General features: G+C 67.4%; 59 protein-coding genes (1 of these 59 only partly in view). 26 read left to right on the forward strand and 33 right to left on the reverse strand.

Features of this window, described 5'->3' with window-relative positions; all coding sequences use genetic code 11:
- Nucleotides 1-1,348 carry the 5' portion of an adenine deaminase gene (gene ade, locus J0I99_RS07685; RefSeq protein WP_291390831.1) on the reverse strand. 365 nt of this gene lie to the left of the window's left edge, so the window shows 1,348 of its 1,713 coding nt (coding positions 1-1,348); it begins with the start codon at nucleotides 1,346-1,348; its stop codon lies off the left edge, out of view.
- Between the two features lie 122 nt (nucleotides 1,349-1,470).
- On the opposite strand from ade, the gene J0I99_RS07690 reads away from it, so the two are divergent.
- Both J0I99_RS07690 and J0I99_RS07695 read left to right on the forward strand, forming a co-directional pair.
- Complete coding sequence (locus J0I99_RS07690) at nucleotides 1,471-1,647, forward strand: hypothetical protein (RefSeq protein WP_291390830.1); 177 nt, start codon at nucleotides 1,471-1,473, stop codon at nucleotides 1,645-1,647.
- 2 nt (nucleotides 1,648-1,649) lie between these two features.
- Nucleotides 1,650-2,648, forward strand: a complete 999-nt coding sequence (locus tag J0I99_RS07695; RefSeq protein WP_291390829.1) for a DNA topoisomerase IB — start codon at nucleotides 1,650-1,652, stop codon at nucleotides 2,646-2,648.
- Here the strand turns inward: J0I99_RS07695 and J0I99_RS07700 are convergent.
- The 3 genes from J0I99_RS07700 to J0I99_RS07710 all read right to left on the reverse strand — a co-directional run bounded on the left by J0I99_RS07700 (nucleotide 2,645) and on the right by J0I99_RS07710 (nucleotide 7,692).
- Nucleotides 2,645-4,096: a diguanylate cyclase gene (locus tag J0I99_RS07700; RefSeq protein ID WP_291396954.1), complete on the reverse strand. Its 1,452-nt coding sequence runs from the start codon at nucleotides 4,094-4,096 to the stop codon at nucleotides 2,645-2,647. The two genes, J0I99_RS07695 and J0I99_RS07700, sit on opposite strands and share 4 nt — an antisense overlap.
- Before the next feature lie 88 nt (nucleotides 4,097-4,184).
- On the reverse strand, nucleotides 4,185-6,374 hold the full coding sequence (locus J0I99_RS07705) for a bifunctional diguanylate cyclase/phosphodiesterase (protein WP_291396955.1): 2,190 nt from the start codon (nucleotides 6,372-6,374) through the stop codon (nucleotides 4,185-4,187).
- 76 nt (nucleotides 6,375-6,450) lie between these two features.
- Entirely contained in the window at nucleotides 6,451-7,692 is a 1,242-nt protein-coding gene (locus J0I99_RS07710) for an ROK family transcriptional regulator (RefSeq protein WP_291396956.1), read from the reverse strand.
- A 379-nt stretch (nucleotides 7,693-8,071) separates the two neighbouring features.
- Here J0I99_RS07710 and J0I99_RS07715 point away from each other — a divergent pair, with 379 nt between their 5' ends.
- From J0I99_RS07715 to J0I99_RS07735, 5 genes are all read left to right on the forward strand, one after another.
- Nucleotides 8,072-9,034, forward strand: coding sequence for a substrate-binding domain-containing protein (locus J0I99_RS07715; protein ID WP_291391241.1), 963 nt, complete (start codon nucleotides 8,072-8,074; stop codon nucleotides 9,032-9,034).
- Nucleotides 9,035-9,120: 86 nt separating this feature from the next.
- The gene (locus J0I99_RS07720; protein ID WP_291396957.1) at nucleotides 9,121-10,236 is read left to right on the forward strand and encodes an ABC transporter permease; all 1,116 of its coding nucleotides are present in this window, start codon (nucleotides 9,121-9,123) and stop codon (nucleotides 10,234-10,236) included.
- Nucleotides 10,233-11,093, forward strand: coding sequence for an ATP-binding cassette domain-containing protein (locus tag J0I99_RS07725; protein WP_291396958.1), 861 nt, complete (start codon nucleotides 10,233-10,235; stop codon nucleotides 11,091-11,093). Before J0I99_RS07720 ends, J0I99_RS07725 begins: the two co-directional genes overlap by 4 nt.
- Entirely contained in the window at nucleotides 11,090-12,136 is a 1,047-nt protein-coding gene (locus tag J0I99_RS07730; RefSeq protein ID WP_291396959.1) for an NAD(P)-dependent alcohol dehydrogenase, read from the forward strand. Before J0I99_RS07725 ends, J0I99_RS07730 begins: the two co-directional genes overlap by 4 nt.
- Nucleotides 12,137-12,259: 123 nt before the next feature.
- Entirely contained in the window at nucleotides 12,260-13,042 is a 783-nt protein-coding gene (locus tag J0I99_RS07735) for an SDR family oxidoreductase (protein WP_291396960.1), read from the forward strand.
- Here the strand turns inward: J0I99_RS07735 and J0I99_RS07740 are convergent, their stop codons facing one another.
- Nucleotides 13,043-14,476, reverse strand: coding sequence for an MFS transporter (locus tag J0I99_RS07740; protein ID WP_291396961.1), 1,434 nt, complete (start codon nucleotides 14,474-14,476; stop codon nucleotides 13,043-13,045).
- Between the two features lie 88 nt (nucleotides 14,477-14,564).
- On the opposite strand from J0I99_RS07740, the gene soxR reads away from it, so the two are divergent.
- Genes soxR through J0I99_RS07755 form a run of 3 tightly spaced genes read left to right on the forward strand, consistent with a single transcriptional unit; the run spans nucleotide 14,565 to nucleotide 15,825 of the window.
- Entirely contained in the window at nucleotides 14,565-15,023 is a 459-nt protein-coding gene (gene soxR, locus J0I99_RS07745; RefSeq protein ID WP_291396962.1) for a redox-sensitive transcriptional activator SoxR, read from the forward strand.
- Between the two features lie 57 nt (nucleotides 15,024-15,080).
- Complete coding sequence (locus J0I99_RS07750; RefSeq protein WP_291389929.1) at nucleotides 15,081-15,602, forward strand: MgtC/SapB family protein; 522 nt, start codon at nucleotides 15,081-15,083, stop codon at nucleotides 15,600-15,602.
- 28 nt (nucleotides 15,603-15,630) lie between these two features.
- Nucleotides 15,631-15,825 (forward strand): DUF3008 family protein, encoded by a 195-nt coding sequence (locus J0I99_RS07755; protein ID WP_291396963.1) that lies wholly within the window; start codon nucleotides 15,631-15,633, stop codon nucleotides 15,823-15,825.
- Between the two features lie 215 nt (nucleotides 15,826-16,040).
- Here J0I99_RS07755 and J0I99_RS07760 read toward each other — a convergent pair whose 3' ends face one another.
- Together J0I99_RS07760 and J0I99_RS07765 are read right to left on the reverse strand one after the other, a co-directional pair.
- Nucleotides 16,041-16,553 (reverse strand): hypothetical protein, encoded by a 513-nt coding sequence (locus J0I99_RS07760; RefSeq protein ID WP_291389926.1) that lies wholly within the window; start codon nucleotides 16,551-16,553, stop codon nucleotides 16,041-16,043.
- A gap of 398 nt (nucleotides 16,554-16,951) precedes the next feature.
- Nucleotides 16,952-17,398 carry a hypothetical protein gene (locus J0I99_RS07765; protein WP_291389925.1) on the reverse strand — a complete coding sequence of 149 codons (447 nt, stop codon included), beginning with the start codon at nucleotides 17,396-17,398 and terminating at the stop codon, nucleotides 16,952-16,954.
- 314 nt (nucleotides 17,399-17,712) lie between these two features.
- Between J0I99_RS07765 and J0I99_RS07770 the strand changes: the two genes are divergently transcribed.
- Together J0I99_RS07770 and J0I99_RS07775 are read left to right on the forward strand one after the other, a co-directional pair.
- The gene (locus J0I99_RS07770) at nucleotides 17,713-19,401 is read left to right on the forward strand and encodes a tetratricopeptide repeat protein (protein WP_291396964.1); all 1,689 of its coding nucleotides are present in this window, start codon (nucleotides 17,713-17,715) and stop codon (nucleotides 19,399-19,401) included.
- Between the two features lie 35 nt (nucleotides 19,402-19,436).
- On the forward strand, nucleotides 19,437-20,438 hold the full coding sequence (locus J0I99_RS07775) for an MDR family oxidoreductase (RefSeq protein ID WP_291396965.1): 1,002 nt from the start codon (nucleotides 19,437-19,439) through the stop codon (nucleotides 20,436-20,438).
- Nucleotides 20,439-20,572: 134 nt separating this feature from the next.
- Here J0I99_RS07775 and J0I99_RS07780 read toward each other — a convergent pair whose 3' ends face one another.
- The 4 genes from J0I99_RS07780 to J0I99_RS07795 all read right to left on the reverse strand — a co-directional run bounded on the left by J0I99_RS07780 (nucleotide 20,573) and on the right by J0I99_RS07795 (nucleotide 24,685).
- Nucleotides 20,573-20,905 carry an SMR family transporter gene (locus tag J0I99_RS07780; protein WP_291390187.1) on the reverse strand — a complete coding sequence of 111 codons (333 nt, stop codon included), beginning with the start codon at nucleotides 20,903-20,905 and terminating at the stop codon, nucleotides 20,573-20,575.
- A 171-nt stretch (nucleotides 20,906-21,076) separates the two neighbouring features.
- Nucleotides 21,077-22,387, reverse strand: coding sequence for a UDP-N-acetylmuramoyl-L-alanine--D-glutamate ligase (gene murD / locus J0I99_RS07785; protein ID WP_291396966.1), 1,311 nt, complete (start codon nucleotides 22,385-22,387; stop codon nucleotides 21,077-21,079).
- Entirely contained in the window at nucleotides 22,377-23,705 is a 1,329-nt protein-coding gene (locus J0I99_RS07790; RefSeq protein WP_291396967.1) for a hypothetical protein, read from the reverse strand. Before J0I99_RS07790 ends, murD begins: the two co-directional genes overlap by 11 nt.
- A gap of 2 nt (nucleotides 23,706-23,707) precedes the next feature.
- A complete protein-coding gene (locus J0I99_RS07795) occupies nucleotides 23,708-24,685 on the reverse strand; it encodes a metallophosphoesterase (RefSeq protein WP_363278139.1) in 978 nt (325 codons plus the stop codon).
- Here J0I99_RS07795 and J0I99_RS07800 point away from each other — a divergent pair.
- Nucleotides 24,684-25,157 (forward strand): NUDIX domain-containing protein, encoded by a 474-nt coding sequence (locus J0I99_RS07800; protein ID WP_363278141.1) that lies wholly within the window; start codon nucleotides 24,684-24,686, stop codon nucleotides 25,155-25,157. The two genes, J0I99_RS07795 and J0I99_RS07800, sit on opposite strands and share 2 nt — an antisense overlap.
- Nucleotides 25,158-25,190: 33 nt before the next feature.
- Complete coding sequence (nudC, locus tag J0I99_RS07805) at nucleotides 25,191-26,150, forward strand: NAD(+) diphosphatase (RefSeq protein ID WP_291396968.1); 960 nt, start codon at nucleotides 25,191-25,193, stop codon at nucleotides 26,148-26,150.
- Between the two features lie 94 nt (nucleotides 26,151-26,244).
- Here the strand turns inward: nudC and J0I99_RS07810 are convergent, their stop codons facing one another.
- From J0I99_RS07810 to J0I99_RS07820, 3 genes are read right to left on the reverse strand one after another with little or no spacing between them, the layout of a single operon-like run.
- Nucleotides 26,245-27,195 (reverse strand): NAD(P)-dependent alcohol dehydrogenase, encoded by a 951-nt coding sequence (locus J0I99_RS07810; protein ID WP_291396969.1) that lies wholly within the window; start codon nucleotides 27,193-27,195, stop codon nucleotides 26,245-26,247.
- Nucleotides 27,196-27,248: 53 nt separating this feature from the next.
- On the reverse strand, nucleotides 27,249-27,476 hold the full coding sequence (locus J0I99_RS07815; protein WP_291396970.1) for a helix-turn-helix transcriptional regulator: 228 nt from the start codon (nucleotides 27,474-27,476) through the stop codon (nucleotides 27,249-27,251).
- Complete coding sequence (locus tag J0I99_RS07820; RefSeq protein WP_291396971.1) at nucleotides 27,476-27,940, reverse strand: hypothetical protein; 465 nt, start codon at nucleotides 27,938-27,940, stop codon at nucleotides 27,476-27,478. Before J0I99_RS07820 ends, J0I99_RS07815 begins: the two co-directional genes overlap by 1 nt.
- A gap of 549 nt (nucleotides 27,941-28,489) precedes the next feature.
- Here J0I99_RS07820 and J0I99_RS07825 point away from each other — a divergent pair.
- The 3 genes from J0I99_RS07825 to J0I99_RS07835 all read left to right on the forward strand — a co-directional run bounded on the left by J0I99_RS07825 (nucleotide 28,490) and on the right by J0I99_RS07835 (nucleotide 30,945).
- Nucleotides 28,490-29,050: a GNAT family N-acetyltransferase gene (locus J0I99_RS07825; RefSeq protein WP_291396972.1), complete on the forward strand. Its 561-nt coding sequence runs from the start codon at nucleotides 28,490-28,492 to the stop codon at nucleotides 29,048-29,050.
- Between the two features lie 72 nt (nucleotides 29,051-29,122).
- The gene (locus J0I99_RS07830) at nucleotides 29,123-29,749 is read left to right on the forward strand and encodes a CoA pyrophosphatase (RefSeq protein ID WP_291396973.1); all 627 of its coding nucleotides are present in this window, start codon (nucleotides 29,123-29,125) and stop codon (nucleotides 29,747-29,749) included.
- The gene (locus J0I99_RS07835; protein ID WP_291396974.1) at nucleotides 29,746-30,945 is read left to right on the forward strand and encodes a CCA tRNA nucleotidyltransferase; all 1,200 of its coding nucleotides are present in this window, start codon (nucleotides 29,746-29,748) and stop codon (nucleotides 30,943-30,945) included. Before J0I99_RS07830 ends, J0I99_RS07835 begins: the two co-directional genes overlap by 4 nt.
- Here J0I99_RS07835 and J0I99_RS07840 read toward each other — a convergent pair.
- Complete coding sequence (locus tag J0I99_RS07840; RefSeq protein WP_291396975.1) at nucleotides 30,942-31,130, reverse strand: DUF1059 domain-containing protein; 189 nt, start codon at nucleotides 31,128-31,130, stop codon at nucleotides 30,942-30,944. The genes J0I99_RS07835 and J0I99_RS07840 overlap by 4 nt on opposite strands.
- Nucleotides 31,131-31,377: 247 nt before the next feature.
- Here J0I99_RS07840 and J0I99_RS07845 point away from each other — a divergent pair, with 247 nt between their 5' ends.
- A complete protein-coding gene (locus J0I99_RS07845) occupies nucleotides 31,378-32,454 on the forward strand; it encodes an HD domain-containing phosphohydrolase (protein ID WP_291396976.1) in 1,077 nt (358 codons plus the stop codon).
- 6 nt (nucleotides 32,455-32,460) lie between these two features.
- Here the strand turns inward: J0I99_RS07845 and hemF are convergent, their stop codons facing one another.
- On the reverse strand, nucleotides 32,461-33,330 hold the full coding sequence (gene hemF / locus J0I99_RS07850) for an oxygen-dependent coproporphyrinogen oxidase (RefSeq protein ID WP_291396977.1): 870 nt from the start codon (nucleotides 33,328-33,330) through the stop codon (nucleotides 32,461-32,463).
- Nucleotides 33,327-33,797 carry a tRNA (cytidine(34)-2'-O)-methyltransferase gene (locus tag J0I99_RS07855; RefSeq protein ID WP_291394146.1) on the reverse strand — a complete coding sequence of 157 codons (471 nt, stop codon included), beginning with the start codon at nucleotides 33,795-33,797 and terminating at the stop codon, nucleotides 33,327-33,329. Before J0I99_RS07855 ends, hemF begins: the two co-directional genes overlap by 4 nt.
- Nucleotides 33,798-34,026: 229 nt before the next feature.
- Between J0I99_RS07855 and petA the strand changes: the two genes are divergently transcribed.
- From petA to J0I99_RS07880, 5 genes are all read left to right on the forward strand, one after another.
- Nucleotides 34,027-34,551, forward strand: coding sequence for a ubiquinol-cytochrome c reductase iron-sulfur subunit (gene petA, locus J0I99_RS07860; protein ID WP_291394158.1), 525 nt, complete (start codon nucleotides 34,027-34,029; stop codon nucleotides 34,549-34,551).
- Nucleotides 34,552-34,565: 14 nt separating this feature from the next.
- Entirely contained in the window at nucleotides 34,566-35,852 is a 1,287-nt protein-coding gene (locus J0I99_RS07865; RefSeq protein ID WP_291394147.1) for a cytochrome b N-terminal domain-containing protein, read from the forward strand.
- Nucleotides 35,853-35,872: 20 nt separating this feature from the next.
- Complete coding sequence (locus tag J0I99_RS07870) at nucleotides 35,873-36,721, forward strand: cytochrome c1 (RefSeq protein WP_291396978.1); 849 nt, start codon at nucleotides 35,873-35,875, stop codon at nucleotides 36,719-36,721.
- Between the two features lie 128 nt (nucleotides 36,722-36,849).
- Nucleotides 36,850-37,050 (forward strand): hypothetical protein, encoded by a 201-nt coding sequence (locus J0I99_RS07875; RefSeq protein ID WP_291394149.1) that lies wholly within the window; start codon nucleotides 36,850-36,852, stop codon nucleotides 37,048-37,050.
- A gap of 105 nt (nucleotides 37,051-37,155) precedes the next feature.
- A complete protein-coding gene (locus J0I99_RS07880; protein ID WP_291396979.1) occupies nucleotides 37,156-37,686 on the forward strand; it encodes an adenine phosphoribosyltransferase in 531 nt (176 codons plus the stop codon).
- Between the two features lie 150 nt (nucleotides 37,687-37,836).
- On the opposite strand, the gene J0I99_RS07885 is transcribed toward J0I99_RS07880, so the two are convergent.
- From J0I99_RS07885 to lgt, 16 genes are all read right to left on the reverse strand, one after another.
- Complete coding sequence (locus tag J0I99_RS07885; protein WP_291394151.1) at nucleotides 37,837-38,199, reverse strand: hypothetical protein; 363 nt, start codon at nucleotides 38,197-38,199, stop codon at nucleotides 37,837-37,839.
- A gap of 7 nt (nucleotides 38,200-38,206) precedes the next feature.
- Nucleotides 38,207-38,764, reverse strand: a complete 558-nt coding sequence (locus J0I99_RS07890) for a MaoC/PaaZ C-terminal domain-containing protein (protein ID WP_291394152.1) — start codon at nucleotides 38,762-38,764, stop codon at nucleotides 38,207-38,209.
- Complete coding sequence (locus J0I99_RS07895; protein ID WP_291396980.1) at nucleotides 38,761-39,306, reverse strand: MaoC family dehydratase; 546 nt, start codon at nucleotides 39,304-39,306, stop codon at nucleotides 38,761-38,763. Before J0I99_RS07895 ends, J0I99_RS07890 begins: the two co-directional genes overlap by 4 nt.
- Nucleotides 39,307-39,325: 19 nt before the next feature.
- Complete coding sequence (locus J0I99_RS07900) at nucleotides 39,326-39,955, reverse strand: methyltransferase (RefSeq protein ID WP_367115361.1); 630 nt, start codon at nucleotides 39,953-39,955, stop codon at nucleotides 39,326-39,328.
- Nucleotides 39,952-40,374, reverse strand: coding sequence for a hypothetical protein (locus J0I99_RS07905; RefSeq protein WP_291396981.1), 423 nt, complete (start codon nucleotides 40,372-40,374; stop codon nucleotides 39,952-39,954). The genes J0I99_RS07900 and J0I99_RS07905 overlap by 4 nt, the downstream gene beginning before the upstream one ends.
- A gap of 168 nt (nucleotides 40,375-40,542) precedes the next feature.
- Nucleotides 40,543-41,640 (reverse strand): redox-regulated ATPase YchF, encoded by a 1,098-nt coding sequence (ychF, locus tag J0I99_RS07910; RefSeq protein ID WP_291394155.1) that lies wholly within the window; start codon nucleotides 41,638-41,640, stop codon nucleotides 40,543-40,545.
- A gap of 117 nt (nucleotides 41,641-41,757) precedes the next feature.
- Complete coding sequence (locus tag J0I99_RS07915) at nucleotides 41,758-42,666, reverse strand: GNAT family N-acetyltransferase (RefSeq protein ID WP_291396982.1); 909 nt, start codon at nucleotides 42,664-42,666, stop codon at nucleotides 41,758-41,760.
- 188 nt (nucleotides 42,667-42,854) lie between these two features.
- The gene (gene pth, locus J0I99_RS07920; protein ID WP_291396983.1) at nucleotides 42,855-43,592 is read right to left on the reverse strand and encodes an aminoacyl-tRNA hydrolase; all 738 of its coding nucleotides are present in this window, start codon (nucleotides 43,590-43,592) and stop codon (nucleotides 42,855-42,857) included.
- 63 nt (nucleotides 43,593-43,655) lie between these two features.
- Nucleotides 43,656-44,294, reverse strand: coding sequence for a 50S ribosomal protein L25/general stress protein Ctc (locus tag J0I99_RS07925; RefSeq protein WP_291396984.1), 639 nt, complete (start codon nucleotides 44,292-44,294; stop codon nucleotides 43,656-43,658).
- 474 nt (nucleotides 44,295-44,768) lie between these two features.
- Nucleotides 44,769-46,010, reverse strand: coding sequence for a DUF6596 domain-containing protein (locus J0I99_RS07930; protein WP_291396985.1), 1,242 nt, complete (start codon nucleotides 46,008-46,010; stop codon nucleotides 44,769-44,771).
- A gap of 1 nt (nucleotide 46,011) precedes the next feature.
- Entirely contained in the window at nucleotides 46,012-46,359 is a 348-nt protein-coding gene (locus J0I99_RS07935; RefSeq protein WP_291396986.1) for a YciI family protein, read from the reverse strand.
- A 124-nt stretch (nucleotides 46,360-46,483) separates the two neighbouring features.
- A complete protein-coding gene (locus tag J0I99_RS07940) occupies nucleotides 46,484-46,876 on the reverse strand; it encodes a YciI family protein (RefSeq protein WP_291396987.1) in 393 nt (130 codons plus the stop codon).
- A 216-nt stretch (nucleotides 46,877-47,092) separates the two neighbouring features.
- The gene (locus J0I99_RS07945; RefSeq protein WP_291390932.1) at nucleotides 47,093-48,025 is read right to left on the reverse strand and encodes a ribose-phosphate pyrophosphokinase; all 933 of its coding nucleotides are present in this window, start codon (nucleotides 48,023-48,025) and stop codon (nucleotides 47,093-47,095) included.
- Nucleotides 48,026-48,283: 258 nt separating this feature from the next.
- Nucleotides 48,284-49,060, reverse strand: a complete 777-nt coding sequence (pgeF, locus tag J0I99_RS07950; RefSeq protein ID WP_291396988.1) for a peptidoglycan editing factor PgeF — start codon at nucleotides 49,058-49,060, stop codon at nucleotides 48,284-48,286.
- Nucleotides 49,057-50,136 carry an SAM-dependent methyltransferase gene (locus J0I99_RS07955; RefSeq protein WP_291396989.1) on the reverse strand — a complete coding sequence of 360 codons (1,080 nt, stop codon included), beginning with the start codon at nucleotides 50,134-50,136 and terminating at the stop codon, nucleotides 49,057-49,059. The genes pgeF and J0I99_RS07955 overlap by 4 nt, the downstream gene beginning before the upstream one ends.
- A complete protein-coding gene (gene lgt, locus J0I99_RS07960) occupies nucleotides 50,129-50,941 on the reverse strand; it encodes a prolipoprotein diacylglyceryl transferase (protein ID WP_291390924.1) in 813 nt (270 codons plus the stop codon). The genes J0I99_RS07955 and lgt overlap by 8 nt, the downstream gene beginning before the upstream one ends.
- A 175-nt stretch (nucleotides 50,942-51,116) precedes the next feature.
- On the opposite strand from lgt, the gene J0I99_RS07965 reads away from it, so the two are divergent.
- From J0I99_RS07965 to J0I99_RS07975, 3 genes are read left to right on the forward strand one after another with little or no spacing between them, the layout of a single operon-like run.
- Nucleotides 51,117-51,359: an accessory factor UbiK family protein gene (locus J0I99_RS07965; RefSeq protein ID WP_291396990.1), complete on the forward strand. Its 243-nt coding sequence runs from the start codon at nucleotides 51,117-51,119 to the stop codon at nucleotides 51,357-51,359.
- Between the two features lie 8 nt (nucleotides 51,360-51,367).
- Nucleotides 51,368-52,081 (forward strand): metallophosphoesterase family protein, encoded by a 714-nt coding sequence (locus J0I99_RS07970; protein ID WP_291396991.1) that lies wholly within the window; start codon nucleotides 51,368-51,370, stop codon nucleotides 52,079-52,081.
- 36 nt (nucleotides 52,082-52,117) lie between these two features.
- Entirely contained in the window at nucleotides 52,118-52,840 is a 723-nt protein-coding gene (locus J0I99_RS07975; protein WP_291396992.1) for a metallophosphoesterase family protein, read from the forward strand.
- Nucleotides 52,841-53,442: the final 602 nt, after the last annotated feature.

Consider the following 53,442-nt stretch of genomic DNA (forward strand, 5'->3'; position numbering starts at 1 on the left):
TCAGGCCGAAGCCCTTGGTGAAGCTCAGCGCGACGTTGCCGTTGATGCCGTGGCGCTCGATCACCGCGATCTTGATCACGTCGTTCTCGATGTCGGGCAGCGTGCCCATCTCCGAGACCTCGAGCGTCGCCGTCTCGCGATAGGTCAGGATCAGGCCGGGGCGGACCCCGATCACCGGGGTCTCGTTCTGGCGCGGGTTGGGCGGCACGATGAAGGTGGAAGGGCCGACGCGCTCGGCCTTCATCGAGGCAAGCCCGACGGGGGGGACGGCCCGGCGCGCCTCGAACAGCTCGGGTCGGACGAGGCGCCCGTTGGTGATGACCTCGGCGACCTGGCAGGTCTCGAGGTCGTCGAGCAGGGCGATGTCGGCGCGATAGCCCGGCGCGACGAGGCCGCGATCCTTCAAGCCAAAGATGCGGGCGGCCGAGTGCGACGCGGCGCGGTAGACGTGGTGCAACGGCCGGCCCCGGGCGATCAGCCGGCGGATGGAGCTGTCGAGGTGACCTTCTTCCAGGATGTCGAGCGGGTTGCGATCGTCGGTGCAGAGCGCGACATAGGCCGAGGTGTTGGCGTCGAGGATTTCGGCCAGCGCGTCGAGGTCCTTGCTGACCGAGCCCTCGCGGATCAGGATGGCCATGCCCTTCATGAGCTTCTCGCGCGCCTCCACGGCGGTCGTTGCCTCATGATCGGTGCGGATGCCGGCGGCGAGATAGCCGTTGAGGTGGAGGTCGCTCAGCAGCGGCGCATGGCCGTCGATATGGGCGCCCTGGAAGGCGACCAGCTTGGCGACAATGCCCGGATCGCCCGCCAGCACACCGGGGAAGTTCATCATCTCGGCAAGGCCGATGACCTGGGGGTGGTGGCGGAATTTCTCGAGGTCGGCGATCTCGAGCCGTGCGCCCGAGGTCTCGTGCGGCGTAGCCGGCACGCATGAACTGAGGTTCACGCGAATGTCCATGACGGTGCGCTCCGCGCACTCGAGGAAATAGCGGATGCCGTCGGCCCCGAGGACATTGGCGATCTCGTGCGGGTCGCAGATCACCGTGGTAACGCCGTGCGGCAATACGCAGCGGTCGAACTCGAACGGGGTCACCAGCGAGGATTCGATGTGCAGGTGCGTGTCGATGAAGCCGGGCACGGCGAAGCGGTTCTCGCCTTCGATCAGCCGCGCGCCGTTGTAGTAGCCGTAGGTGCCGACGATGCGGCCGGCGACGATGGCGATGTCGGTGTGGGTGACCGAACCCGAGATCACGTCGAGCAGGCGGACGTTCTTGATCACCACATCGGCGGGGACTTCGCCGGCGCCGGCCTTGATCATGCGGGTGAGGAGCTCGGGGGAAATGGTCATGGCGTACCCGGGATCAGCATCCCCGAACGTCGGACGTTCGCGGGTTCACGGTCAAGTGCTGGCGGAACCCCGTACGACATCGGGCGTTGGTTTTTCACGATTGTTCTTATCGGAAGACCACCATGCAGACCTACGATCCCCACAAGTCGACCACCGAGGTTCGCCAGGGCAGTCGGCGCATGCTCAACTTCCGGGTGCTGGTTTGGTCGCTGCTTGCCGTGATCCTGGCATTCGGGCTGGTCTACCTGTTCTTCTACCTCTTCAACTCGCCGCCCCCCAACACGACCACCGGCGTGTAGCGATGGTGAGGCTGAAGCGCGTCGGGCGCGAGGACCTGGCGATCAGGCTGGTCCGGCACGGGCGCGGCTTCGGCCTCCGTGACGCCGACGGCGAGACGGTCTCCGACCCCGGGCTTCACCAGCGTGTGCGAAGCCTCGGCATTCCCCCGGCGTGGACCGATGTGCGGATCGCGGTGGCACCCAATGCGCATATCCAGGCGCTCGGTACGGATGCGGCGGGGCGAACGCAGTATGTGTATCATCCCGACTGGGAGGCGCGGCGCACCCGACACAAGCTCGAGCAACTGGCCCGACTGACCGAGGCCTTGCCGCGGATTCGTCGCCACGTGCATGACGATCTGCGCGAGCCGGCGGGCAGCAAGCGGCTGGCGCTGGCGCTCGGCGTCGCGCTGATCGACCGCACCGCGATGCGGGTCGGGCGCGAGCGCTATCTCGATGCGCGCGGCACGCGTGGCGCCGGGACGTTGTTCGCCCGCGACGTTTCGGTTGCCGGCGATGTCGTCACCACGCGCTTTCCGTCCAAGAGCGGGAAGCAGGCGAGCTACGAGGTCCGCGACGGGCGGCTGGCCGAGGCGGTGCGCAAGGTGAAGTCGATCCATGGCCGCCGCCTGCTCATGTACCGCGACGACGCGGGTGTGGCCCGCCCGCTGCGCACCGACGACATCAACCGCTACCTGCGGGCAATCGGCGGGACGACTGTCACCGCCAAGGACTTTCGGACACTGCATGCCAGCGCCCTGGCGGCGGAGTATCTGGCGCGGCTCGCGCCAGCGGAAAGCATGTCGGGGCGGAAGCGGCAGATGGCTGCCGTCACCCGGCAGGTGGCTGCGTTCCTGCAGAACACGCCGGCGATCTGCCGCGCCAGCTACGTCGCGCCATGTCTCTACGCCCTGTTCGACAAGGGGCGCCTCGGAGCGATCTGGGCCGCCGGCGGTGCCGGCACGAATGGGGTTCGCCAGCGCGAGGTGCGTCTCGCGGCCGTGCTGGCTGCGGCAGGCTAGGCCGCGGCCTCGTTCCGCTCCTTGGCCAGCTCGTCGTAGAGCTTGACCTGGTTGCGGCCGGACTCCTTGGCCTGGTAGAGCGCGAAATCGGCCCGCGCCGGCAGGTCGAGGCCGTCGCCGGCGGCGTCGCGAGCGAGCGCCACGCCGATCGACACGCCGATGCGGACGTCTGCGCCGGCGAGCTTGTAGGGCTCGGAGACGCGAGAGATGATCTGTTCGGACAGCCGGCGCGACTCGTTCACGGTCTTGATCGCTGCCTGCAGGATAACGAACTCGTCGCCGCCGAGGCGCGCCAGCGTGTCGCCATCGCTGAGCAGCGCCTTGATGCGTCCGGAGACCTGCCGCAGCAGCTCGTCGCCGGCCTCGTGGCCGAGCGTATCGTTGACCTGCTTGAAACGGTCGAGATCGAGCGCGAGCAGCGCCACCGGATCGCTGCCGGGGCTGAGGCGCTCGAGCGCCTGGGTCAGCCGCTGCTGGAACATGGCGCGGTTGGCGAGCCCGGTGAGCGGATCGTGCAACGCCTGGTGCTCGGCCCTGGCGCGCTCGGCTTCTAGTGCGGCCGACGAGCGGCGCAGGCTGCGCATCAGGATGGCGATGACCAGGCCGGCCACCAGTACGGCGATGCCCATGGCAGGTGCGGTTTCGGCGAGCAGCAGCGTGCCCGGACGGTCGGGTTGCCACTTGAACCAGGCGACCGGTTCGCCGGCCTTGTTGTCGAGAGCGACGACGGCCTCCGCGGCGCCGGGGGTGGGGGCGATGTCGAAGCGGGCCCCGTCGATGAGGTACTGGCCCATCAGCTCTTCGGCGAGCGTCCGATCGAGGAAGCGGGCCGAGACGTGGTAGAAGGCTTCGGAGGGGTGCACGTCGAACGCGTCGGACCAGGACAGCACGGGCACGGCGCTGATCAGCGCCGGACGACCCTCGATCCTGCCCAGGTCGGTGGACCCGGGAATGGTGCCGTCGGCGAAGCCGTTGTTGTACGAGTCGATCGCGGCATCGCCATCGACTCCGCGCAGCGCGTCGACCACGGCCACGACCGAGGCCCGGTCGGCCTCGAACGTGTCGAGCGGCGCCTTGCCGCCATCGCGCAGCGCGTAGATCGGCTTCAGCGCATGGTCGAGGACGTAGATCCGGCTGGGTGCGTGGGTGGTGTAGATACCCTGGCCGAGGTTCTCGTCGATCCAGTCGAGATCGCCTTCGCGCAAGGCGGTGACCGCCTCGTCCCAGCCGGTCGCATCCTGCTCGGCGCTGGCGATGTCGTCCCACTCCTGCTTGAGGATGTGCTCGACCAGCCGGGTCTGGCGCTGCAGCGCGCGGTCGTCGCTCTTGGCCGCCGACCACAGGACGAAGCCCGCCGCCGTGCCCGCGGTGACAACCACGGCGACGATGACCGGGATCAGGACCTGAAATGAGAATTGCCAGCCGGAACGGCGTTCACGACGACGCATGTTGAGCCCCCACTCAATCGGTGTCGAGGCGCGACCATACGGGCTGATTCAAAAAGGGTAGTTAGCGGAAAGGGTTAAGGGATGCTGTTCAGGCAACTTCGGCGACGGCTTGCGCTGCGTCGGTGAGCAGGGTGGCCATGTCGCCTACCGTCAGGGGGGCCGAGAACAGGAAGCCCTGGAAGGTATTGCATCCCATGGCAGCGAGGATTCGGAACTGCTCCTGGGTTTCGACGCCCTCGGCCGTGACCTCGATCCCCAGCGCATGGGCGAGGGTGACCATGGCCTGCACGATCGGCTCGGAGCCTTCGCCGGTGCCGAGCTGGCTGACGAACGAGCGGTCGATCTTGATCCGGTCGACCGGGTAGCGCTTGAGATAGTTGAGCGAGGAGTAGCCGGTGCCGAAGTCGTCGAGCGCGATACGGACTCCGGCCTCGCGGAAGGAGCGAATGGCATCCAGGGCCATCGCCTCGTGTTCGAGCAGGATGCTCTCGGTTATCTCCATCTCCAGGTCGGCCGGAGCCATGCCGGTCTCGGCCAGGATGTCGAACACGCGCTCGGCGAAGCCTGGGTTGCGCAGCTGCGCCGGCGAGATGTTCACCGCCACGGTCCGGCCGGGCCAGCGTGCGCCGAACTGGGCGGCCCGGCGCAGGACGAACTCGCCGAGTGGCTCGATCAGGCCCGTGCTCTCGGCGATGCCGATGAAGCGCGCTGGCGCTATGTTGCCAAGGCGCGGGTGGGTCCAGCGGACCAGGGCCTCGGCGCCGACAATGGTGCTCCCGGTCTGGCTGCACAGGGGCTGGAAGGCGACCCAGAGCTGGCCCGGCACGCGCAATGCCTCGCGCAGCTCGGCCTCGATTGTGTGCCGGCCCTGCACCAGTTCGTCCATTTCCTCCTCGTAGATGGCGGCGCGGTTGCGGCCGCCGGACTTGGCTTCGTAGAGCGCGATGTCGGCCTTGCGGCTCAACTCCCGGCTGTCGTGATCGGTCGCGCCGGCAATGACGAAGCCGATGGAGACGCCGACGAAGGCATCGCTGCCCAGTACCCGGAAGGGGCGGGCGATCGCATCGACGATGCGGCTGGCGAGGGCGGAGACCTCGACCGAGCCGGAATAGCAGTAGTGGAGGATCGCGAACTCATCGCCTCCGAGCCGGGCAAGGATGTCGCCGGGCTCGACGATCTGGCGCAGGCGGTCGGCAACGGAGCGGATCAGTTCGTCGCCGGCGTTGTGGCCGAGGGTGTCGTTGACCTGCTTGAAGCGGTCGAGATCCAGCATCAGCAGGGCCAGGGGGGCGTCGCGCAGCTTGAGGCTGCCCAGCCGCGCTTCGAACTCGCGATCGAAGCTCAGTCGGTTGGGTAGGCCGGTAAGCGGATCCTCGCTCGCCTGGCGCTCGGCGTCGCGGCGCTTGTGCTCCAGTGCATCGAGGGCGCGCCGGAGCCGGTGCATCAGCACCAGCACCAGCAGCGCGAAGATGACGAGCGTGAGTCCCGCGGCGGCGACCGTCCGTTGCAGCAGGTCGCTGCCGGGCCGGTAAGGCTGCCACTCGAAGAAGCCGACGATGCGGCCGGAGCGACTCTGCACCGGGAAGGCAGCCTCGCCCGGGGTAGTAGCGCGGCCGGTGCTGAAGCGCCCGATCCCGGTCATGTTGTGGTCGATCATGCGCCGCCCGAACTCGGCGTCGAGATAGACGACCGAGACCAGCACGGCCTCCCGACCGGCGGGCTGGCCGACATTGCCGCTATCGGAAATGATCGGCGTGACGCTGATGATGGCCGGCCTGGAATCTATCTGCAGGTAGTCGGCGATGTAGGGCGGCTCGTCGACGTAGCCGGCCGAAGCCGCGCTGCGCAGGGCGCCGATGAAGGGCTGCAAGACGTTGCGGCGCTTCTCGAAGGCTGCCGGCGGCTGGGTCCTGCCTGCGATCGCTGCGTAGGCCGGCGCGTCGTCGGAGGACAGCACATAGCTCTCGTCGTGACCGAAGTAGCTGAACATCCACTTGCCGATATCGGTGGCCAGCCGAGCCGTGTCATGATCGCGGGCGGCGATGACCGTGTCGTCCCGGATGGCAACGCTCTGCTGCTGACGCGGGACGGTGCCGAGTTGGGCCTCGACGGCATGCCTGATGCTCAGCGTCTGCCGCTGCAGGGCATCGGCATCGATCTGCCCGGCCGACCACAGCAGGAAGCCGCCGAAGATCAGTGCCGTAGAGGCGAACACCACGAGAAACGTGGCCATCACCAGCATCGAGAGCGTTCGGCGGGACTTGATGCGGGTGGACATGGGGCCAGCGTGACAACGACGTGGCCAGTGTGCCGGAGAGGCTTTTCGAACTCGTTACTGTCCTGCCGACTTCCGATCAGGCGTTGTCCTTGAACAGGACTTCGCGGTCCTGGGTGAAGTTGGCCAGGAGGGGCAGCGAAGCGCCGCCCATGGCGCGCGCGGCGTTGCCGATGCTGCCGGGCAGCAGGCGGAAGTGCGACAGGCCCTGCTGGTTGATGCGGGCGATTGCGGCCTCGGTCCGGGCGATGATCCGCTCCCGCACATGGCTTGGAAAGGCGCCGTCGATGAGCACCGTCCCGACGTCGATGACCGCTATGGCGGCGACGATCGAGTAGGCAAGGCTGACGGCCACCTCCTCGATCCAGTCGTCGAGTACCGGGCCGAGGTCGTCGCCCCAGTCGTCGGGCGACTGCCAGAGGATGTCCGGGCTGCGTCCCTGCGCGATCAGCTTGCGCTCGAGCGTGTAGATCGACGCGACGTTCATCAGCTGGGTGGTGCGGCTGCCGCCGGCGGCATGGCCGGGATCTTGTGCCGGCATGGAGCCCAGGGCGCCGGCATTCTGCGTGCGACCGGGGAACAGGTGGCCGTTGAGCACGAGCCCGCCGCCGATGAACGAGCCGATGAAGACGTAGAGGTAGTCGGCGTGCTCGCCGCCGATGCCGAACATCAGTTCGGCGGCGCAGGCCGCCGTGATGTCGTTGGCGAAGTACACCGGCCAGTTGCACAGCGCGCCGATCATCGCGCGCACGTCGACCTGGCGCCAGGCGTCGATCTCGGCCTTGGGGGCGCCGATCTCCTCGTGCCAGGTCCACATCTCGTAGGGGGCGGCGATGCCAACCCCCGCGATGCGGGCCACCAGCCGCGTGGGCAGGTCGGCGACCAGGCTCTCGAAGCCCTCGCGGGCGAAGCGGCGGATGCTGTCGGGCGTGGGGTAGGGGTAGGTCTTGTGCAGCAGCTTGAGGATCTGGCCGGTGAAGTTGATCAGGTACAGGTCGACGCTGCGACGGCCGATCTTGAGCCCGAAGCTGAGCGCGCCCTCGGGATTGAGCGAGTAGGGGACCAGCGGCTGGCCGACCTTGCCGCGCAGCGGGTTGCCGCGCAACAGCAGCCCGTCGGCCTCGAGCGCATTGGTGATGATCGAGATGGTCTGGGGCGACAGCCCGGTCATGCGGGCGATGTCGGCCTTGGGTAGCTCGCCGTGGCGGCGGATCAGGGAGAGCACCAGGCGCTCGTTGTACAGGCGCACGCCGGTCTGGTTGGTGCCGCGGCTGGCCGCGCCGCGCCGCAGGCCGGATTCCCTGTTCGTGCCGGTAGCCACTGCGCCCGACCTCCTTTCGACTGCATCTGTTGACAATTGCCGGCTGCTCCGCGTCACGGCCAGAAAAGCCATGGCGTCGGCAAAAGTGCAATCGATTACATGGGGTTCGCACCCCCTCCCGGACGAAAGGATTATCCGCGAACACTCACAAGTCAATTAATAAATCAAATGGACTAATTTATTGACAGAAGGCGACCCTTGCGCTGTTATCGGGGCCGGCGGGGGGAGGAACGGCGCGCCAAGCTGGCCTTGCCTCCTGTCCCGATCCGCGCCGGAGCCAACCGGAGAGCAGGGTCGGGCTCTGCAACACTGGGAGGATTTCATGGGAACACTCGGTTTTCTGAAGACTGCGTTCGCGGGTGCGCTGGTCGCCGCCGCGATGGCCGGCACGGCCTATGCGCAGGAGGTCACGGTCGGTCTCATCACCAAGACCGAGACCAACCCGTTCTTCGTCAAGATGCGCGAGGGCGCCGAGGCCAAGGCCAAGGAGCTCAACCTCAAGCTGATCACCGCTGCCGGCAAGTTCGACGGCGACAACGACGCGCAGGTGGCCGCGATCGAGAACCTGATCTCGGCCGGCGCCAAGGGTTTTGCGATCGTCCCCTCTGACAGCAAGGCCATCGTGCCGACCATCCAGAAGGCCAAGGATGCCGGCCTGATGGTGATCGTGCTCGATACCCCGCTCGATCCGATGGATGCCGCCACCGCGACCTTCGCCACCGACAACCGCAAGGCGGGTGAGCTGATCGGCAAGTGGGCCGCCGGCACACTGGGCGACAAGGCCAAGGACGCCTCGATCGTGCTCCTCGACCTCGCCACCAACCAGCCGACCGTCGACTACCTGCGCGACCAGGGCTTCATGGCCGGCTTCGGCATCGACGTGAAGGATCCCAACAAGTACGGCGACGAGACCGATCCGCGCATCTGCACGCACGAAATCAGCCAGGGCGACCAGGAAAAGGGCCGCACCGCGATGGAGAACGCGCTGCAGAAGTGCCCGAACGTCAACGTGGTCTACACCATCAACGAGCCTGCCGCGGCGGGGGCCTGGGAAGCGCTCAAGGCCGTGGGCAAGGATGACGGCTCGGTGCTGATCGTCTCGGTCGACGGCGGCTGCCCGGGCGTCGCCAACGTCAAGGCCGGCATCATCGGCGCCACCAGCCAGCAGTATCCGCTGAAGATGGCTTCGATGGCGCTCGAGGCGATCGCGACGGGCAAGCTGCCCGAGATCGACCCCAAGATGGGCTTCTTCGATACAGGCGCCACGCTCGTCACGGACAAGCCGGTCGCCGGCGTCGATTCGATCGATACCGCCAAGGGTGCCGAGCTCTGCTGGGGCTGATCGGCTGACGGTTCCAATTCGGGCTCCCGCGCCGCCGGTGCGGGAGCCATCGACATCCACAGGCGTCCTTGGGGAGAGGGGACACGATGAGTGACGACGCAGCCGGCTCGGCAGCTGCTGAAACGGGCCTGAAAAACGTGGCCACCGAGGTGGCGAGTTTCGAGGAAGACCGCCCGGGGATCGTGAGGCGGCTCCAGGGGCTGCTGCATGAGCACCCCACGCTGATCCCGCTGATCGTCCTGCTCATCGGCGTCGTGATCTTCTCCATCGCGGCGCCGGGAAAGTTCCTGTCCGCGCTGAACCTGTCGGTCGTGCTGCAGCAGGTGACGATCGTCGCCATCCTGGGCATGGCGCAGACGCTGGTCATCCTCACCGCCGGCATCGACCTCAGCGTCGGCCTGATCATGATCCTGTGTTCGGTGGTGATGGGTCGCACGGCCGTCGTCTACGGGGTGCCGGTGGCCATAGCGTTTCCGCTCGGCCTGCTCGCGGGTTTCGCCTGCGGCCTCGTCAACGGCCTGATCGTCACCAAGCTCCGATTGCCCCCCTTCATCGTGACACTGGGCACCTGGAGCATCTTCGGGGCGCTCAACACATTCTATTCCAACAGCGAGACCATCCGGGCGGTGGACATGGAAGCGGCGGCGCCGTTCCTGCTGTGGCTGGGCAAGCTCTTCAAGCTCTACGACATTGGCATGTTCCTGGGCCTCGACCTGCCCTGGCTCAAGGGCTGGGTTGTCACCTATGGCTCGCTGCTGATGATAGCGGTCGCCATGGTGTTGTCCTATGTGCTGGGACGCACCGCCTTCGGCCGTCATGTCTATGCGACTGGCGACGATCCCGACTCGGCCCGGTTGTCGGGTATCGACACCGATCGGGTGCTGCTGGCCGTCTATGCCCTCGCCGGCTTCATCTGCGCCATCGCGGCCTGGGTACTGATCGGCCGCATCGGCGGCGTCAGCCCGCAGGCGGGCCAGACCGCCAATCTCGACTCGATCACCGCCGTGGTGATCGGCGGCACGAGCCTGTTCGGGGGGCGCGGCTCGATCGTCGGCACGTTGTTCGGGGCGCTCATCGTCGGCGTGTTCCGCAACGGCCTCGCGCTCTCCGGCCTGGCCCTGCTCTGGCAGGACTTCGCGGTGGGCGTCCTGATCATCGTCGCCGTCACCATCGACCAGTGGATCAGGAAGATCTCGGCATGAGCGATGTGAACAGCATGGGCGTGCCGGCCGGCAACGCCGAAGACATCATCCTCGAGGGCAGGGGACTGAACAAGCGATACGGCCGCGTGGTGGCGCTGGACGACGCGAATTTCGACCTCAGGCGCAACGAGATCCTGGCGGTGATCGGCGACAACGGGGCCGGCAAGTCGACCCTGATCAAGGCGCTCTGCGGCGCGGTGATCCCGGACAGCGGGGAGATCCTGCTCGAAGGCCAGCCGGTGCATTTCCGCTCGCCGATGGACGCGCGCCATGCCGGTATCGAGACGGTCTACCAGAACCTCGCGCTCTCGCCGGCCCTGTCGATCGCGGACAACATGTTCCTCGGTCGCGAACTGCGGAGCCCCGGCTGGGCCGGGCAGCTGTTGAGGAGCCTGGACCGTACGAAGATGCAGAGGATTGCACGCGAGAAACTCAGCGAACTGGGCCTGCTCACCATCCAGAACATCAACCAGTCGGTGGAAACCCTGTCGGGCGGTCAGCGCCAGGGCGTGGCGGTGGCGCGGGCGGCGGCGTTCGGCTCGCGCGTCGTGATCATGGACGAACCGACGGCCGCGCTGGGCGTCAAGGAGAGCCGGCGCGTGCTCGAACTGATGCTGGACGTGAAGAAGCGCGGCTTGCCCATCGTGCTGATCTCGCACAACATGCCGCACGTGTTCGAGGTCGCTGACCGGATCCACATCCATCGGCTCGGCAAGCGCATCGCGATCATCAATCCCAGGGAATATTCGATGTCGGATGCCGTGGCGATCATGACCGGTGCGATGAAGCCGCCGGTCGAGGGTGCCACCGGTCCGGCCATTCACTACACCGGCCAGGAAGCCTCCCAGAACCTATGACGAAAATGCGCGCACTCGTGCTCGAGAAGCAGCACGAACTGACACTCCGAGACATCGAACTGCCGATGGATGTCGGCCCGGGCATGGTCAAGATCAAGCTGCATACGGTCGGCGTGTGCGGGTCCGATGTGCACTACTACACGCATGGCCGGATCGGGCCGTTCGTGGTCAACGAGCCGATGGTGCTCGGACACGAGGCCGCCGGCACGGTGGTCGAGGTCGGGGCGGGGGTTACCGGCCTCAAGGTCGGCGACCGGGTCTGCATGGAGCCGGGCGTGCCGGATCCGAACTCGCGGGCGAGCCGGCTGGGCATGTACAACATCGATCCGGCCGTGACCTTCTGGGCGACGCCGCCGATCCATGGCGTGCTGACCCCCTACGTGGTCCATCCGGCCAACTACACCTTCAAGCTGCCCGACAATGTGAGCTTTGCCGAAGGCGCCATGGTCGAGCCCTTCGCGGTCGGCATGCAGGCGGCGACGAAAGCCAGGATCACCCCCGGCGATACCGCCATCGTCATGGGCGCCGGGCCGATCGGCACCATGGTGGCGCTGGCCGCGCTGGCGGGGGGCTGCGCCCGGGTGATCATCACCGACCTTGCCCAGCCCAAGCTCGACATCGCGGCGCGCTACCAGGGGATCATCCCGGTCAACATCAAGGCCCAGAACCTCGTCGACGAGGTCAACCGGCTGACCGACAACTGGGGCGCCGATGTCGTGTTCGAGTGCTCGGGCAGCCCGCGCGCCTGGACGGGCATCGTCGACGTCGCCCGGCCGGGCGGCACCATCGTCGTGGTCGGGCTGCCGGTCGAGCCGATCGATTTCGACATCGCCTCGCTCTCGGTGAAGGAAATCACCATCGCCTCGGTGTTCCGCTATGCCCACCAGTACGACCGCGCCATCGCGCTGATGGCTTCGGGCCGCGTCGACCTCAAGCCGCTGATCTCGGAGACGTTCAAGTTCGAGGATTCGATCAAGGCCTTCGACCGGGCGGTCGAGGGCCGGCCGACGGATGTGAAGCTGCAGATTGTGATGGACGCTTAGTCGGAGACTGCCCCTCACCCCAACCCTCTCCCCGGAGGGGAGAGGGGGGCGATGTGGCACTGCCAGCTATCCAAGCGTCCCCTCTCCCCTCCGGGGAGAGGGCTCGGGTGAGGGGAAGTGGGAATGGATCTGGGACTTGGGGGCAAACTCGCCGTTGTCACCGGTGGCAGCGTCGGCATCGGCCTCGCCGTCGCCGAAGGCTTCGCCGCGGAAGGGGCCAACGTGCTGATCACGGCGCGCGGCTCGCAGCGGCTGCATGCCGAGGCGGCCCGGATCGGTGCGAAGTACGGGGTCGAAGCGCACGGCGTCGCCGCCGACGTCGCAACCGCCGAGGGCTGCGCCAAGGTGATCGCGGCGGCGGCGCAACTGGGCGGCGCGCACATCCTGATCAACAATGCCGGCACCGGTTCCAACGAGACTATCGCCGAAGCCGACGACGCCAAGTGGCAGTACTACTGGGACCTGCACGTCATGGCTGCCGTCCGGCTTGGGCGCGGGCTGGTGCCGCAGATGAAGGCGCACAAGTGGGGCGCCATCGTCCACAATGCCTCGATCTGCGCCGTGCAGCCGCTGTGGTACGAGCCGATTTACAACACCACCAAGGCCGCGCTGATGATGTTCTCCAAGACGCTGGCCAACGAAGTGGTCGGCGACAACATCCGCGTCAACACCATCAACCCCGGCCTCATCCTCACGCCCGACTGGATCAAGACCGCGAAGCAACTGGCCGGAGACGACGGCTATCAGGCCCATCTGCAGGGCGTCGCCAACGAAGCCGGGGGCATGAAGCGCTTCGCCACCCCCGAGGAACTGGCGAACTTCTTCGTGTTCATCTGCTCGGACAAGGCGAGCTACTCCACCGGCTCGACCTATTTCGTCGACGGCGGCTGGCTGAAGACGGTGTAGCTACTCCGCGGGTTGCGCCGCCGCCGCGAGGCGTTCGCCGCGCACGACGCTCCAGATGATGGGGATGGCGACGAGCGGCACGAGGACGAACAGGCCGTAGAGCCAGTTCGAGGCGCTGATCGTGGCGGCGATGGTCTGCGCCGATGCCAGGCCGGCGGCGTTGACGATGACGCCGGCAAGCGCCGCGCCGAGGCCGGCGGCAAAGAGCTGGACCATCGAGATCGAGGCGGAGGTGAGGTCACCCTGGCCGGTCGGCGCGGCCTGCAGCAGCCGGGTCGAGACATGCGGCCACGAGATGCCGATGCCCAGCCCGAGCAGCACGAGGGAGACGCCGACGGGCAGGAGCGGCAGCAGTGCGCCCGCGGTGTTGTCGCGGCCGAGGAACAGCGCGAGCCCGAAGGTCGCGACCAGTTGCAGGATCGGGCCGAGGACGAGGACGAAGCGGGCGCGGCTGCCCGTCCAGCTCGAGGTCACCACCGAGCCCGAGCTCCAGCCCACGGCGACCAGCGCCACCATGTAGCCGCCGATCAGCGGCGACTGGCCATGCAACTGCTGGATGAACAGCGGCACGAACATGTCGCAGATGATGGCGAGGTTGAGCAGCAGCATGGCGGCAAACAGCGGCGCCAGCACCGAGCGCGGCGAGAACGCGCCGGTCGGCAGCAGGTGAGTTTCGCGGCGCTGGTCGATCACGCCCAGCGCGATGATCGCCAGCACCGCGAGTCCGACCAGGAGCGCAGGCAGCATCGCGCCCTCGGTCAGGATGGAGGCTACCGATACGGCGGCAACGGCGCCGATCAGCAGCACGATCTGTGCGACGGGGAAGGTCGCCATGCCGCGCTCGTCGCTGCGGGCAGGGATGACGCGGAAGGCGAGCAGCCCGAGCAGGCCGGCCAGCGGCACGAGGAACCAGAAGGCCCAGCGCCAGGCATCATAGGTGGCAAAAAGGCCGCCGATGGCCGGGCCGATCAGGGTCGACACGCCCCAGACGCTCGAGATCAGCGCGAAGGCGCGGCCCCACAGGGCTTCGGGGAAGACGATGCGGATCATGGCATAGCTCATGGCGGTGAGCAGGCCGGCGCCGAAGCCCTGCACGGCGCGCCCGACCAGCATCGTCTCCATGTTCGGCGCATAGCCGCAGATCAGGCTGCCGAGCGCGAAGCCGAGGGCTGCGAGCACATAGCTGCCGCGCGGGCCGATGCCGAAGGGGCGCACCGCGGCGAAAATCGAGGCGATGATGGAGGCGACGATGAACACCGTCGTGTTCCAGGCGAACAGCTCGAGCCCGCCGATGTCGGCGACGACCGAGGGGAGGAGCGTCGAGCCGATGAAGGTCTCGATGGCCTGCAGGCCGACGCCGCCGGCAAAGACGGTGACGGCAAGGGCGCGGCCGTCGGCGAACAGGTCGCGCCAGCCGCTGCTGGTGGTGTTCATGGTTCTCGAATCCCGTGGGCTGTTCAAAGCGTTGGCGAGTGTCTACAACCTCAAGCGTGGTTGAGGTAAAGAGGGTATCTGAGGAAAAGTGTCGCGCGAACTGACGGTTGGGCAGGTGGCGGAGCGGAGCGGGCTGGCGGTGTCGGCGTTGCACTTCTACGAGCGCAAGGGGCTGATCCGCAGCCATCGGACGGCGGGGAACCAGCGGCGCTACGACCGCGACGTGCTGCGGCGGCTGGCCATAGTGCGGATGGGGACGGAACTCGGGATTCCGCTCGCCGAGGTCGCCGAGGCGCTGTCGCAGGTGCCGGTGGGGCATACCCCGAGCGCCGAGGATTGGCGAAGGATGTCAGAGCTTTGGCACGACAAGCTCAACCGTCGAATCGTGCTGATGACGCGCATGCGGGACGAGCTGAACGGCTGCATCGGCTGCGGCTGCCTGTCGACAACCAGCTGTCCATTGATGAACATCGACGATCACCTGCGCAGCGAGGGGAGCGGTCCGCGACGGCTGATGCGCGCGGGCGAGGACACCTACCAGAGCTGACTGGACCGGGGTGGAACTCGACCCGTTGCTCCGGCAAAGGACCACAGGAGCGTCACCATGGACTGGGCAACTTCCATTGGATTTCACGACACGCACCACACCGCGCAGTACATCATCGTCATCCGGCTGCTGGTGGCGGCGGTGCTCGGTGCGGTGATCGGTTTCGAGCGCGGCAGCACGCACGGCACGGCCGGTCTCAGGACGCACGTCCTGATTGCGGTCGCGGCCGCCCTGTTCACGTCGCTGGCCTTCGAGATCTACGACCAGGCGCTGGCGGGCGGCAGCCAGACGGCCGATCCGATCCGTGCCATCGAGGCGGTCACGGCGGGCATCGCCTTTCTTGGGGCCGGGGCAATCTTCCAGCAGCGCGGCAGCGTGCACGGGTTGACGACCGGGGCGGGGATGTGGCTCTCCGGCGCCGTCGGCGTCGCGGTGGCGCTCGGCTACTACCTGATCGCGGCCGGGGTGGCGCTGCTGGCCGTGCTGGTGCTCGCGGCGCTGCGGGCGTTCTCGCACCAGGTGGTGAGCGCCGAGAACGAGCACGTTAGGGAGGGAACGGAGCCTTCTGAAGATCGTTGAGCCGAGGTCCCAACAGGAGGCAGAGAAGATGCCGTCCACATCCAAGGCCCAGCAGAGGGCAGCCGGCGCGGCGCTCAGCGCCAAGCGCGGCGAAACCAAGGTCAGCGCGCTCAAGGGGGCGTCGAAGTCGATGTATGAGTCGATGAGCGAAACCCAGCTCGAGGAATTCGCCGAAACCAAGCGCAAGGGCCTGCCCGAGCACAAGAAGCCGACCAAGCACTAGCTATTTTCCCCGGTGTCATCGCAGCGAAAGCTGGGACCAATTTCTCAGCTGGCGCAGGGGCAGAGTTGGGTCCCTGCTTTCGCAGGGATGACACCCGTGGTTGGTTCAGCCAAAGCGTGAAAGCACCACCTTGCCACCAGCTAGGCAGCGCCGGGGGAGGGCACTGAGTACCCGCCTCCCCGCACGGCTGGAGCAGACCCCGGCCGCGCCAACCCTTACTGGGGCACCGGGGTCGGGGAGTTCGACTGCTCCAGGTCCTCGGGCGCCGGCAGTTGCGGGTCGGCGCCTTCGCCGAACACCTGCTGGCCGTCATTGTCCCAGATGCGGACGATCTGGCAGGCGGCGAGGTCGTCCTTCGCGCATTCGAGCTTGACGACGGCCTCGAGGCTGGCACGGTCCTGCTGGTCGCAGACGAACTTGTGCCAGTGCGCGCCTTGGCTGTGCTGCATGAAGATGTCGGCGACCCAGCCGTGCGGATAGCACCACAGGTTGGTGGCGCAATCCTCCTCGCCCAACCCGCTCTGCTGCATGCACTGGCTGACGGCGCATTGCGTCGCGTCGGCCAGCAGCGGCCCGAAACACACCCCCAGGCCCGCCTCGGCGGCCTGCGCGACGGCGATGCCGTTGAAGGCCGGCAGCACGAAGCTGTCCACGCCTTCTTCCTGTGCGAGCACGGGCGCGGCCAGCAACCCCGCCGTGGCGGCGAGAAACAGGACAGATCGGAACATGGGGTGCCTCCGGCGTGACAGCGGAGGTGGAAACTGCGGTGATCCGGGTCGGCGGTCAAGCGCGGTCGCGGAGGGAGACGCCGCGACCGCGCCCTGCCTGCCGACCCGGATCACCAGGCCCGCCGCAACCGGGAGCGCGTATTTACCGGAGAGGGCGGGGCGGCGTCAGGAGGGTCGCGCCCCGTCTCTCCGGTGTCAGCGGCCGTCGCGTGAGGGAACGCGACAGGCCGCCGGTTGGACCGACGCTTGGGGTCGTCGGTCCGCCGTTCTCAGGCCGCAGGGATTTCGGCCGAGAACGGAAGTCAGGAAGACGGGGAGCGCATTTGGGAATGCAGTCGGCAGTGGCCTGCCTCGAGCAACGCGCTCCCCGTCCGGCACGTAACCTGTGGACGCAGTGATTACGTGCCAACCGCATCCAGGTGCTGGTTGCGCACCCAGAAACTCACGATTGCCGCCGCTTCGCGACGGAAGGAATTGATGTCGGCCTGGCGCTCGAACACGGCATCGGCGCCGGCATCGTGCAGCACGTCCCTGACCTCGCGCTCGAGCGAGGGGGCGATGGCAGCGATGAGCAGGCTGCGCCCGTCACGCATGCCGCGCAGCCTGGCGATGTAGTCGCGCGTGGCCGTCGAGGAGTGCTTGAGGTCGACGATCACAAGGCCGGGCAGCGCCGCGGCGTCATCGTCGAGCAGCTTGCCGAGCTCGGCCGTGGCCAGCGCCTCGCCGTTGAGCCAGCTCACCGAGGGCGCGCCATGGGCGAGCAGCATCCGGATCATCAGCCGGGCGGAATGCGAGTCGTCGTCGACCAGCGCCATGTAGGGCTGGCCGGCACCATAAGCGTCCATGATGGTTCCTTCTTGCCGCGCAGGGCGGCAATTGGCCGATAACTCCGAGGTAGTCGGTTGACTGGCCGCAGGCCCTGGGAGCGCCGGAACGCGTCGTTGCGTATTCCCCGAAGCCAAGGGTGGAAGTGCCCGCTGGCTGACTGCGCTGTGCTGCGACGGTCCGGCATATGAAGGTTCGATGACGGTCCGAGAAGGCAAACGCATGTAACAAGTCGGTAACAAGCCTTGTGATTAACATGTAAACCGACCAGTTTACGCCGTCGGTCGACCGCAAGGGGATTCTCGTGAGCGACAGCATTCCGCCCCGCGAGGAGGTGGAGGCCGCCCTGGCGCGTGCCACCGAGTGGCCGGGACTGGCGCGTTCGCCGCAATTGGTGAGGTTTCTCAATTACATAGTCGAGGCGCGTCTCGCCGGAAACGAGACTGCGATCAAAGCCTATTCGATTGCCGTGGACGTGTTCGGGCGGCCGCCGAGCTTCGATCCGCAGAGCGACCCGATCGTGCGTGTGCAGGCCCGGCGGCTGCGTTCGGCGCTGGAGGAGTATTACAGCGACGCCGGGCGCGCGGAGAGCATCAGGTTCAGCCTGCCGGTGGGACGTTACATCCCCGAATTCGTCCGCGTGGGGGCCGATGGCGTCCTCGAACAGCCCAGGGTGGTCGCGGCGCCGGAGCCCGTCGAGCCGGAAACGCAACGTCCGATCCTGGCCCGATTGGACGACATCATCCTCATCATCATGCTGACCGGGGTAGCGCTCGGCATCGCCCTGATCACCACGCAGGTGCTGAACCAGCGGGGCCCGCGGCTGGCCGTGCCCGAACTGCCGCGCGTCTCTGTTGCCGAGTTCACCTCCGTCGCTGCGGCCAATGCCGCCAGCATCAGCGTCGCCGGCCTGGCGGTGGAACTGGTCACCGACCTCGATCTGTTTCCCTATGTCGAGGCGGTCTATCTCCGGCGTCCCGGCGACGCCGGCGAACAGCCGGCTGCATTCGAACTGACCGGGATTGCCCGGACCGACGGAGGCGAGGTGCAGATCACCGCCAGCCTGAAGCGATCGGGGTCGGATGCCGCCATCTGGAGCATGACGCAGAAGCTGCCCGCCGCAGAGGTGCCGGCCAGCCTCGACCGCCTGTCGGGCGCCTTCGCCGATCAGCTAGGGGCGATCGATGGGCCCCTCCATGCCGACACCATCCGGTGGCTCGCCGACCACCCGGACCTCTCGGGCTACGAGACGGAGTATCTGTGCGGCGTGCTGTTCACGCTCTATCGCGAGAAGGCGGTGGCCGCCGATGGGCAACGGGCGCGGGCCTGCGTGGCCGGCCTGCTCAGGGCGCAACCCAAGTCCGCCGCCGCCCTGGCGATGAGCGGAACGCTGCTGCTGGATGCGACCCTGCGCACGCAGCCGCCCGGCGCAACCGACCCCGAGCCACTGGCCGAGGCGGAACGGCGGATCGAGCAGGCGATCAAGCTGGCCTCGACCTCAAGCCAGGTCTGGCGCGAGTATGCCTTCTACCTCGAGCAGACCGGCCGCTTCGGAGAGGCGGCGGCTGCCTTCAATTCCGCGCTCCAGCTCAACCCCTCAAACCTTGATGCGGTCGCCGGATACGGTCGCCTGCTGCTCCTTCAGGGTCCGTCCGACAAGGGGCGGCAACTGGCGGAGGAGGCGTTGCGTCGATCGCTTTCGGCACCCGCCTGGTATCACGAGGCAACGGCGTTTGACGCATTGCGCACGCACGCCTACAACCGCGCGCTGTCGGAAGCCGAGGCGCTGTTGAGCGGCGACGCCGAAATGGCTTCCGTCATCGGGACCGTGGCGGCGAGCCGCCTCGGGTACCAGGACGTGCTCAATCGTTATATCGCGCAACTGCTCGAGGTGACGCGGTTTCGCCGCTTCGGTATCCTACCGGTACTCCGCCAGCGGCTCGGCGACGACGCCCTGGTTCTGGAGATTGCCCGCGAACTGGCCGCGGCGGGAATCGACCGGGCGGCGCTGGACGGGCCGTAAGCGGCAGATTTCGACCCGTAGTTACTGGAGTTTCCATGGTTTTCCGCGCCCTCGTCACCGACCGCCCAGTTGGAGGAGGCGTGGCCAGTCGGGTCGAGTCGGTCGACGAATCGCGCCTGCCGCAAGGGGACGTGCTGGTGTCGGTCGAGTGGACCGGACTCAACTACAAGGATGCGCTCTGCCTCGCCGGGCAGGGCGGGCTGGTGAAGACCTATCCGCACGTGGGGGGCATCGACTTCGCCGGCCGGGTGATCGAGAGCGGCGATGCGCGCTACCATCCGGGGCAGGCGGTGCTGCTGACCGGCTGGCGCGTCGGCGAACTCACCTGGGGCGGCTTTGCGCAGCGGGCGCGGGTGAAGGCCGACTGGCTGGTGCCGTTGCCCAAGCGGTTCTCGAGCCGCACCGCCATGATGCTGGGGACGGCGGGGCTCGCGGCGATGCTGGCGGTCAACCGGCTGCAGGCCCAGGGGGTGAAGGCGGGTGACGGGGAGGTCCTGGTCACCGGCGCTGCCGGCGGGGTCGGCAGCATCGCGGTGCTGCTGCTCGCGCGGCTGGGCTATCGCGTCGTCGCCGGAACGGGCCGTACGGAGCGGGCGGAGCTGCTCACGCGGCTCGGGGCAAGCCGCATCGTCGGCCGCGACGAGTTGCTGGCGGGGTCGGGCAAGGTGCTCGGCAAGGAGATCTGGGCCGGGGCCATCGACAATGTCGGCGGTCCGCTATTGGGCGAAGTGCTCAAGGGCGTGCGCCGTGGCGGCGCCGTGGCCGCGGTGGGCAATGCCGGCGGGCGGAACTGGGACGCCAGCGTGATCCCGTTCATCCTGCGCGGCATCTCGCTGTGCGGCATCGACACGGTGATGCAGCCCTACGAGGCGCGCGTGGCGGCCTGGGACCGGCTGACGACGCTGTTCGTGCCGGCTGCGTTCGAACCGGTGCTGACGGAGGCGGGCCTCGAGGACCTGCCCGGGCTGGCCGACCGGATGCTGAAGGGCGAAGTTGCCGGCCGGGTGATCGTCAATCCGCGCGATCCGTCGACCTGAGGGCTCCGCGGGCCGGGCGCCCCTCACCCTGACCCTCTCCCCAGAGGGGCGAGGGGACGTTTGTGGCGCTGCCGGTGAGCCCCCTCGCCCCTCTGGGGAGGGCTGGGGTGAGGGGGTAGTCCCACGTATCGACGTCAGTGCAAGGCGGTCTTCGAGAACAGGTTGATGACGAGCACACCGGCCATGATCAGCGCCATGCCGACGATGGCCGGCAGGTCGAGCAGCTGTTTGTAGACGAGCCAGCCGGCCAGCGAGATCAGCACGATGCCGACGCCGGACCAGATGGCGTAGGCGACGCCGACCGGCATGGTCCGCAAGGTCAGCGACAGGAAATAGAAGGCGACGACGTAGCCGGCGATCGAGATGGCCGAGGGCCAGAGCTGGGTGAAGCCGTCGGCGGCGCGCAGCGCCGTGGTGGCGATGACCTCGGCGACGATGGCGACGGAAAGGTAGAGGTAGGCGATCATCGAGGTTCGCTCCGCTGATGCCCTTTCATCCACGGAGTCAGTCCCGCGAAAGCGGGAACCTCTGATCTGATGCCGCCCGCAGCATCGCAAACGGAGCTCCCCGCTTTCGCGGGGATGACCCGGTGAGGGTGGGGGATGACCCCGTGGTGGAGGCGGGACGGTGCCAACCCGTCAGCCAAAATACTTGCCGGCCAGCCGGACGAAGGCGGCGCCGCGTTCCTCGAAGTTCCTGAACGCCTTGCCGGGGGCCTCGAGCTGGCCGTAGCTCGGCGCTCCGGGCGAGAGGATGACCGTGTCGAACTTCGCCTTGCGGCCCGCCAGTGCCTTCAGCGCCTCGTCCAGCGTGCCGGCCTCGATGACTTCGATCTCGGGCGCCGCGGCGTAGGTGAGCGTGGCGAGGCGGTCGCCGGTGACCGGCAGGCACACGAGCACGGTGACGCCGCGCGGGGCGAGCAGCTGCGCGAGTTCGGCATAGTCCTGCTGGCGCTCGTGGCCGCCGGCGACGAGCGCGAGGCGCGTACCTTCGTAGGCGGCGAGCGCCGCCTTGGTGGCCTCGGGGGTGGTCGAGATCGAGTCGTTGACGAAGGTGACGCCGCCGATCGCATGTTCTTCGAGCCGGTGCGGGAGCGGGGCGAACTTGCCGATGCCGCGCACCACGCCTTCGAGGTCGGCGCCGGCCCGCATGGCGATCTGGGCGGCCAGCACGGCGTTGTTCAGATTGTGTTCACCTTTGAGGCGGCTGCGCGACACCGCCGTGGCAATGCGGTCATGAATGAAGGGCGCGAGCGGGGGGATCAGGCGCTTCTGGTCGCGCAGCGCCGCCATGACCAGCGGGTGGCCGAGCGCCCCGACGCCGAGCGCCACCGGGAACGGGGCGTCGCGGTCGATCAGGTTGAGCTTGTCGGCATAGTAGCGCTCGACGGTGCGGTGCCAGTCCGTATGCTCGGGCGAAAGGTTTGTAATTGCTGCGATATCGGGCGTGAACGCCATATCGGCAGTCTGGTAGCTCGAGAGCTCGAAGACGATGATCGGGTGCTTGTCGGCGATCTCGAGCGGCGCGAGGCCGACATTGCCGGCGAGGCCGGCGTCGAGGCCGGACTCGGTCAGCATCAGGTGGACCAGCGTCGCCGTCGTCGACTTGCCCTTGGTGCCCGAGATCGCGATGACCTTGCGCCCGGCGCGATATTCCTCGCCCCACAGGTTGAGGTTCGACGTGACGGCGATGCCGGCCTCGCGCGCCATGGCGAAGACGGGGCGATAGCGCGACACGCCGGGGCTCTTGACGATGGTCGAAAACAGTTTCGAGTCAATGGCTTGCGTCAGGTCGGCGGGGGCGATGAAGGTCGTGTCCTCGACATCGGCCTCGCCGCTGTCGACGGTGACATAGACCCTGGTGCGCGGGGCCTTGGCCTTGATGAAGGCGCGGGTGGAGCGGGCCTCGCGGCCGGCGCCGTAGAGCAGGACGGGTTCGTCAAAGCGCATGCGGGGCGACTCGCTCGAAGATGTCCCTCGGGATGAGGTGTTCTGGGCTATCGATCATCAGTTCGGCAAGGGCATCGTCGAGGCGCTGGCTGCCGTATTGAGTCAACAGGTCGGGCTTGAGCATTGAAACGATTGGCTCATCAGCCCAGTCGGGGTGCCGGGTGAGGGCGTGGAGGCAGGCCGCCGCTTCCTCGATCTCGCCGACACATTCCCACGGCTTCTGCCCCGCGAGGCCGGTGAGCTCGCGGAACGAGCGCTCGTGATTGGGCTGGGCGAGCAGGTCCTGCCCGAAGATGGAGATGAGGCGGGCCTTGTCCATCACGGGCGCGAAGATCAGGAAGACGAAGTGGCACTTGGGGCACTTGCCGCACCACAGCGGACCGGCGTGGCCGGCGAGCTTGAAGTTCTCGTTGCAGCTCGAGAACACCTGGTCGAAGCGCCGGACGCGAGCGAACAGCGCGGCGATACGGGCCTCGGAATAGGGGCGGAGCAGCGAGAAATAGCCGAGGGCGCCGCCGGTGGCGTCACCCAGCACCTCGGCGATCAGGCGCTCGAAGTCGAGCGACTTGGAGTGCTGGTGGTTGGCCTCGCGGCCGTCGAACTCGACATTGCCCTCGCTGGCCGAGCGCTCGTTGGAGAGGATGATGGCGTTGTAGGAAAAGAGCAGCGCGGTGAGCGCGGCGATCATCGAGTTGATCGCGGTCGAGGGGACGTGGCCGTTGTAGTAGCCGGGTTCCTTGCCCAGGCGGATCATCTCGGGGTCGAGCGTGCGCTGCACGTAGAGGGCGGGACGGCCGATCCTGTCGATGGAGCCGAGGATCGGACCCTTGGGGTTGACGGCGAAAGGCGTGAAGTCGAGGCCCGCGGCTTCCAGCAGCTGCTCGCTGACCAGCGAATCCTTGCCGCCGCCGATGGGGAGGAGGGCCCGGCCGGCGAGGACGGGAGGGGCGGGCCGCTCGCCTGATGCTTCGGCCGCCTCGATCTCGATCAGGCCGAAGCGCTTGAGGCTGTTGCGGGCGTAGAACTCGCCGAGGCCATTCTCGTAGACGTCGAGGGCGAAGGCGCGCTCGCGGGCGGTGAGGGGGAACGCCACCTCGATGCGGGTCGGGGCGCGCAGCTTGTAGTAGCTGACGCCGAGGACGAGCGCGGCGAGGCTCAGCAGCTTGAGGAAGGCCGGGGACCGGGCCGCTTCGGCATCGCCGCCGGGCGGAAAGGCGAGCGTTTCGGTGAAGCGCAGTTCGTTGACGCGGTAGCCGAAGCGCGCGATGCCCGTGGCCGGGTCGAAGGCAGGCGGCTCGATGGCAAAGGTTTCGGTCACGCTCAATAGATCCGCAGGCTGAGTCGCAGGACTATATCGGGAGACAGGCGCTGGAAGCCAAACTCGCGCAGCGTGCACTGCCAGGCGGTGCCGAGGCGCTGGATCGAGAACAGGTTGTAGCGCGCCGGATCGTGCCCGCCGGTGTCGCCCTGCGCCGCGCCCGCCGCGGCGACGCCGACCACCGGCACATCGCCGTTGGGGCCGGGGATGGCAAAGATCGAGGACTGGTGCGTGTGCCCGTGCAGGATCAGCTCGGCGCCGTGGTCGGCCACGGCCTTGCGGAACAGCCTGGCCCCATAGAGGCCGAGTCGCGGATGGGCCTGCTCCTGGTTGGGCGGATGGTGGATGAGCACGACGCGGAAATAGCCGCCGTCGCCGAGCAGCTCGAGGCAGCGCGCGAGCCGGTCGGCCTGATCCTGCTCGAACCGGCCGGCGGCGACCCAGGGCAGGGTGGGCACGGCGCTGTTGCACGAGATGATGGCGACGTCGCCGACGCGGCGCACAAAGGGGAAGTCGGACGGATCCAGCGTCTCGCCGCGCACGTAGCCGCCCCAGCGATCCATGCCCCTGGCGAGCTGGCCGGGCAGGTAGGCATCATGGTTGCCGGGGCAGAGGCACACCTGCTCGGGCGGGCCGACCGTCTCGAGCCAGTTGTGCGTCGTGTTGTATTCCGCATCGAGCGCGAGGTTGACGAGGTCGCCGGTCACGACGGTAAAATCGGGGTTCTGCTCGCGCATGTGGCGGACGAGCCTGGTCAGGCCCTCGCCGTCGAGGGTCCGCTCCCGCTTGAGCTTCCAGTTGAGGAAGCCGGTGATCCGCTTGTTCATCAGGTCGCGCGCCCGAACGGGGGGGAGCGGCGCCAGATGAATGTCGGAAAGATGCGCGAGAGTGATCATTGCGGGCGTAATGCCATGCGGCGCTCGGCAAGAAAATGGCCTAAATGGCGCTGCGTTGCCCGAGGACATCGAGGTTACTGACATGAGGATGAGCGCCTGGCAGACTCTGCGCACGTGGGCGCACCTGTTTCTCGTCGGCGTCAGGCGGCGGATGGTGCTCGGCGCCCGGGCGGTCCTGATCGACGGCGACAGGGTGCTGCTGCTGCGCCATACCTATATGCCCGGCTGGCATTTCCCGGGGGGCGGCGTCGAACCGGGGGAGACGGCGGAAGCAGCGGCGCGACGCGAGGCCGAGGAGGAGACCGGCTACCGGGTCGAAGGGCCGATGACCATGCTCGGGCTCTATCTCCAGGTCAACGCCGCGACCAACCGCGACCATGTGGCCGTCTATGTCGGCCGGCAGGTCCGGCAGGTGAGGCCGTTCGTGCCCAATGGCGAGATCGCCGAGATCGGCTGGTTCGCCTTCGACGCGCTGCCCGAGGGCGCCAGCCCCGGCACGGCGCGCCGGGTCGCCGAGATCGCGACGGGGGCGCGCGACTTGCCCCGATTGTGGTAGGCACTGGCCATGTCACCGGACGGAGGGGCTGAGTTGGACTACGGATTTGCATTCAGGCCGGGGGAACTCGACCGGGCGGCGCAGCTGCGGCCGGCCGACGCGGCGCGGGGCGACGCGCGGGCGCGGGCGCTGGTGTTCTGGCGCGGCAAGATCCTCGCCGACGAGACGGGCCGGCCGGTACCGGTGGCGCTGGACCACCCGGCCTTCGTCGATGCGCGCGAGGCGCCGCTGTTCGTCGGGCTGACGCCGGACGGACCGCGTTTCGCGGTGGACCTGCCGCTGTGGTCGCCGCCCGAGGATGCGACGACGATCGGGCAGTTCATCGACCAGAGCCAGCAGGTGCACCCCGGATTTCCGGAGGCGAAGTTCGTCGAGATTCGCGGCCTGATGCCGCGACTGGCGCGCCTTGACGGCGAGTGCATCGCCACCGGCCGCGCGCTGATCGGCTGGCACGCGGCGCACCGGTTCTGCGCCAATTGCGGTGCGCCGAGCGCGGTGGAGAGCGCCGGCTGGGTGCGCAAGTGCCCGCAATGCGGCACGCAGCACTTTCCGCGCACCGACCCGGTGGTGATCATGGCGATCACACGCGGCGACCGCCTGCTGCTTGGGCGCAGCCCGGCCTGGCCGGAGCGCATGTATTCGCTGCTCGCCGGCTTCGTCGAGCCCGGCGAGACGATCGAGGCCGCGGTGCGGCGCGAGACGCTGGAGGAGAGCGCCATCAAGGTCGGGCCAGTGCAGTACATCGCCTCGCAGCCCTGGCCGTTCCCGATGTCGCTGATGTTCGGCTGCCACGGCGAGGCGCTGAGCGAGGAGATCACGGTCGACCCGATGGAGCTGTCCGACGCGCGCTGGGTAAGCCGCGACGAGGTGCTGCAAATCCTGGCCGGCGCGCATCCCCAGATCAACCAGCCGAGGCCCGGGGCCATCGCGGGCGCGCTGATCGAGGCCTGGGTGCACGGCAAGCTGTTCGACGCGGGGTACTGGGGGAACTGAGGGGGCAGGGGCTCTGTCCTCCGCTCGGGGGGAGAAGGTGCCCGAAGGGCGAAGGGTGCAGAGGCGCTGCGGCTCGATTCGGCCGTGAAGCGCTTCAGATCGACAGCACCACGGCCCCGCGCTTGCGGCCGCTGTCGACATAGGCATAGGCCTCCCGAATCTCTTCGAGCTGATAGACGCGGTCGATCACCGGCTTGATCTTGCCGGCTGCCAGCAGGTCGGCCAGCAGCTGCAGGTCCTCCGGCCGCTCTGCCGAAGTGCCGCCGACGATGCGCCGGCCGCCCTTGGGCCGGCGGAACATGTCCTCGGGCGCAGCCAGCACGGCCAGCAGGGCCCCGGTCGGCGCGAGGATGGGTTCGCATCGGGCGTAAGGGGCATTCCCGACCGTATCCATCACCAGATCGTAGACGTTGGACTCCCTGGCGAAATCGGTCGTCGCATAGTCGATCACCCGGTGGGCCCCGAGCGAGCGCACCAGCTCGGCGTTACCCGCACTGCAGACGCCGGTGACCTCGGCGCCGAAATGCCTGGCCAACTGCACGGCGTAGGCGCCGACACAGCCCGAGGCGCCGTTGACCAGCACCTTCTGCCCCGCCTGGATCCTGGCCCGGTTGAAGAAGTCGAGCGCCGTGACGCCGCCGAACGGCACGCCTGCTGCGTCTTCGAACGAGAGGTTCTGCGGCATCAAGGCGACGCATTCGCTCTCGCGCACCAGCTTGTACTCGGCATGGCAGCCAAAGACGTCGATGCCGAATACCCGGTCGCCCGGCTTGAACCTGGTCACCGCCTTGCCGACCGCCTCGACCGTTCCGGCGAACTCCACGCCCAGCACCTTCCTGCGCGGCCCGAAGATGCCGATCATCAGCCGCCCGGGGATCGCGAACGGCTCTGGCAGGTTGAAGGCCCGAAGCCGCGCATCGCCGGAGGTAACCGAACTCGCCGCCAGCTTGACGAGAAGGTCGCGCGCGCCCGGCGCGGGCTTGGGCACCTCCTCGATCGAAACGACATCCGGGGGGCCGTACTTCTTGTAGACAGCAGCTCTCATGGCATCCTCATTATGGGGCGGGGTTCAGTCTAGGGGGGCTCTTGGGTCGGCCGTCAGCCCTTGGGCGGTTCGGCCTTCCACTGGAAGACCTCGCCGATCGGCACGCCGAACACCTCGGCGATGCGAAATGCCGCTTCCAGCGACGGCGAGTATTTGTTCTGCTCGATAGCCGCGATGGTCTGCCGGGTCATGCCAATGCGATCAGCCAGCTCCTGCTGCGTCATCTCGTCATGGTCGAAGCGCAACCGTCGGATCGTGTTGGAAATCGGCGGCGCGGCCATCAGCCGAGCACCCGGAAGCGGACGATGATGATGATCTCGGCCAGCAGATTGGTGGCGACGGCGGCGAACAGCAGCGCGTTGGCCATGACGATGGCAAAGCTTCCGACCGGATCGGCTGGAAAGCCTGCCGCAAAGTCCCTGCCCCAAAGCAGGGCCGCCGCCGAAATGCCGAGTACCGCCCACTCGAACAGCGGCTTGGTCAGCCTGGCCGCGCCGCTTTCCATCTGCTTTTCCAGCTCGTCGGGGCTGGCGCCAAAATCCTTCAGCCGCCGCCGGGAGGCGAGCAGGTTCAGGCCGAGCAGGAGGACCAGCGTGATCCCCATGCAGGCGAGGAACAGCGTCCACAGCGCCTGCCCATCGAGCGCGCGCGCGCTGACGCCGCGCCAGACTTCGGAAAAATAGTACCCCCACACCACCAGCGTGGTGATGACGGCGATCCATGCCGTTTTCTCGCGGAAGGCCATCTGACGCGCTCCATGCACATTTCCTGGGCGCTATATCTAGTATTTCTGACGTGATGTCTATTATTTTTAACATAGCGACGAAGATTTTTGGCGAGGATGGACCCGAGCGCCCCAACGGACCTCACGACACTTCTCTCCACCGGTCGCGCTCGTGGCTGAGAGGGCCGACGTCGAGGGCGAGGCTTGATCCACCGCAGTTCTTTCGCGAAGGGCCGCTATTGGCGTCGCGAAACGGACGTTGCCACCCCCTCAGCGGCGACTGGAAAGAAGGCCGCCTCACTCTCACCATGCCGCCGCTATACCCCTCACGCCCATCACGATTTGGCAGGAAAGCCACAATCGGAGGAGGCGGGCTTGAAATTCGACTGCAGGTCCATGATTTTGCGTGGACGCGTTGCCGGCCATGGTGCTAATGCGCGTTTCAGGCGTCAGGAGGCGCCCAGGATGGAGAAGGCTTTTCACGTGACCCGACGACCGTAAGCGGTCGCAGCCGGCCCTGCCGTTTGCCGGCATGTATGTCCTCGTCTCTCGAATTCCTGGACTCGTCACATGATCGCGCCGTCCCTCTCCGTCGCTGCCGACGCTGCGCCCTCGCAAGCCGGCATGCCCACCGTTCGCTTCGCCACCCCCGAAGACGACCCGTTCGTCGAGGACCTGCAGGCCATCGCCTTCGGGCCCGGCCGCTTTGCCCGTACCGCTTTCCGCGTCCGCGAGCGCTTTCCGATCGACACGTCGCTGAGCCTCATCGCCGAGGTCAACGGCGTGCCGTGCGGCTCGGTCTGGATGACGCCGATCAGTGTCGGCGGCATCGATGGCTATTTGCTCGGCCCGCTGGCGACGCATCCCGATTTCCGCAAGCGCGGCGCCGGCAAGCTGCTGGCGAAAGAGGTGACCCGTCTTGCGCTCGAGCGCGGCGAGGGCAGCTTCGTGCTGCTGGTGGGCGATCGCGACTACTATTGCCCGCTCGGCTGGGTGCCGACGGAACTGGGCGCGATCGAGTTTCCCGGCCCGGTCGACCCGACCCGCGTGCTGGTCTATTCTGCCGATCCTACCATGGCCACCCGGCTCAAGGGTCCGATCAAGGCGTTCGGAGCCGGTACGCGATCGTAGTCTCCTGGTTGCCGCGCTTTCGAACCGGAAAAGCCTGCAACTTTTCCTGAAAGCACTCCGGGACGGTTCGCGGTGCAGGACGAGAACGCACTCATCGAGAGAATCAGCGGCCGGCTGTTGCGCGAACCCCAACCGTTCGACGCGGGCGCCGGCATGCTGCCGGACTGGGTTCCGGAGGTTCCGCACAACCGCCCGCCGGTCCACGCCGCGGTGCTGATCGCGCTGGTGCGACGGGCGGACGGGCTCTCCATCCTCTATACCGAGCGCTCGCCGGAACTGCGGTCGCATTCCGGGCAGATCGCTTTTCCCGGCGGCAAGGTCGACCCGACCGACATCGACGCGGCCGATGCGGCGCTGCGCGAGGCCTGGGAGGAAGTACGCCTGGACCGGAGCAGCGCACGGGTGCTCGGCTACCTGCCGCTCTACTACACGGGCACGAACTACCTGATCACGCCGGTGGTCGCCGTGGTCGAGCCGCGCGCTCCGTTCGTGCCCAACCCCAGCGAGGTCCGGTCGGTCTTCGAAGTGCCGCTGAGCTATCTCATGGCGCCGGGCGGCTTCACCACGTTCCGTATCCAGCGCAACGGGCGCGAGCACAGCACCTGGCAGATCGAGCACAGCGGGCTTGTCATCTGGGGGATAACTGCCAACCTGACGCGTCGCTTCCACGATCTGGCGCTGGCCCCGGAGGGCGGTTGAGCAAGCCTGGCAACATCAATGACCTGCTGAAGCGCGCCGAGTGGCTGATGCGGCCGGAAACGCAGCGCATGCTGGCGCTCCTTGACGGCGCGGCCGGGCGCGCGCGCGTCGTCGGCGGCATCGTGCGGGACACGCTGCTCGAGCTGCCGCACCATACGGCCGATCTCGATATTGCCACCGAGCTCCAGCCCGACGAGGTGACGCGGCGGGCGGAAAAGGCGGGGCTATCGGTCTATCCCACCGGCATCGAGCACGGCACGGTGACGCTGCGGCTCGACGCGCTGACCGCCGAGGTGACGACGTTGCGCGAGGACGTCGAGACCGACGGCCGCCGCGCCGTGGTGCGCTTCGGCACCGACTGGCGGGCCGACGCGATGCGGCGGGACTTCACCCTCAATGCGCTCTACGCCGACATGGACGGCAGCCTGTTCGACCCGCTGCACGGGCTCGACGACTGCCTGGCGCGGCGCGTTCGCTTCATCGGCGAGCCGGCGCAGCGCATCGCCGAGGACAGGCTCCGGGTGTTCCGCTTCTTCCGCTTTTCGGCCAGCCATGGCAAGGAGCAGCTCGATCGCGACGGGCTCGCCGCGTGCGTTGCGGCGGCGGGGACGCTCGGCAATCTTGCCGCCGAGCGGATCGGCGCCGAGATGCGCAAGATGCTGGGCTTGCCGCGTGTCGCCAAGACGCTCCGGGTGATGCGGGAGGCGGGAATTCTCGGGCTGAGCGCCGAGACGGTGGCGCTGCTGCATGCTCACGAGCGCCGGGCGCGCCGCCCCGGTTTTCATGCGCGCCTCGCACTGATCGGGTCGCAGGGCGACCCGGGGCAGCTGCAACGCATGTGGCGGCTCTCCAACGACGACGTGGCCGCGGCTGCCTCGATCCTCGCGGCAGCGCGGTTGATCATGGATTTCCGCCTGAACGAGGCGGCCTACCGCTACCCCGCAGCCATCGCCGATGCGGTGGACGTCGCCGCGACGCTGGCGAACTGGGGCGATGCCGGCCGGCTGGCCGTGGTGGAGCAGCTGCAGCGCCTCGACGTGCCGCGCTTCCCGCTCCGCGGCAACGACCTGCTGTCGCTCGGCATGCCGCCGGGCCGGGCGGTCGGGCTCGAACTCGAGCGGCTCGAACTCGCCTGGATCGAGAGCGGCTTCGCCCTCGATCGGGAGGCGCTGCTGGGAATGGTCGCGCGCCCCTAGGCCAGCGTAACGCCCTTGTCGTGGATGCGCGCCTTGATCTCGTCGATCATGTTGGGGCGGATAGTCTCTTCCTGATGCGCGGTGCGCAGATGCTCGGCGGCCCGCCGCACCACTTCGGCCGCGTCCGGGGCTTCGGTATGCCAGCGGCAGCCGGGGACCAGCGTCCCGCATTCAAACGACTTCATGGTCTTTCTCCATCGATGCCGGCAGGGCATGAGGCCGCAACAATGCGGCAATGGCAGGGCGGGTCGGCGTGGTTCCGACTTCGATCTACTTGGTGCAGATTTACCAAACGTCCACGAATGCGGGTGGTAGATACTGGCGAGTGGCCAAGTAGATTGCGGCATGGGCAAAATTGTTCATGATGGAGATGGGGATCGCGCGGCACTCGTTGTTGTGTGCGACGAGAGTTCTTTTGCCCATGCGGCGGCGATGGCGGGCGCCCTCGGAGCGCGCGTGCTGGTGGTCGGGACGTTCAGCCCCGAGGAACTGCCGGACGCCGGCGAGGTGATCGTCGATGTCGACCTGCGCGACATGCGCTCGATCGATCTGGTCAAGCATGCGCTCGACTACGTCCCGGGCGGCCGGGCGCGCACGTTCCTCATCGATGACGGCAGTTCGGAGCGGCTGTTGCGGGTGCAGGCCAATGCGCTCGGCGCGACGCGGCACCTGCTGCGCAAGCATGCGCTGGCGCAACTGCTGCGCGAATGCTCGGTGGTCGAGCGGCACAAGCGGAGCGCGCGCGAGATTGCGCAACTCGCGGCAGCGCCGGGCGGCATCTCCAGCGCGCGGGCCGAGGACTCGCTCGCCGAGCTCTTCCACGGGCTGCTGAGCAACCAGCCGATGTCGCTCAGGGGCGTCTCTGCCGCGGCGGCCGGCGTACTGGCGAGCGTCGGCGAGGTGGGGCCGGCGCAGTGGCTGGAGACGGTGCGGGCGCATCACGAAGGCACGTTCCAGCACTGCCTGCTGGTGACCGGCGTGGCGGCGGGATTTGTGCGTGGCGCACGGCTGGGCGCGACGCAGGCGGGGGCGCTGATGAACGCGGCATTGCTGCACGACATCGGCAAGGCGGTGATCCCGAAATACATCCTCGACAAGCCCGGCAAGCTGACGCCCGAGGAGTTCGGCGTGATCCGGCAGCACCCGGTGGCCGGTCACGACTACCTGAAGCGCCACGGATCGGTACTGCCCGGGATCCTCGATGCGGTGCGGCACCACCACGAGGCGCTGGACGGGAGCGGCTATCCCGACGGGCTCAAGGGCGAGGCGATCGCGCCGCTGACGCGCATCCTGACGGTATGCGACGTCTTCGCCGCCCTGGTCGAGACACGGCCCTACAAGACGACGCGCACACCGACCGAGGCGGTCGAGGTGCTGATCGACATGACACTGACCAGCAAGATCGACTACGCGCCGGTGCGGATGCTGGCTTCAAGCTTCGGCGTCGTCCTGCCGGCGACGGTAGGCGGCCTGGTGCAGCAGGTCGCCGGGGTCAGGGCGCGGGGGTGACGCGGCTCAGGGCCACTTCACCTCGGGCGGCATGGAGGAGAGGATGGAGGTGACGTTACCGCCGGTCTTCAGGCCGAACGTGGTGCCGCGGTCGTAGAGCAGGTTGAATTCGACGTAACGGCCGCGGCGGATCAGCTGCTCGTCGCGGTCGGCTGCGGTCCAGGGCGTCTCGAAGTTGCGGCGCGCGAGGCGCGGATAGATGTCGAGGAAGGCACGGCCGACATCCTGGGTGAAGGCGAAGTCGGCGTCCCAGTCGCCGGAATTGTGGTTGTCGTAGAAGATGCCGCCGATGCCGCGCGGTTCCTGCCGGTGCGGCAGGTAGAAGTAGTCGTCGCACCATTTCTTGTAGCGCGGGTAGTCGACGCCATGCGCCTCGCAGGCGGCGCGATAGGCAGCGTGGAAGTCTACGGAGTCGGGATCCTCCTGGGTGCGGCGCCGGTCGAGCACAGGCGTGAGGTCGCCACCGCCGCCGAACCACCACTTGCCGGTGACGATCATGCGCGTGTTCATGTGCGCCGCCGGTACGTTCGGGTTCCAGGGGTGGATGATCACCGAGACGCCGGCGCTCCAGAACTCGGCGCCCGCCTCCGTATGGGGCATCTGCCGAGCGAACTCTTCCGAGAATCGGCCGTGCACGGTCGAGATGTGAACGCCCGCCTTTTCGAACACGCGGCCGTGCAGCATGCCCATCTCGCCGCCACCGCCGGCCTGCCGGTCCCATGCGGTGACCTCGAACCTGCCGGCCGGGCGATCGGCAAGGGGGCCCTGGACGTCGGCCTCGACGGACTCGAGGGCGGCGCAGAGCTGGTCGCGGAAACTGCGGAACCAGCCGGCGGCGAGTTCCTGCTTTGATTCAATGTCGGTGGGCAAGGTCATGTGAGGGCTGCGAAAGCGTTGGTCTGGCGGAGCGCTTCCCCTAGCACGAGGCTGCCGGCCACGGCCACGTTGAGCGAGCGCATTTGTTGCCGCATGGGGATGCGGACGCGCAAATCGGCGTCGGCGGCGACCTCGTCGGGCACGCCGGCGCTCTCGCGGCCGAGCACCAGCACGTCGCCGGGGCGGTAGGCGGCCTCGTAGGCGGAACTGCTGGACCTGGTGGTGAGCAGCACCATGCGACGGCCGCTGGCGCGGCGCCAGGCGTCGAAATGGGCGTAGCTGTCGTGCTCGGTGTAGTCGGCATGCTCGAGGTAATCGAGGGCGCCGCGCCTGAGTGTTCGCTGCGAGAACGGGAAGCCGGTCGGGTGGACGACATGCACGCGCACGCCGAGGCACGCACCGAGGCGGAGCAGGGTGCCCGTGTTCTGCGCGATGTCGGGCTGGTAGAGAGCGAGTTCGACGGACATGATTCCTGAGTGGCTTCGTTGACTTTTCGGCGGTTGCTATAGTGTCGCACAACCGGAAAGTCACCGTTGCGCCGGCTGGACAAGCCCCATCCATAGTGTCAAAAGAACGCCCAAATCACGCGCCTTTGAGGGCGGGGTTGGCTATGGCTCGCGTAGCAGCCGCCAACGGGCTCCGAGGCGCTGATCAAGGCACAACAGACGGAAGCTTACCTTGGCGACGCAATCCAATCTGGCACATCAGGACGCCCCTCAACCGGGACGGCGCGATTTTCTCTACGTCGCGGCCGGCGCCGTCGGGGCGGTGGGCGTGGCGGGCGTTGCCTGGCCACTGATCAACCAGCTCAATCCAGATGCTTCGGTGCTGGCCCTGGCCAGCATCGAGTTCGATCTGTCGGGCATCGAGGAAGGCCAGTCGGTCACGATCAAGTGGCGCGGGCTGCCGGTTTTCGTTCGCCACCGCACCGCGGCCGAGATCGAAGAAGCCAAGGCTGTTCCGCTCAACGAACTCAAGGATCCGGAGACGGACGAGCAGCGCACCAAGCAGGGCCACGAGCAGTGGCTGATCATGATTGCCAACTGCACGCACCTGGGCTGCATCCCGGTGGGCGAGTCGGGCGAGTATGACGGCTGGTTCTGCCCGTGCCACGGCTCGGTCTATGATACAGCCGGCCGCATTCGTAAGGGCCCCGCACCCAAGAACCTGGTGGTGCCGCCCTATGAGTTCGTTTCCGACACTCTCGTGCAGATCGGTTGAGGGGAGCGTCCAGAATGGCTCACGAATCCAGCTACGTCCCCGGTAACGCCGTCGAGAAGTGGATCGACGATCGCCTGCCGATCATCCGGTGGTCCAAGGAACACCTGATGGACTACCCGACTCCGAAGAACCTCAACTACTGGTGGACCTTCGGTGCGATCCTCGCCTTCATGCTGGTGGTGCAGATCGTCACCGGCATTGTGCTGGCGATGCACTATACCCCGCATGTCAGCCTCGCCTTCGACTCGGTGGAGCATATCCGCCGCGACGTGAATGGCGGCCGCATCCTCCAGGCCGTGCACGCAGTGGGCGCCTCGATGTTCTTCGCGGCGGTCTATATCCACATGTTCCGCGGCCTGTACTTCGGCTCGTACAAGGCACCGCGCGAGATCCTCTGGATCCTCGGCGTGCTGATCTTCGTGCTGATGGTCACCACCGCCTTCATGGGCTACGTGCTGCCGTGGGGCCAGATGAGCTTCTGGGCCGCGACCGTGATCACCAACATCCTGGGCGCCATCCCGGTGCTCGGCGAACCGATCCTGCAGCTGCTGCGCGGCGGGTTCGCGGTGGACAACGCCACGCTCAACCGCTTCTTCTCGCTGCACTACCTGCTGCCGTTCGTGATTGCCGCCGTCGTCGCGCTGCACATCTGGGCGCTGCACGTGCCGGGCAACAACAACCCGATCGGCGTCGAGGTCAAGAACAGCCGCGAAACGGTGCCCTTCCATCCGTACTACACGATGAAGGACCTCTATGCGGTGGTGCTGTTCTGCATCCCGTTCGCCTGGTTCGTGTTCTTCGCGCCGGACCTGCTCGGGCACCCCGACAACTACATCATGGCCAACAGCCAGGTGACGCCGACCCATATCGTGCCCGAATGGTATTTCCTGCCGTTCTACGCGATCCTGCGCGCCATCGACTTCAACATCTTCTTCATCGACAGCAAGCTGGGCGGCGTGATCTTCTTCGCCGGCGCCATCCTGGTGCTGTTCTTCGTGCCGTGGCTTGACACCAGCAAGGTCCGCTCGGGCTCGTTCCGCCCGGTCTTCAAGTGGTTCTACTGGCTGTTCGTGATCAACTTCGTGATGCTGACCTGGCTCGGTTCGGCGCCGGCGGAAGGCATCTACGTGCTGATCGCCAAGCTGTGTACCGCCTACTACTTCATCTACTTCCTCGTCGTGCTGCCGCTGCTCGGCCGGTTCGAGAAGCCCCGGCCGCTGCCGGAGTCGATCACCGAATCGGTACTGGCCAAGCACAAGGCACCGGTGGCCCAGCCTGCCGCTGCCGCGACGACCCACTGAGACCTCGGGGCCCAACGCCAATGATCAAGACCAAAAGCATTATCGGCGCCCTGCTGGTGAGCCTGCTGTTCGCCGCGGTTCCGGCCGCTGCCCAGGACGCGCACGCGGCGCCCGAGATCAAGAAGGAAGCGTGGAGCTTTGCGGGGCCGTTCGGCACCTACGACCGCAACCAGCTGCAGCGCGGCTTCCAGGTGTTCAAGGAAGTCTGCTCCAGCTGCCACTCGGCGCACCTGCTGGCCTTCCGCAACCTCAGCGAACCGGGTGGCCCGGAGTTCACCGAGGGGCAGGTGAAGGCGCTCGCGGCGTCGTACGAGATCAACGATCCGGAAGCAGCGGGCGGCAAGCGCCCGGGCATCGCCGCCGATCGCTGGCCGTCGCCGTTCGCTTCGGAGCAGGATGCCCGCGACGCCAACGGCGGCGCGCTGCCGCCGGACATGTCGGTGCTGGCCAAGGCCCGCGGCACGACGCAGCCGTTCCCGTGGTGGATCCTCAACTACTTCACCGCCTATGCCGAGGGCGGCCCGGACTACATCCACGCGCTGCTCAACGGCTATGAGGAGACGCCGCCCGAAGGCGTGACGATCCCGGACGGCAAGCACTACAACCACTACTTCCCGGGCAATGCCATCGGCATGGCGCCGCCGCTGAGCGATGGCGCCATCACCTACGAGGAAGCCGCCAACGGCACCACCGTGCCGCAGACGCTCGACCAGTACTCGCGCGACGTCTCGGCGTTCCTGATGTGGGTGGCCGAGCCGCACCTGGTCGAGCGCAAGGAAGCCGGCATGCGGGTGATGGTGTTCCTGGTGGTGTTCGCGGCGCTGATGTTCCTCGTCAAGCGCAAGCTCTGGGCCCGCGTCGAGCACTGAGCCGAAGGCGCCAGCAGCAACAATTCAGGCGGGCCCTGCGGGGCCCGCTGTCGTTTGCGGCAGCGCCTCCCTTGCGATGTGGGACGGCATCGCCGATACTGCCGTCGAACCTGATCCGGGAGGCCGCCATGTCGATCATCCGCAGCGCCATGACTGCCGCCGCGCTGGCGCGCACGGTGATCGCCCATCCGGCGGTCAGGGCCGGCATCGCTGCCGCGCCGCTGTTGCTGACGCCGCAGGTCAAGGCTGCGGCGCGCGAGGCCACCCTCAACGGCGCGTACAAGGCGGGTGTCCTCGCCCGCAAGATCGTCGAGAGCACAAAGCGCTGAGGCGCCTGCGAATACCGGGCAGGCAATGGCGAATGGGGCTTCCGGTTGCCAACGGCGGCCAATAAGCTCGCCCGTCGCTACTCACTATCGGCTATCCACTCATCCATGCTCGACCTCAAATCCCTTGTCCGCTCCATCCCCGACTATCCCAAGAAGGGGATCCTGTTTCGCGACATCACCACGCTGATCGAGAACCCCGAAGGGTTCAGGGAGAGCGTCGACCGGCTGGCCAACATGCATCGCGGGCTGGGCATCACGCACGTCGCCGGCATCGAGGCGCGCGGCTTCATCTTCGGGGCCGGGGTGGCGATCGCGCTGGGTGTCGGCTTCGTGCCGGTGCGCAAGAAGGGCAAGCTGCCGGGCGAGACGATCGGCCAGAACTATGCGCTGGAATATGGCGTCGACACGATCGAGATCCATGCCGACGTGCTCAACCAGGGCGACCGGGTGCTCCTCGTCGACGACCTGATCGCGACCGGTGGCACCGCGCTTGCGGCAGTGTCGCTGCTGCGCCGGACCGGCGCCGACGTGTCGCATTCGGGCTTCGTGATCGACCTGTTCGACCTGGGCGGCGCCCACAAGCTGCGCGAGGCCGGGGTGAAGGTCGAGGCGCTGATTCCGTTCGAGGGGCACTGAGCCCGTCGGTAGCAAGCGGGCCGTCAGGTCCTGTCCGTCCGGATCATTTCAATGGCGAGGCGCGCGGGCACCCTGCGCTCGTCGAGAGGCTGAACCCCTCACCCGAGCTGCGCTACCCTCTCCCCCTCAGGGAGAGGGGGGTGAACCGGCCTAGCCGCGCGGGTGGCAGGTGAGGACGTTCTTATCGACCGTGTAGAGTTGCAGCACGTCCTTGCCGTCGGCATCGAAGCCGAGGATGGCGGAGGTGATGCCGGCCCCGGTGACCAGGTTGCCATCGAGGAAGGTCACGCCGTTCGAGGCCATCTCGGCGTTGCCCGAACCGGAGGCGGCGCTGCCGTAGTTGGCCGAGGCGTAGCCATAGGAGCCGGCATAGATGGTCAGCAGGCCGGCGCGGGTGCCGTCGATATTGGCCCGGCAGCCCCAGTTGCCCTCAACGCCGACACCGGTCATCGACTGCGCGGCGGCCGGCGCGGCAAGGGTGGCCAGTGCGAAAAGGGCGATGGCGAGGCGCATGGGCGATTCAGCTCCGTTGGGCGAGCAACTTCCCCAATCCGGGGAGTTTGGTCAACGCCTCGAGGATCGCCAATCGAAGCGGCATTTTGAAGTCACGCAGCTTTGAGAAGCCAACCAGTTCGGCGTGATAGACGCGCTCGCCATGCTGGTTCACCGCATCGATGCTGTTGAACAGCAGCCCCCAGCCGGGGATGGAGTTGGACGGCCGCTTGCCGGTGACGGTGAGGGTATAGGTCACGGTGTCGCCGGGGCGGACCGGGGCCTTGAACTCCATCCGGTTGACGCCGGGGGAGGGGCCGGAGACGCCGGGTTCCTGCCCGAGGCTCTTCAGCCGGACCTCCTCGGCCTCGAGCGCGTCGACCATCTTGCGGTGACCGATCAGCACCGTATGCCAACCCGAGGCGATGAGCCCGCCGAAATGGCTGTGGGCGGCGGCGTTCGGGTCGACGTGGAAGTACTGCGGGTCATAGTCACGGCCGAAGGCGCGGATTTCGTCTTCCGTGAAGGTGTGGCTGCCGAGCGGGAAGGGCTCGTCGATGGTGATGTCTTCGAACCAGCGGGTCATGGCTGGCCCGCCGGTTCGGCATCCCCGGGCTGCTCGGACGGAGCCTGCATGCCGGCCTCCGGGTCGCGCGCCTCGACGAGATTGGCGAGCCGCATGGACATCACCGGCTGACCCTTCTGGTTCTTCACGTCGAGATCGATCGAGACGATGCCCCATTGCGGATGGTGGCGCGAACGGCGGAGTTCGGCCAGCGTGGCGGTGGCCCGGATGGTGTCGCCCTTCATGACCGGCCGCTTCCACTTGAGGTCGGAGAAGCCGAGGCCGCCGGCGGACGCGATCTTGCTGAGGAAGGCGTCGCCGAGCAGGCGCAGGGTCAGCGCCGCGGTCTGCCAGCCGGAGGAGGCGAGGCCGCCGAGCAGGGAGCGTTTCGCCGCCGCTTCGTCGAGGTGGAAGGGCAGGGGATCGAACTCGCGCGCGAAGGCGAGGATCATCTGCCTGGTCACGAGCGTGGAGCCGAGGTTGATGGTCTCGCCGACGACGAGGTCCTCGAAATGGCGCCGATCGGCGGTGACGGGGTTCATGGTGGTTGACGTATACGTCAATCGCTCCGGTCGGGGCAAGTCACGGCCGCCACGCGTAGACGGCGGCGGGAACGGTGGCGCCACCGAATTCGGGGACATGGTAGCTGGCCAGCAGCGTCATTCGGGGCAGGGGCAGGTGCTTGCGGCCGGGATCGCCGACCAGCACCGGGATGCCGGCGCCGCGGAAGCGGTCGAGCAGGAGTGCCGACTGCCGCGCGGCGCTGGCGTCGTAGAATACGTCGCCAGCGAGGACGAGGTCGACCCTCGGCAGGGGATCGAGCCCGGGCAGGATCGCCACGTCGACCTCGTTAGCCGCGGCGTTGAGCGCCGTCGCGGCCAACGCATAGCGATCGAGGTCAGTTGCGAAAGCGGTGGTGGCGCCGGCCTGTGCGGCGGTGATGGCGACGATGCCGCAGCCAGAGCCGAGGTCGAGCACGGTCCGGCCGGTCACTGTCGAGGGGTGCTCGGAAATATGGCGAGCCAGCGCCGCGCCGCCCGACCAGACGTAGGCCCAGTAGGGCGCGGCGCGCGTTTCGTCCTCGAGGCGGCGCAGGCCGCTGCCGGGGTGGGGCGTGTAGAGCCGGATGTGCGGGAAGCCGCGGGCCGGCTCGAGCCGCAGGTTGGTGCGGATGAACTCCGCCGGGCTGGCAGCTGGAGCGGCCGGGCTCAGTTAAAACCCCAGATGGCCGCGACGCTGAACAGGCCGCAGAACAGCAAGTAGCTGACGAGGCCGAACCCGATCAGCCAGACCGGCAGCCGGTGGCGCGCGTCGGACGAAATCACGCCGACCCAGCCCAGCATGCCGATGCCGCCGAGCAGGAGGAAGAACAGCACGCCGAACCAGCCCATCATGTCGAAGACATAGCTGACAACGAGCGGTGAGATCGCCGCGGCGACGGCGGTGACAGCCAGCCACCTGGCTCTCGCCTCGCGGCGTTCAATGGCGACGATCACGCCGAGGACCAGCAGCACCATGCCGGCGACCGGAAGCACTGTCTGGACGACAACCTGCCCGCCCAGCAAGGCGGCAGGTGCGCCGAAGTAGGCGGACGTCATCGCCCACCAGGTCGAGATCATGTTCTGCAGCATCGCCCCCTCCAAATGCCGAGCTCGTGGCACCCTGAACCGCAGTGCCGGCAGCCACGGGTCATTCCCGTGACAGCGGGAACCTCCGTTTTTCGATGCCCCCCCCCACGGGAGTCCCCATCTCCTCGGAGGCGACCCGCTGGCTAATCCAATGCCTGCCGAAGCGGCCCGTCAGGTGTTGAACTTGAACAGCATCACGTCGCCGTCCTTGACGACGTAGTCCTTGCCCTCGTCGCGGGCCTTGCCCGCTTCCTTGGCCGGCACTTCTCCGCCAAGCGAGACATAATCATCAAACGCAATGGTTTGTGCGCGGATGAAACCGCGCTCGAAATCGGTGTGGATGACGCCCGCCGCCTGCGGTGCGCGATCGCCCTTGTGGATGGTCCAGGCGCGCGCTTCCTTCGGGCCGACGGTGAAATAGGTCTGCAGGCCAAGCAGTTGGTAGGCTTCGCGGATCAATCGATTCAAGCCGGGCTCGTGCAGCCCGAGCGAGTCCAGGTACTCGTTCTGCTCCTCGTCGGGGAGCTGGGCGAGCTGGCTCTCGATCTCGGCCGAGATGACGATCACCGCGGCGTTATGCTGCCTGGCATAGTCCTCGACCTGCCGGGTCATGGCGTTGCCGGTCGCGGCCGAGCCTTCGTCGACGTTGCAGACGTAGAGGGCGGGCTTGGAGGTGAGCAGCTGCAGCTCGCGGAAGGCCTTTTCCTCGTCTTCGGTCCGCTTGACCAGCCGGGCGGACTTGCCGTCGCGCAGCAGGGCGAGGGACCGGTCGATCAGGTCCAGCGTCAGCTTGGCGTCCTTGTCGCCCTGCTTGGCCTTCTTCTCGATCCCGGTGCGGCGCTTCTCGAGGCTCTCGAGGTCGGCGAGCATCAGCTCGGTCTCGACCACTTCGGCATCGGCGATCGGGTCGACCTTGTTGGCGACGTGGATGATGTTGCCGTCCTCGAAGCAGCGCAGCACGTAGGCGATGGCGTCGCATTCACGGATGTTGGCGAGGAACTGGTTGCCCAGCCCTTCGCCCTTGCTGGCGCCTTTCACCAGGCCGGCGATGTCGACGAAGCTCATCCGCGCCGGGATGATCTGCTGGCTCTTGCCGATCTCGGCGAGCTTGTCGAGGCGCGCGTCGGGGACCGCCACCTCGCCGGTATTCGGCTCGATGGTGCAGAACGGAAAGTTCGCGGCCTGGGCGTTCGCGGTGCGGGTCAGCGCGTTGAAAAGCGTCGACTTGCCCACGTTGGGCAGGCCGACGATGCCCATCTTGAAACCCATCGGGAATTCTCCTGGTTGCGAGCGCAGCGGCCGCCGGGAGGGGGCGCAGATCGCGAGGGTGAGATAGAAGCCGGGGCGCGTCAGGTCAAGCGCTGCTCCGGCGGCCCGGCAATGTGACTAGAGGTGGAATTCTCCGGACGATTCCGGTTGGTAGACGACCCGGTCGATCAGGATGCGTCGCGTCCGATCCGAAACCATCCAGTCGATGGCGTCGCCCTCCTGATAGCCGAGGATGGCGGCGCCGACGTCGGAGAGGACCGACAGCTTCCCGGCGCGCTCATCGGCGTCTTCGGGATAGACGAGGGCCACTTCCTTCTCCTCGTCGTCCACATGCAGCAAGACCCGGGAGTTCATTGTCACGACCTCCCGCGCGACCTGCAGGGGATCGACGACAATGGCCCGTTCGATCTCGTGCTCTAGGTCGACGAGTGCCGGTCCCTGCTCGACCCAGATCAGGGCCTGGAGCCGCTCCTTGTCCATCTCCGTGATGTAGATGTCGGCGGAGGCCATGGCGCCCTCGCGCAGGAGCTTGAGGTAACGCCCCGACGTGAGGGACAGCGAGTTGAGCGTCGGCGTCTCGCGGTGCGGGAGGAAGCCGCTCCGCTCGAACGCCTTCAGCGAGCGCGCGTTGTCGGGGTGGATCTTGGCGATGACAGTGTCCGCCCGCATCTCGAGGAAGGCGAGCTTCAGGCCTTCGCGGATGGTGCTCGCGCCGAGCCGGCGACCCCAGTTGTCATGGTCACCGATGACGAGCACGATCTCGCAGTCGCGGCCGGTCTTCACCAGGCGGACGAAGCCGACGGGAACGTCGTCCCGGTCATGCGCCATGAAGAAGCGGCCGCCCTGGTTGAACAGATGCGTCAGGATCGGCAGTTGCGTGCGGTCTATGGCCTCCGCGATGAAACGGGACACGCTGCCCGAATCGCTCAGGTAGCGGGTGACGCGCTCATCTTCCAGCCAGTCCATCAGGACCAGTGCGTGGGTGCGGGTGATTTCCGGACGCAACGAAACGAAAGGTCTGTTCATCTTCGCCACCTTCAGGTGCAAGAATGAAAGCCTGTCCCGGCCGCAGCCGCGCTGGTTCTTTCGAGTTGGTGCTAGTGCTTGCGGCCTCATAACAAGACCCGACCACGAAGGCCAGTCGGCGGCGCCAGCGTTCGCGTGACCAGCGTGCGCCAGGGGCACCGCGGCGCAGGCCGCCGGTAGCGAGCGGCTCAGTCCTTCTTGCCGAAGAGCTTCTTCAGCATGTCCGCCATGGGCCCGGTGTCGGGCACCTTGGCCTGGGGCCCGGCGGGCCGCGCCTGGCGGATATGCGACTGGGCCGGCGCCTTCTTGCGCGTGGGGTCAGCCGTGTCGGGCCGCTGGGTGCGCTCGGCGCCGTCACCCTGCACGGCAATCGCCAGCTTGTTCATCAGGCCGTTGTCATCGCCCTTGACGATCAGGGCCGCATTGTCGGCGATCGCGTCGAGCAGGGGAACAAGCCAGGCCTGCTGCTCGGCCTTGCTGAAGTCGCCGAGCACGTGCGGCATCACCAGGTCCTTGTGGCCGGGATGGCCGACGCCGAGGCGGACGCGGCGATAGTTGGTGCCGATCTGCGGGTCGATCGAGCGGATGCCGTTGTGGCCGCCGGCGCTGCCGCCGACCTTGACGCGGGTCTTGCCGGGCGCGAGGTCGATTTCGTCGTAAAGAACCGAGATGTCGGCGGGGCCGAGCTTGTAGAAGGCCGCGACCTTCTGCACGCTGTCGCCGGACGAGTTCATGAAGGTCTGCGGCTTGAGCAGCAGCACGCGCTCGCCGTCGATGGTACCTTCCGAGATCAGCCCCTGGTACTTCTCCCGGAAGGCGGGAAAGCCGTGCCCGCGCGCGATGGCGTCGACGGCGAGGAAGCCGATATTATGGCGGTTGTTGCGGTATTTGTCCCCGGGATTGCCGAGGCCGACGATGAGGTGCATCGGCTGATGATCCTGGCAGTGGGGAAAGAGAGGGTGGGCGGACCGAAGCCCGCCCAGCAGCACTTAGGCCTTGGCTTCGCCTTCGGCAGCCGGAGCGGCCTCGGCAGCTCCCTCGGCTTCTTCCGAGCGCAGGCCCGACGGAGCAACGATGGTGGCGATGGTGAGATCGGCCTCGTGGCTGTGGTCGACGGCGCCCTGGGGCAGCTTGATCGAGGAGATGTGGACGCTGTCACCAACGTCGAGACCGGCGAGATCGACGACCACTTCCTCGGGGATGTGGTCGGCGTCGACGGTCAGGTCGAGCGTGTGGTGGACGATGTTCAGCACGCCACCGCGCTTGATGCCCGGCGAGTCTTCCTCGTTGATGAACTTCACGTGCACCTGGACATTGAGCTTGGTGCCCTTGCCGACGCGCAGGAAGTCGACGTGCAGCGCCTTGTCCTTGACGGGATCGAGCTGGTAGTCGCGCGGAATGACGCGGTGCTTTTCGCCATCAACATCGACGGTGATGATGTGGGACAGGAAGCCACCGGCGTAGATGGACTTCATTGCCTCGTTGTACGAGATCGAGATCGGCAGGGGAGCCTTCTTGTCACCATAGATGACGGCGGGAATGAGCCCCTCACGACGCAGTGCACGAGCGGCCCCCTTGCCCACCCCGCTCCGCGCCTGAGCCTTGAGCTCCTTAGCAGCAGTAGCCATTGAATGATCCATTCATGGGTTGGTGTGAACTTCGAAACGTCAAAGCTCACGCACCCGTCCTCCAGGGGTGACGGGTGCTTCATGGGCGGTGGCTATAGTGGAAGACGCCCGGCTGGGCAAGGGTTTCAGCGAGCGGCCCGCTGGGACTCGATGCCTTGCCTCCCTCCCCCTTGAGGGGAGGGATCGAGGGAGGGGGTGGTGCGGTGATCGCCGATGGACCCCCACCCCCAGCCTCTCCCCTCAGGGGGGAGGGGAGCTCCATCAACCATCCGCCAGCCGTGCCAGCTTGCCCTGGAGGTAGTGCCGCACGGCGGGATCGGTGGTGAGGCCGAGGTTTCGGCGAGCGGCCCGGGTGGAACTCGATGCCTTGCCTCCCTCCCCCCTTGAGGGGAGGGATCGAGGGAGGGGGTGGTGCGGTGATCGCCGATGGACCCCCACCCCCGGCCCCTCCCCTCAAGGGGGAGGGGAGCTCCATCAACCATCCGCCAGCCGTGCCAGCTGGCCCTGGAGGTAGTGCCGCACGGCGGGATCGGTGGTGAGGCCGATGGCGACCGAAAAGGCTTCGTGCGCCTCGTCCTTGCGGCCGGCGCGGGCCATGAGATGGCCGCGGGCGGCCCAGTAGGGCTGGTAGTCGGCCATGCGCCGGTCCTCGGCGAGGGGAGCGATGGCGGCGAGGGCCACTTCCGGACCCTCGAGCTCGGCGATGGCGACCGCCCGGTTGAGTACGATGACGGGGGAGTTGGTCAGGCGGAGCAGGTGGTCGTAGAGGGCGACGATCGCCGGCCAGGTGTTGGCGCCGCCGAGCCGCCGCGCGACATGGGCCGACTGGATGGCGGCCTCGAGCTGGTAGCGCCCGGAGGGGCCGGCCGCGCTGGCCTCGCGCAGCAGGGACTCGGCGAGGACGATCAGTTCGCGCTCCCAGAGCGCGGTGTCCTGCTGGTCGAGCGGAACGAAGGCGCCGCCGGGGCCGCGGCGGGCCGGGTTGCGGGAGGTGGTATAGAGCATGAGCGAGAGCATGCCCTTGGCCTCGGGCTCCTCGGGCAGCAGCGAGGCGACGAGGCGGGCCAGCCAGATGGCTTCGTCGGCGAGTTCGGGCGTCGCGGCTTCGCCGAGTTCGTTCCAGCCCTTGGTGTAGGCGGCATAGATGGCGTCGAGCACGGCCTCGAGCCGCCCGGGCAGTTCTTCCTTGTCGGGCACCGCGAACGGGATGCCGGCCTCCCTGATGCGGGCCTTGGCGCGCACGAGGCGCTGGCCCATCGTGGCGGGCGGGATGAGGAAGGCGGCGGCGATATCGATGGCGGTCAGCCCGAGGATGGTCTGCAGGATCAGCGGCGCCCGCATGCCGCGCTCGATGGCGGGATGGGCGCAGGCGAACATCAGGGAGAGGCGGCGGTCGGGAAGGGCATCGCCGTCCTCGGCGGCGGCTTCGATCTCGTCGGCGATCAGCTGCAAGTGATCCTCCCCCGCATGGCGTGTCTGGCGGCGGCGGAGGGAATCGGTCTGCCGTCGGCGGGCGACGGTCAGCAGCCAGGCGTCGGGATTGTCGGGCACGCCATCGCGCGGCCACAGGCGCAGCGCCGCGGCAAAGGCCTCGCCCAGCGCATCCTCGGCGCCCGCGACGTCGCGCGTCCGGGCGGCGAGGAAGGCGACGAGGCGGCCATAGCTTTCGCGCGCAACGCGCTCGGCGGCCCGGGCTGCCTCGTCGGCATGGCTCACTTCAGTTGCCCGGCCGGGGTTCGTGGACGGGACGCACCTCGATCGTGCCGAAGCGCGAACTGGGGCAGCGCCGGGCCCAGGCCACGGCCTCCTCGAGGCTCGGCACGTCGACGAAGAAGTAGCCGGCGAACTGCTCCCTGGTGTCGGCATAGGGGCCATCGAGGATTTCGGCACGGCCGTCGCCGGTGCGGACGATGGTCGATTTCGCCGATGGCTCGAGCCGCTCGCCGCCGCTGAGCCCAGCCTTGGCCAGGGCCTCGTTGAAGGCGGCATAGTCGGCCCACAGTTCCTTCTGCGGGGCGGCGGCGAGGGCGGCCTCGTCGTGGTGGATCAGCATCATGTAGCGCATGGATGTCTCCGGTTTGTTGGCCGGGATTTTCGGTCCCGATACGGCAATGACGGGGCGATGCCGCCGAATTCGACTTGCTGCCGCAAATTTCCCGGAGGCGGCTGGAGGATCGGCCTCCGGCCCGTCAGTAGCCGGGAACCAGCGCGCGAACCTCGATCGGACCCCACTGAGCGGCAGGGCACTTGCGGGCCCAGTCGAGCGCCTGATCCATGTCCTTGGCCTCGATGATGTAGAAGCCGCCGAACTGCTCGCGCGTTTCGGCATAGGGGCCGTCGTGCACCTTGAGCTCGCCGTCGGGGTTGGTGAAGGCCTTGCCGTCGAAGCTCGGTCGGCCGCCTTCCATCCTCAGCGTCCGGGCGTCCGGGGTCCGGGCGAGGGGTGCGGTCATCACGAAGGCGCCGGCTTTCTCGAGCGCGGCCTGGTAGGCGAACATCGTCTCCATCGCCTTCTCCATCCGGTCGGGCGGGATGGCGGCGCCGGCCTTCTCGTCGGCGTAGAGCATCAGCATGTAGCGCATCGCGTTCTCCTCGTTCGGCACCATAGCCCTTCAGGGCAATGTCGGGCGAGGGGCGCGGATTTCGACCGGGCCAAGGATATTTCTCGCAGCCGCCTTCCACACCGGGTCTTTTCCGCGAAAGCGGGAACCTCTGTTTGCGGTGCCCGAAAAACGGAGATCCCCGCTTTCGCGGGGATGACATCGAGCTTGTGGCAACGATTGGAGCCCGTCCTTGGGCTAGTCGAGCAGACTTGAGACCGACTGCTCGGAGGCCGTGCGGGCGATGGCTTCGCCCATCAGCGGAGCGATCGAGATGCGGCGGATGTTCTTCGCTGCCTTGACGGCGTCGGTCGCCATGATGGAATCGGTGATCACCAGCTCCTTGAGGCGCGAGGCGGCGATGCGCTCGGCCGCCCCCTCGGACAGGACGCCGTGGCTGATATAGGCCGAGACCTCCGTCGCGCCGGCCTTCAGCAGTGCCTCGGCGGCATTCACCAGCGTGCCGCCGGAATCGACGATGTCGTCGATCAGGATGCAGGCATGGCCTGAAACGTCGCCGATGATGTTCATCACCTCCGACACGCCGGCGCGGGGCCGGCGCTTGTCGACGATGGCGAGGTCGGCGCCGATGCGCTGGGCGGTGGCGCGGGCGCGGGCCACGCCGCCAACGTCGGGCGACACGATCATCACCTTGCCCTTGGTATAGTTCTCCTGGATGTCGCGGACCATGACGGGCGCGCCATAGAGGTTGTCGGTCGGGATGTCGAAGAAGCCCTGGATCTGGGCGGCGTGCAGGTCGAGGGTGATGACGCGGTTGACGCCGGCCTCGGTGATCAGGTTGGCGACCAGCTTGGCCGAGATCGGCGTGCGCGAGGCCGACTTGCGGTCCTGACGGGCGTAGCCGAAATAGGGGATCACCGCCGTGATGCGGCGCGCCGAGGAGCGGCGCAGCGCGTCCGACAGGATCAGCAGCTCCATCAGGTTGTCGTTCGCCGGGAACGAGGTCGACTGCAGGATGAAGACATCCTCGCCGCGCACGTTCTCGTGGATCTCGACGAAGATTTCCTTGTCGTTGAAGCGCTTGACCGTGCAGTCGGTCAGCGGGACCTCGAGATAACTCGCAACGGCTTCGGCAAGGGCGCGGTTGGAATTGCCGGTGACGAGTTTCACGCGCGCGCTCCGAGGCTATCGGCCGGGCGGGGAGTTGCCGGCTCCTGATGCGCGGGTCTCTAGCGGACGGCGTGCCGGTGCGCAATGCGCCTTGTGACGGAGGGATGAATGATTCTTGCGGAGGTGGAGGGGGCAGCAAGACTCGGTGTCATTCCCGCGAAAGCGGGAATCTGCGTTTGGATGGTCCGGCAAACAGAGATCCCCGCTTTCGCGGGGATGACCCGGGGGAGGGTAGAGGCTGTCGCCGCCCGGCGCCCCCTACAGCCCACCCAGCCCGATGACGCTCAGCTGCCGTCCCGTCTTGGTGCCCTGGTGGGTGGCGTAGCGGTGGGAGAAGTATTTCTTGGGCTCGGCATAGGTGCAGGTGCCCAGGTCGTCGACCACACCGACCCCTGCCGCGATCAGGTGGTCGAAGACGAAGCCGGGGAGATCGAAATGCTCGCGGCCGTCGCCGGGCCTGGTAATGCGGTTCTCCGCATCGCGATGGTCGCGCAGCAGGTTGGCGGCAAATTCGGGGCCGACTTCGTAGTTCGGGCCGGAAATCGTCGGGCCGATGGCGGCGACGATGCGGTCGGGCCGTGCGCCAAGCTCGACCATGGCGGCGACGGTGGCTTCGGCGATGCCGCCCACGGCGCCCCGCCAGCCGGCATGGGCGGCGCCGATGACGCGCGCCTCGGAGTCGGCAAAGAGGATGGGCGTGCAGTCGGCGGTGAGGATGCCGAGCGCCAGCCCGTGCACACGCGTGACGAGTGCATCGGCCTCGGGCCGGTCGTCCGGCGATGGCTGGCGCGTGACCTCGAGCACGGTGACCGAATGGACCTGCTTCACCGTCACCAACTGATCGGAGGAAAAACCAAGCAGGCCAGCGATCTGGGCGCGATTCTCAAGAACATGATTCCGCTTGTCGCCGGACGATTCCGAGACGTTCAGCGAAGCGAACTCGCCGGTGGAGACGCCGCCGCGCCGGCCGAAGAAGCCGTGCCGGACGCCGGTGAGGCGCTCGAGGGCGCGGCTCGTTTCGAAGGGAATGCTCATGCGGGGAATCCGAGGGCTGCGATATCGCCGGAGTGCGCGCAGAAGACCTTGAACAGGGTGCCCATTTCCTCCGGCGCAGTCAGCCGCTTCAGCGCCGCGCCGATTTCGTCCATGCGCTCGGGATTGGCGCGGGCGAGGGCGGTGGCGCGCTCGACGATGCCGAGGCCGCCGAGGAAATCGCGCTGGGTGGACAGCTTTTCGACCGTGAGGCCGACCTCTTCCGCCACGATACGCAGCGCGCCGAAGCTGACATGGGCGCTGAGATCGATCTCACCGGGCGCCTCCAGCGGATCGACATAGGCGTGGTTGCGAACGGCCTGCAGGGTCTCACCGGTCTGGATGTCGCCGTAGCCATAGTCGATGGCGAGCAGCGCGCCGCGCTGGTTGCGGATGCGGGTGCCGAGCTGATGGATGATGTCGGCGGAGGCGAGGCTGACTTCGTAGATATCGCCGGGCGCGGCGCCGCGGACCTCTTCGGGCATGGAGGCTTCGGGGATGGGTATCGGCGACAGGCCAAAGACGCGCTTGCCGTTGCGCAGACCCACCTGCCGCTCGTGCCAGGTGTCCTCCCCTTTGACGAACTGGCGGATCGGCATAGCGTCGAAGAACTCGTTGGCGACGACAAACAGGGGGTCGTCGGAAACCGCGTCGATCTCGGAGGCCCAGTAGGGATTGTACTGGCCCAGCCGCTCGGCCTGCTGGGCCTTGAGCGCCGGATTGGTCTCGAACAGCTGCAGGTGGCAGGCATCGAGGAAGCCCTCGGCCTTGGCCGCGACGCGCAGCGCGTCCTGCATCAGCGTGCCGCGGCCGGGGCCGAGTTCGAGCAGGGTGAAGCTCGGCGGCTCGTCCATCTGCTGCCACAGGTTGACGAGGAAGAAGCCGACCAGTTCCCCGAACATCTGGCTGATCTCGGGCGCGGTGACGAAATCGCCGCCGGCGCCGAGCGGGTCCTTGCCGGTATAGTAGCCCGAGCGCGGGTGGGTGAGGGCGAGGCTCATGTAGGTCGCGATCGACATCGGGCCGTTCTGGCTCAGCTGCATGTCGATCAGCTCGCCCAGGCTATGGTCGTCAGCCACGGCTCTTCCTCAGCGCGTACAGCACCAGCGCAATGCCGGCGACGAGGATGGGCAGGCTCAGCACCATGCCCATGGTGAGCCAGCCGCCATAAAGGTAGCCGATCTGGGCGTCGGGCAGGCGGAAGAACTCGACGAAGATGCGGCTCAGCGCATAGCCGATGCCGAAGATGCCGGCGACGAGGCCGGGGCGCTTCAGCGCCTTGAAAAGATTGGTGGCGATGCGGATGACGATGAACAGCAGCACCCCCTCGAGCAGCGCTTCGTAGAGCTGGCTCGGATGGCGCGGCAACTGCTCGGGATCGGTGGGAAAGACGACGGCCCAAAGCAGATTCGTCGGCGCGCCGTAGAGTTCGCCGTTGATGAAGTTGGCGACGCGGCCGAGGAAGAGGCCGATGGTGCCGATGGCGCCGAGCAGATCCAGCCCCGAGAGGATGTTGCCGCCCTTGTGGCGCACGAACAGGGCCATGGCGATCATGATGCCGACCAGCCCGCCGTGGAAGCTCATGCCGCCATCCCACAGCGCGATGATCTCGCCCGGGTTCGCTGCATAGTAGGGCAGATTGTAGAACAGCACGTAGCCGATGCGGCCGCCCAGCACGATGCCGACCACGGCCCAGAAGGCGAAATCCCAGATCGCCGCCGGCTCGAACGGGGGGCGATTGTCCTTCCACAGGCCATGCCGTTTCAGCAGCGTCGTCGCATAGGCCGCGCCGCCGAGCACGCCGACGAGGTAGGCGAGCGCATACCACCGGACGACGAACGGGCCGATGGCGAAGGCGACGGGATCGACGTTGGGAAAGGGCACGGTGGGCTCCGGGCAGAGATTTCCTCGGGGCGCACGCTCGTAGCGGAAAGTCCGCAACCTTTCCCGAGCGCGCTCCAGTGGAGTAGGTGAGACCTTTTAGCCTCCGGCTGGCTCTGGTCAAGGCGTGCCGACCCGCCTAAATAGCTCGGTGGAACCCGTTGGGAGGACATGTCCGATGAGCCAGGGCAGCAAGCTATTCGACGAGCTGGGCAAGCTCATGAACAATGCCGCTGGCGTCGCCGACGGGGTGCGCCGCGAGATCGAGACAGTGGTGAAGTCCCAGCTCGAGCGGCTGGTGGCGGACATGAACCTGGTCAAGCGCGAGGACTACGACGCACTGCGCGAACTGGTGCAGGCGCAGAGCGCCGAGCTCAAGGCGCTGAAGACCGAGGTCGAAGCGCTGAAGTCGAAGGGCTGACCGGCAAGGTGCGGCTCGCCGTCATTTCCGATGTGCACGGAAACCTGCACGCGCTCGACGCGGTGCTCGAGGATATCGCGCGGCAGAATGTCGATGCCACCCTGGCGCTCGGGGACTTCCTGAGCGGCCCCGGCGATCCGACCGGCGTCGCCGACCGCTTCATCGAACTCGACATGCCGTCGGTGCGCGGCAATCACGACCGCTACATCGTCGACGGACGCGAGAACGACTGGCACATCGACGCCCTGGTGCGCGACCAGCTCGACGAGCGGCAGCGTGCCTGGCTCGCGGCGGTGCCCCCGACACTGCTCCACGAGGGCGATGTCTTCCTCTGTCACGGCACCCCGCGCGACGACAACGGCTCGTTCATGGACCACATGGTGGGGAGTATCGCCGCCATGCAGTCGCGCGAGCATATCGAGGCGCAAGCCGCGGGCTTCGATCATGCGGTGCTGCTGTGCGGCCACACGCACGTCCCGCGCAGCCTGCGGCTCAACGATGGCCGCCTGGTGGTCAACCCGGGCAGCGTCGGGCTGCCGTTCGAGATCGGCTCGCCCGATGCGCGCTATGCCATCATCGAGAAGCGTTCGGCCGGCTGGAACACGGAGTTGCACGCCGTTGCCTACGATCATCGGGCAGCAGCCAGGCAGGCGCTTGACCGGGGTTACCCCCGGTGGGCCGAGGCGCTGACGTGGGGATGGGCCAGTCCGAGCGAGCTGTAGCGGTCGCGGGCCGCAATTGCTGGAGAGGGTTACGGCATGAGAATCGCGGTGATTTCCGATGTGCATGGCAACCGGCTCGCCCTCGAGGCCGTGGAAGCCGACATCGCCATGGTCGGAGTGGATGCCACGATCAACCTCGGCGACCTGTTCGCCGGGCCGCTCGACCCGATCGGCGCGGCCGACCTGCTGATCGAGCGCGACTACCCGACGGTCATCGGCAACCACGATCGCTACATCGCGCACGGGCTGCCCCAGTCGAAGCAGCCGGTCGACCAGTTCGTGACCGAACGGCTGAAGCCGGTCCATCTGGAGTATCTGCGCAGCCTGCCGGCGACGCGCGACATCGAGGGCGAGGTATTCCTCTGCCACGGTACGCCGGCGAGCGACGAGGAACCCTGGCTCGACGGCTGGTGGACCGGCCGCACGGTGACCATGCCCGGCGAAGCCGAGGTCACCGCCAAGGCGGATGGACTCGAGTTCCCGGTGCTGCTGTGCGGTCACACGCACGTGTCGCGCATCGTGCGGCTCAGGGATGGACGACTGGTGGTCAATCCCGGCTCGGTCGGGCTGCAGTTCAACTACGGGGCCCCGGACGCGCGCTACGCCGTGCTCGAGCGGCACGGTGGACAATGGGCGGCCAGCATCCGCGCCGTGCCCTACGATTTCGAGGCCGTGGCCCAGCAGGCGATCGCCAACGGCTTCCCGCTATGGGCCGAGGCGATCCGTACCGGCTGGGCCAGCGCAATCGGGCTGTTCTAGTCGCTTCACCTTCAGTCTGAAACGAGGCAGCGCTCTTGCCCTGTTCCACGGGTCATGCTGGCGCAGGCCTGCATCCATCCTGGGGGCGGCTTCGTCCTCGCGCTCCACACCCGCCAGCTGTCGTCCGGACGCAAGGCAGGACCCAAGCTCGACCGGTGCGCGGGGCTCCACCCCACCCAGTTGCGCTAGGCCCTCGCTGCCGCGAGGACCAAGCTCCACTACCCTCCCCATCGAGGGGAGGGAGACGCAAGAACCGAAGCCTGCAGTCTGGTCTCCCTCCCCCTTGCGGGGCTTCGAGCCGTGCCGAAGGCAAAATCGCTCCGGTGGAGCGATTTTAGGGGATAAGGCCATGAGAGCTGTGCTCGAATGGCTGGTAGCGACGCTTGACCGCGCCAGCGGGCTAGCAGAGCTAGGGTGGGGGGTGGCCCCACATACCGGCCCATCCAGAAAAAACTTGTCCCCCTACACCCACGCCCCCTTATCCTGCCGCCGTCCTACCACGGGCGGGCGGTCGCGACGAACGGACGGTGGCTGGATATCGAGGGTCATGGGAGTCGTCCCATGGCGGGTCGGTGTCGTGGGCAACCGGCCGACTGGTCAGG

The organism is Devosia sp., assembly GCF_017307495.1.
GTDB lineage: Bacteria > Pseudomonadota > Alphaproteobacteria > Rhizobiales > Devosiaceae > Devosia_A.

Coding starts and splice junctions, on each gene's coding strand:
- J0I99_RS07715 (WP_291391241.1), top strand. CDS start 8,072: ATGGCCGGCACGGCCTATGCGCAGGAGGTCACGGTCGGTCTCATCACC.
- J0I99_RS07720 (WP_291396957.1), top strand. CDS start 9,121: ATGAGTGACGACGCAGCCGGCTCGGCAGCTGCTGAAACGGGCCTGAAA.
- J0I99_RS07865 (WP_291394147.1), top strand. CDS start 34,566: ATGGCTCACGAATCCAGCTACGTCCCCGGTAACGCCGTCGAGAAGTGG.
- J0I99_RS07695 (WP_291390829.1), top strand. CDS start 1,650: ATGGTGAGGCTGAAGCGCGTCGGGCGCGAGGACCTGGCGATCAGGCTG.
- J0I99_RS07880 (WP_291396979.1), top strand. CDS start 37,156: ATGCTCGACCTCAAATCCCTTGTCCGCTCCATCCCCGACTATCCCAAG.
- J0I99_RS07925 (WP_291396984.1), bottom strand. CDS start 44,294: ATGGCTACTGCTGCTAAGGAGCTCAAGGCTCAGGCGCGGAGCGGGGTG.
- J0I99_RS07855 (WP_291394146.1), bottom strand. CDS start 33,797: ATGTCCGTCGAACTCGCTCTCTACCAGCCCGACATCGCGCAGAACACG.
- J0I99_RS07915 (WP_291396982.1), bottom strand. CDS start 42,666: ATGAACAGACCTTTCGTTTCGTTGCGTCCGGAAATCACCCGCACCCAC.
- J0I99_RS07725 (WP_291396958.1), top strand. CDS start 10,233: ATGAGCGATGTGAACAGCATGGGCGTGCCGGCCGGCAACGCCGAAGAC.
- J0I99_RS07780 (WP_291390187.1), bottom strand. CDS start 20,905: ATGATCGCCTACCTCTACCTTTCCGTCGCCATCGTCGCCGAGGTCATC.
- murD (WP_291396966.1), bottom strand. CDS start 22,387: ATGCGCTTTGACGAACCCGTCCTGCTCTACGGCGCCGGCCGCGAGGCC.
- J0I99_RS07935 (WP_291396986.1), bottom strand. CDS start 46,359: ATGCGCTACATGATGCTGATCCACCACGACGAGGCCGCCCTCGCCGCC.
- J0I99_RS07795 (WP_363278139.1), bottom strand. CDS start 24,685: ATGTCAGTAACCTCGATGTCCTCGGGCAACGCAGCGCCATTTAGGCCA.
- pgeF (WP_291396988.1), bottom strand. CDS start 49,060: ATGAGCATTCCCTTCGAAACGAGCCGCGCCCTCGAGCGCCTCACCGGC.
- J0I99_RS07870 (WP_291396978.1), top strand. CDS start 35,873: ATGATCAAGACCAAAAGCATTATCGGCGCCCTGCTGGTGAGCCTGCTG.
- J0I99_RS07735 (WP_291396960.1), top strand. CDS start 12,260: ATGGATCTGGGACTTGGGGGCAAACTCGCCGTTGTCACCGGTGGCAGC.
- J0I99_RS07760 (WP_291389926.1), bottom strand. CDS start 16,553: ATGTTCCGATCTGTCCTGTTTCTCGCCGCCACGGCGGGGTTGCTGGCC.
- J0I99_RS07740 (WP_291396961.1), bottom strand. CDS start 14,476: ATGAACACCACCAGCAGCGGCTGGCGCGACCTGTTCGCCGACGGCCGC.
- J0I99_RS07705 (WP_291396955.1), bottom strand. CDS start 6,374: ATGTCCACCCGCATCAAGTCCCGCCGAACGCTCTCGATGCTGGTGATG.
- J0I99_RS07815 (WP_291396970.1), bottom strand. CDS start 27,476: ATGGCCGCGCCGCCGATTTCCAACACGATCCGACGGTTGCGCTTCGAC.
- J0I99_RS07800 (WP_363278141.1), top strand. CDS start 24,684: ATGAGGATGAGCGCCTGGCAGACTCTGCGCACGTGGGCGCACCTGTTT.
- J0I99_RS07820 (WP_291396971.1), bottom strand. CDS start 27,940: ATGGCCTTCCGCGAGAAAACGGCATGGATCGCCGTCATCACCACGCTG.
- J0I99_RS07890 (WP_291394152.1), bottom strand. CDS start 38,764: ATGACCCGCTGGTTCGAAGACATCACCATCGACGAGCCCTTCCCGCTC.
- J0I99_RS07840 (WP_291396975.1), bottom strand. CDS start 31,130: ATGAAGTCGTTTGAATGCGGGACGCTGGTCCCCGGCTGCCGCTGGCAT.
- J0I99_RS07765 (WP_291389925.1), bottom strand. CDS start 17,398: ATGGACGCTTATGGTGCCGGCCAGCCCTACATGGCGCTGGTCGACGAC.
- J0I99_RS07845 (WP_291396976.1), top strand. CDS start 31,378: ATGGCGGGCGCCCTCGGAGCGCGCGTGCTGGTGGTCGGGACGTTCAGC.
- J0I99_RS07965 (WP_291396990.1), top strand. CDS start 51,117: ATGAGCCAGGGCAGCAAGCTATTCGACGAGCTGGGCAAGCTCATGAAC.
- J0I99_RS07775 (WP_291396965.1), top strand. CDS start 19,437: ATGGTTTTCCGCGCCCTCGTCACCGACCGCCCAGTTGGAGGAGGCGTG.
- J0I99_RS07690 (WP_291390830.1), top strand. CDS start 1,471: ATGCAGACCTACGATCCCCACAAGTCGACCACCGAGGTTCGCCAGGGC.
- pth (WP_291396983.1), bottom strand. CDS start 43,592: ATGCACCTCATCGTCGGCCTCGGCAATCCCGGGGACAAATACCGCAAC.
- J0I99_RS07730 (WP_291396959.1), top strand. CDS start 11,090: ATGACGAAAATGCGCGCACTCGTGCTCGAGAAGCAGCACGAACTGACA.
- J0I99_RS07905 (WP_291396981.1), bottom strand. CDS start 40,374: ATGCTGCAGAACATGATCTCGACCTGGTGGGCGATGACGTCCGCCTAC.
- J0I99_RS07755 (WP_291396963.1), top strand. CDS start 15,631: ATGCCGTCCACATCCAAGGCCCAGCAGAGGGCAGCCGGCGCGGCGCTC.
- J0I99_RS07750 (WP_291389929.1), top strand. CDS start 15,081: ATGGACTGGGCAACTTCCATTGGATTTCACGACACGCACCACACCGCG.
- J0I99_RS07875 (WP_291394149.1), top strand. CDS start 36,850: ATGTCGATCATCCGCAGCGCCATGACTGCCGCCGCGCTGGCGCGCACG.
- hemF (WP_291396977.1), bottom strand. CDS start 33,330: ATGACCTTGCCCACCGACATTGAATCAAAGCAGGAACTCGCCGCCGGC.
- ychF (WP_291394155.1), bottom strand. CDS start 41,640: ATGGGTTTCAAGATGGGCATCGTCGGCCTGCCCAACGTGGGCAAGTCG.
- J0I99_RS07810 (WP_291396969.1), bottom strand. CDS start 27,195: ATGAGAGCTGCTGTCTACAAGAAGTACGGCCCCCCGGATGTCGTTTCG.
- J0I99_RS07700 (WP_291396954.1), bottom strand. CDS start 4,096: ATGCGTCGTCGTGAACGCCGTTCCGGCTGGCAATTCTCATTTCAGGTC.
- J0I99_RS07975 (WP_291396992.1), top strand. CDS start 52,118: ATGAGAATCGCGGTGATTTCCGATGTGCATGGCAACCGGCTCGCCCTC.
- J0I99_RS07940 (WP_291396987.1), bottom strand. CDS start 46,876: ATGCGCTACATGCTGATGCTCTACGCCGACGAGAAGGCCGGCGCCGCC.
- J0I99_RS07825 (WP_291396972.1), top strand. CDS start 28,490: ATGATCGCGCCGTCCCTCTCCGTCGCTGCCGACGCTGCGCCCTCGCAA.
- J0I99_RS07885 (WP_291394151.1), bottom strand. CDS start 38,199: ATGCGCCTCGCCATCGCCCTTTTCGCACTGGCCACCCTTGCCGCGCCG.